The sequence below is a fragment of the Kitasatospora sp. NPDC051702 genome, from assembly GCF_040681575.1.
Taxonomy (GTDB): domain Bacteria; phylum Actinomycetota; class Actinomycetes; order Streptomycetales; family Streptomycetaceae; genus Kitasatospora.
Genome location: NZ_JBFAZB010000004.1, coordinates 110,919 through 164,004 on the forward strand (window position 1 = coordinate 110,919; position 53,086 = coordinate 164,004).

A 53,086-nucleotide genomic window follows, 5' to 3' on the forward strand; every position below is an offset into this window, starting at 1 on the left:
CCCGGCTGCTGGTCGGCAAGGACGGAGTCGGCGTGACCGTCGTCGCCCCCGGGGTGGTGGACACCCCGTTCTGGGACGAGCGCGGCGGCACCCCCGACGCCTCGCCGACGATGACCCCCGAGCAGATCGCGAACACGATCGCCTTCGCCCTCGACCAGCCCGCGGGCGTCGACATCAACCACATCACCATCCGGCCGACCGGGCAGCTCGGCTGACGCCGCGTCCGCTGCGCGCAGGAAGTCGGACCGGCCGACTTCCTGCGCCGCTCTCCTGGCGGGCCCTCGCCCCCTGGGGTCCTCGTTCCCCTGGGAGCCCGGGAGGAATATGTCGATCGGTCTACATATTCGGCGCCGAGGGGGGAGTGGGGCCGGCCGTCACTCGCCTGCTGCCGGGTGCGGCACGGCCTCCAGGGCTGCCACCAGCTCCGGGAGGGTGCCCGTGGCGAGGGCGAGGGTGAGGTGGTCGTGGTAGTCGCGACTGTGGACGATCAGTCCGTCGCGCACCCGCAGCACCTGGACGTTGGCGGCCTCGAAGCGTTGCCCGCTCACCCGGTTGTGCACCTCGTAGTCCCACTCGGCGACGACCACCTCCGGATCGTCCGTCTCGCGGACCAGCACGTTCTTCGGGGTCAGCTGCAGCGGTGAGTGTGCGGCGACCTCCGCGAACCGCGCCTCGAGCGTGGCCCGCCCCTCGAACCGGCGTGGCCCGACGGGGGCGAGGGCGGTCTCCACCACGGTGTCCTCGGCGTAGAGCCCGCCCAGTTCCGTGAGCCGTCCTGCGGTGATGCCGTCGAGCAGGGCGTGGAAGGCCTCGCGCGGTGACCGCGTTTCAGACATGATCAACCTCCGGTACGATCCGTCGCTGGAATCGGACTAGCAACTCCGTTTCGACGATACGGACTGGCGACTCCGCTTGTCCAGGGGTGGCGTCGCCGGACCGTCGCGATCTGTGGAAGAGGGTGGACGGCATGACCGGCGCTCAGGAGCGCCCGCTGCGGGCGGACGCGGCCCGCAACCGCGCCAGGTTGCTGGACGTCGCCACGGAGGTGTTCACCACCCGTGGCGTCGCCACGCCGACCGAGGAGATCGCCCGGGCCGCCGGGGTCGGCGTCGGCACGCTCTTCCGGCACTTCCCGACCAAGGAGGCCCTGCTGGAGGCGGTGATGGTCCGCCGGCTCGAGACCATCGCCGCCCGCACCGCGGAACTGACCGCCGGTGCCGAGCCCGCCGAGGCCTTCTTCGACGGCTTCCGCCTGGTGATCGACCAGTCCGCGGGCAAGGACGAGTTCACCCAGGCGCTCGCCGCGGCCGGGGTGGACGCGCACGCCTCCCTGCGGGAGTCGAGCGGGGCGATCCGGGCGCAGCTCGCCGAACTGCTGGCCGGGGCGCAGCGGGCCGGGGCGGTCCGCCCGGAGCTGGGCCTGCCGGAGCTGATCGCCCTGCTGGTGGGCGTCGGCGCGACGATGGAGCAGCTAGGCCCGGACCGGGAGGCCCGCGAGCGGATCTTCGAGGTGGTCTTCGACGGGCTGCGCCCGCGCTGAGCTGTCGGTGTGAGAAGGCGGTGCGGGAAGGCGGCGCGAGAAGTCGGCTCCGTCGACTTCTCGCGCGTTTCGGGCCGAGGCCCCGCCGGACGGGCGGTGGCCGGTCCGTGGATCTCCGGTGCCGCGTGGTGCGGGCCGTCGACGACGGGGGAGCTGTGGTGCTGCAGGTTCTGTACGACGGGAAGTGCGGGGAGACCGAACTCTCCGGGACGCGCCCGGCGCTCCTGGCGCTCGGGCGGCAGTTGCGGGGGGCGGCGGGGACCTGCGACCTCGCGGAGAGCGGGAACCCCTCTCCCTACGAGAGGTCGCTGTCGCAGCTCGCGTTCCGGGAGGATCCGGAGCGCGAGGGCGCCTCGATCGTCACGGAGGGCCCGGTCCTGTGGATCCGGGGAGGGCGGGAGGCCCTCGACCTGCTCGCCGAGAACATCGAGGACTTCGCCGTCGAGGCCGACGCCACCGCCCACTGCCACGTCGAATACCAGACGTACGACTACATCGCGTCGGACTCGGACCCGCTGGTGATCACGTTCACCAGGTGAGCGAGGCAGGCGAGGCGGGCGAGGTGGACGAGGCGGGCCGGGTGGAGGCCGCGGGGGTCACCTGCGGTCGGCGGAGCGGTAGAGGCTCGCGAGCACCCACCCGTCGGCCGGCGGCCGGGGGCGGCTGAACACCACGGAGACCCCGGCCTGCGTCTGGACGGCGAGCTGGTCGTCGAAGGTCAGGGCGTCGTCGTCCCGCCATCGGCAGCCGGTCCGCCGGAGCCCGTCGAGCACCGCCTCGCGGGTCGGGGCCTCGATCACCTCGGTCGCTTCGGTCGACCCGGTGGCCCCGCGGCCCGCCGTGCCGGCGCGGGAGGGGGCTGCGAACCTGCCCGCGGTGTCCACCGCGTCGAAGCCGAGCAGGTGCACCAGCCCGTCGGGACCGGCCCACACCTCCAGGCTGCCGTCCTTGACGCCGGCGTCCCCGTCCTCGGCGGGCCGTGCCGCCGCCGGGGCGCCCAGGGCGGTGCCGCCGCCCAGCAGGAGGTCCGCCTCCCCGCCGGGCATGCCGAGCCTGAACGGGCCGATCTCACCCGTGGCCGCGAAGGAGATCATCGAATCGAGAAGGGAGTCCACCGGTGGGAGGCTAGCGGCGAAGTCCACCGGTCCTGCAGCGAGTTTCCGGAGGTGGACGGGGGCTTCGGCGCGCGGGAAGTCGGCCGGGTCGACTTCCCGCGCACCGGCGCGAGGGGCGTCTCAGCGCGACGGGAACGGGGACAGGTCCCGGTCCCATGCGTCGGCCGCCCGCAGCAGTGCGTCGTCGCCGCAGTCCAGCTCGACGGCGAACCGGTAGAGGTCGAAGCCCTCGGCCTCGTCGTCGCTCCCGTCCCCGTCCTGGCACTGCCACGGAGGTGCGGCCTCCAGCGACAGGTGGACGTGCAGCAGCGACCGGCCGCCGGAACGCCCGGCCAGGCTGAAGGCGAGGTTCGGTTCCAGGAAGGTCAGGCTCGGCGACGGTTCGCCGTCCGGGTCGGGCACGGTCACGGCCACCCTGCCCGCGGCGACGGCGCGCAGCCAGCGCGACAGGCCGCGGCACTCGTCGGTCAGCAGGGACGGGTCCTGGAACGACCACCGGCCGGACGGCGTCGTCACCTGGCCCTGGATGACGAGCCAGTTGTCGTCGTAGGGATCGCCGCTCGTCGCGGAGAACTGGTAGCGCAAGGGCCGCAGCTCGACGGCGGACTGATGACTCGCAAGCAGCACCGCCACAGGATGGCACGGGCGTTCGCCCCGAGGGTCGCCGGGCGGCGGTGCGGCCGGGGAATATGCAGACCGGTCTACATGGTGTGTGGGAGTTGTGGGGGTGCGGGGTGGCCTGTGGGTGGGCCCTATTACGCTGGGACGGGTCCGAACGATCCCCGGACCGTCGGCCGGGTGTTCGGTCGGCGGGGCGGGGAGGCCGGCTCGGGCTGACGACGAGGGAACTTCACGGGGGGAACAGGAGCATGGCCGAGGACCGGACGGACGTCGGGTACGGCGCCCACGGGTACGGGGACCAGGGCTACGCGGCTCAGGGGTACGGGGACCAGGGGTACGGCGGTCACGCCCACGGAGCGCACGCCCACCCCGGGTACGCGGACCAGGCGGAGGACGTCACCCCCGTCGGGGACGGGACCGGGGACGGGCCGGCGCCGCGCCGCTCGGCGGGGCGCCGGGTGTGGATGGTCGCGCTCGGCGGGGCGTTCGCCGGGCTGCTGGCGGCCGGGGGCATCGGCGCGTACAACCTGGTGAGCGCCGTGACCGGCGGGACCGCCGCGGACGACTCCCGGCAGCAGGAGCCCACCGCCGCGGTCCGCTCCGCGCAGCCGCCGCCCACCGGTGAGCAGGCCGCGGCCGTGGCGAAGGAGTTCCTGGCCGCCTGGAGCCGCGGCGACGTCGCGGCCGCGGCCGCCCTGACCGACCGCCAGGAGGCCGCGCGCTCCGCACTGGCGTCCTTCCGCGTGACGGTCAAGGCCCGCACCTTCACCCTGACCGGGACGGGCCCCGCGCCCGCCGGCACGCCCAGCGAGCCGGCGCTCGCCTTCCGGGCGAAGGCGGAGTTCGACGGCACGGCCGGCGCCTGGGAGTACGACGGTGCGCTGAGCGTGGTGCGGGCGGCGGACGGGCGGGTCGTCGTGCGGTGGGCGCCGAACGTGCTCCACCCGCACCTGGACCCGGGGGAGACGATCGCCCTGCGCCCGCTGCCCACCCCGGTGGTGAAGCCGGTCGACCGCAACGGCAAGTCCCTGGAGGCCTTCCCCTCGCTGCGCACGGTGCTGCCGCAGATCACGCCGGCCGACGGGGCGTCCGCCGTCACCGGGCAGGCCGTGGTGATCGCGGACGCCGCGGGCGCGCGGCAGCCCGAGCAGCTGTTCGTGCTGACCCCGCCGAGCGCCCCCGAGGTCAGGCTCACCCTGGACGCCGGTCTCCAGCAGGCCGCCGAGGAGGCGGTGAAGCAGCAGGCCGCCGGCGGCAAGCCGGCCTCGCTGGTGGCCGTCCAGCCGAGCACCGGCAACATCCTGGCGATCGCCTACTCCTCGCAGGACGGCTTCAACCGCGCCGTCGGGGGCGGGCAGGCACCCGGTTCGACGATGAAGGTGATCACCTCCGCCGCCCTGCTGGAGGCCGGGCTGAGCCCGGACAGCGCGGCACCGTGCAAGGAGACCACCGCCTCCCCGAAGCTCTGGCACAACGACGAGCCCGGGGACTTCCCCGGCTACACGCTCACCGACGACTTCACCCGCTCCTGCAACACCGGCTTCATCGACAAGGGCCTGGAGAAGCTGCAGCTCGGCACGGTGCCCAGCGTCGCCCGCGACCAGTTCGGCCTCGGCCTGGAGTGGCACATCGGCATCCCCAGCCGGGACGCCACCATCCCGGTGCCCAGGAACGGGGACGAGGCGGCCGCCACCTACATCGGCCAGGGCCGGATCCAGGTCAACTCGCTGGCGATGGCCTCGGTGGCGGCCACCGTGCAGAGCGGGACGTTCCGCCAGCCCGTGCTGCGCACGGACGCCAAGCGCGTGACGGCCCCCGGCCGGCTGCCCGAGGGCGTCGCCCAGGGCCTGCGGGCGATGATGGCCAAGACCGCCACCCAGGGCACCGCCCGGGCCCCGATGTCCGGACTGACCGGCCAGATCGGCGCCAAGACCGGCACCGTCGAGGCCGGCCCGGGCAAGGACACCAACAGCTGGTTCATCGCCTACCGCGGCGACCTGGCGGTGGCCGCCGAGGTCGAGGGCGGCGGCCACGGCAACAGCGCGGCGGGCGTCGCCGCCGCCCAGGTGCTGAAGGCCGGCGGCGGCCGGGGCTGACGGCGGCAGGGCGCGCCTTGGCGGCCGATCCGGTCCCCGGGGTGCCCGGTCCGGGGCCGCCGGGCTTCGAGGCGCCGGGCTTCGGGGTACCGGGTCCGTGGCCGCTGGGCTTCGAGGCCGGTGCTCCGTGACGCCGAAGGTCGCCGGGCCGGGCCCGGGGACACCCCGGGCCCGGCGGCCCGCCGACGCGCACCCGGCCGTACCGGGCGATGTCCGGCCGCCGCGCCGCGATCCGGGCACCGCGGCACTCCGACGCCCCGGCGCCGCGCGGAGCCGCCCGTCGGGGCCCGGTGGACGAAGGCGCCCGGACCGCGGGCGATGACCCGCGAAATCCGACGGGCGGGGGCAATCCGCTCCGGCCCCGGCGACGAATCAGGGAGCAGGAAGGCGCCCCGGCGCCGTGCGGGCTCCGGACCGTTCCCCGGACGAGACGGTCCGCCGCCCCCGTGAGGCTCCGGGGACCGGCCGTCCGCTGCTGGGTGCGGGCGGCCGGGCCGCCGCCGGTGCGACGCGGCGGTCGCCCTCCCGGGCCGGAGAACGGCCCTGTGGTGTCGGAGCGCGGGTGTCGGTGCCTGTGCCCCGCCGGGTGGCCCCCGGCGGGGCACAGGCGTTTCCGGCCGCCCGGGGGCGGGGGAGCAGGGTGCGGTCCCCGACTACCGGGGGTTGATCGTCGGGGACCGTGGTCCGGGGCCGGCGCGAGCTCAGTCCGCGGGGCGGAGGGGGCGGGAGCGGGACGGCGCCGTGCCGGTGAGCGCCTCGGCGGCCGGGCCCCTACCGGCCACGGGGGCCGCCCGCCGCATCGCTCACACTCCGCATTCGGTCGCCGCCCGCCCCCGGACGGGTGCGACCTCCGGAGGACCCCCGATCGGGCGAGGCGGGCCGGCAGCCGACGACGCGGCGGTTCGGCCGCCCGGGGGTGCCGGACGGGGCCGGGTTGCCCCGGCGCGTTCACCCGTGCCGGTGAATTCACCGCCCGTCAGGGTCCGGCGGGCGGGCGGCTGTCCGACGGTATCGAAGGAACGCGACGGGGCGGCCGGACCGGGACGGGGACGGAAGGAACCACCGGACGGCAGACGGCCCGTGCGACCCGACCACCACCGTCCGACCACCACCGCCCGACTGCCCGACTGCCCGACTGCCCGACACCCCGCACCCCCGCGAACGGAGCACCGCCGTGACCGTCCCCCGCCTGTCCCGCGCCGCCGGCACACTACTGCTGGCCGGCGTCCTCGCCGCCTGCTCCAGCTCCTCGACGAAGCCCGCCCAGCCGACCACCGCGGCCGCCTCCCCGAGCGCGGCGACGGGCAGCCCGAGCGCCGGGACGCCGTCCCCGGCCACCACGGCTGCCTCCCCGAGCGCCGCCGCGACCTCCCCGAGCGCCTCGCCCAGCCAGGCCAACGGCGTCACCCACGTCGCCATCAGGAACTTCCAGTTCGAACCCGCCGCCCTCACCCTGGCCCCCGGCACGACCTTCACCGTCACCAACCAGGACAGCACCGCCCACACCCTCACCGCCGACGACAAGAGCTTCGACTCCGGCACCATCGCCCCCGGCGCCACCGCCACCCTCACCGCACCGCAGCAGAGCGGCGCACACCCCTACATCTGCACCATCCACCCGTTCATGCACGGCACCCTCACCGTCTCCTGACCCCGGCCACCCGGAAGGAACCCGCCGCCACCGTGGCCACCCCCGCCCCGCCCCCCAGGCTCCTGCCGCTGCTCCTGCGTCTGGTCGCGGCCGCCGGACTCGCCGTCGACGCCGCCGTGCACGCCCGCCTCGCCGACCAGTACGACGCCGTCTCCGCGAGCATCAGCCAGGGCACCCTGTTCCGCATCGAGGCCGGCGCCGCCGCGCTCGCCGTCCTCCTCGTCCTGCTCTGGCGCCACCGGGCCGGGGACCTCTACGCCCTAGTGGTCGCCGCGGCCGGCCTGGCCGCCCTCCTGCTCTACCGCTACGTGGACGTCGGGGAGCTCGGCCCGCTGCCGAACATGTACGAACCCGTCTGGTTCACCGACAAGACCCTCACCGCCTGGGCCCAGGCCGCCGCCGTCCTGGCCCTCGCCACGCTGCTGGCCCTGCGCCACCGGGCCGCCCGGCACCCCGCCCCGCCGTGACCCGCCCTGGCGCGGCCAGCTCGGGCACCCCGCCCCGCCGTGACCGGCCGGCGGGGTCAGGTGCGCTGGAAGGCGTGGTGGTGGCCGATCGGGGTGAAAGGTACCGGGAGTGCGCGTACCCGGCCCCGGCCAGCGGCTGCGCGCACGCCCGCGCGACCTCGTCGTCCAGGACGGAGAGCACCCGGTAGGGCAGCCCGCCCAGCACCTCGTCCGCCAGGGCGGGCAGCGCCCCGGGGACGACCGTCCGCAGCGTCCCGTCGACGACCAGCTGGTTGTTCGCGTAGGAGAGCGCGAAGTCGTCGTCGAAGACGGCGAACCCACCGGGCACGTCGACGGTGCGGTGGGCCTGGTGCCGGGCGAAGGTGGACAGGAAGGCGTTGATCCGCTCCAGCTCGGGACTCGACATGACGCCGACCCTAGGAGCCCGGACCCGTCCCCGGGGCCGATTCCAGCCCTTCAGCCCCCGACCCCGACCCCCGACCCCCGACCCAGACCCCAGACCCCCGACCCCCGCCCCCCGCCCAATCCCCGGCCCCGGCCGCTCCGAATACCCGGGCGGCGCCCCCGGGCCTGGCGGGGCCCGGGGACACGCCGTCCCCGGGGGACCGCACGAGAGGAGCCGCAGGTGGACGAGCCGACCCCGACGCGACCGCTGCGCTGCCTGGTCACCGGCGCCACCGGCTACATCGGCGGACGCCTGGTGCCCGAACTGCTCGCCGCCGGCCACCGCGTGCGCTGCCTGGCCCGCGACCCCGGACGGCTGCGCGACCAGCCCTGGCGGCCCGAGGTGGAGGCCGTCGCCGGCGACGTCACCCGCCCCGAGACCCTGCACGGAGCCTTCGACGACATCGACGTCGCCTACTACCTGATCCACTCCCTGGGCACCGGACCGGGCTTCGAAGCCCTCGACCGGCACGCCGCCCAGGCCTTCGCCGCGGCCGCCCGCACCGCCGGCACCCACCGCATCGTCTACCTCAGCGGCCTGCTGCCCGCCGGCGTCGCCGAACGGGACCTCTCCGCCCACCTGCGCTCGCGCGCCGAGGTGGGCCGCCTGCTGCGGGCCGGCGGCGTCCCCACCGCCGAACTGCGGGCCGCGGTGATCATCGGCTCCGGCTCCGCCTCCTTCGAGATGCTGCGCCACCTCACCGAACGCCTCCCGGCGATGGTCACCCCCCGCTGGGTCGACACCCGCATCCAGCCGATCGCCGTCCGCGACGTCCTGCACTACCTGGTGGGCGCCGCCACCCTGCCCCCCGACGTCGACCGCCCCTTCGACATCGGCGGCCCCGACGTCCTCACCTACCGCCTGATGATGCGCCACTACGCCGAGGTCGCCGGCCTGCCCCCACGGCTGATCGTGCCGGTGCCGGTGCTCACCCCGGCCCTGTCCAGCCACTGGGTCGGCCTGGTCACCCCCGTCCCGGGCTCGCTCGCCCGCCCCCTGGTGGAGTCGCTGCGCCACGAGGTGGTGTGCCGCGAGCACGACATCGCCCGCTGGGTGCCCGACCCGCCCGGCGGACTGACCGGCTTCGACCGGGCCGTCGAACTGGCCCTGCGACGCATCCAGGACGCCCAGGTCGCCACCCGCTGGTCCTCCGCCTCCCCGCCCGGCGCCCCCAGCGACCCGCTGCCCACCGACCCCGACTGGGCCGGCGGCAGCCTCTACCAGGACCTGCGCCGGTGCCGGGTGGCCGCCGACCCCGCCGCCCTGTGGCGGGTGGTGGAAGGCGTCGGCGGCGAGAACGGCTGGTACTCGCTGCCCGTCGCCTGGACGCTGCGCGGGCTCCTGGACCGCCTGGCCGGCGGCGTCGGCCTGCGCCGCGGCCGCCGCGACCGCGACCGGCTGAGGGTCGGCGACGCGCTCGACTTCTGGCGCGTCGAGGAGATCGAACCCGGCCGCCTGCTGCGGCTGCGCGCCGAGATGCGCCTGCCCGGCCTGGCCTGGCTCGAACTGCGGGTCACCCCCGACGGCGACGGCGGCGCGCTCTACCAGCAGCGGGCGCTGTTCCACCCGCACGGACTGGCCGGCCACCTCTACTGGTGGTCGATCGCCCCCCTGCACACCCTGGTGTTCGGCGCCATGGCCCGCAACATCACCGCCCGTGCCGGCCAACCCGACTGACACCCCGAACATCTGACGCACCGTCATCCTGCCCCCGCGCCGCCCCCGACACGCCCGGGCCCACCCGCCCCGTGGCCCCGCACCCCATCCCGTGCCTAGGCTCACCCAATGAAGCTGCGGATGACACGACTGGACGCCATCGACCGGGCCCTGTTCGACCGCCTCGCCGCCGCCCCCCTGCACGGGGCCCGCCCCTGGCTGCGCGCCCTGAGCCGGGCCGCCGACCACGGGGTGCTGTGGACGGGCACCGCCGCCGTCCTCGGCGCGACCGGGGGGCGCAGCGGACGCCGGGCCGCCCTGCGGGGCCTGGGCGCGCTCACCCTCGCCTCGCTGACCGCCAACACCGTCGCCAAGCACGCCACCCGCCGGCCCCGCCCGCTGCTGGACCAGGTGCCCGCGGTGCGCCGCCTGGTGCGCCAGCCCGTCACCACCTCCTTCCCCTCCGGCCACTCCGCCTCGGCCGCCGCCTTCGCCACCGCGGTGGCCATCGAGTCCCCGCTGCTGGGGGCCGCCGTCGCCCCGGTCGCCGCCGCGGTCGCGCTCTCGCGCGTCTACACCGGCGTGCACTACCCCGGCGACGTCCTGGCCGGGGTCGCGCTCGGCACCGCCGCCGCCGTCCTGACCCTGCGCTGGTGGCCGCGCTCGGTGGACGTGCCGCCGCCCGCCGCCCCGGCCCGGCGCCCGGCCCCGGCCCTGCCGGGCGGGCGCGGCCTGGCGGTGGTGGTCAACGCCGGTTCCGGCAACGGCTCCCCGCTCGGCACCGACCCCGAGGAGGAGGCCGCCAGGCTGCGCGCCCTGCTGCCCGAGGCGGACGTGCGGCTGTGCGGGCCCGACGACGACCTGGCGGCGATGCTCGCCGGGGCCGCCGAGCGCGCCGCCGGGGCCGGCGGCGCGCTCGGGGTGTGCGGCGGCGACGGCAGCGTCAACCTGGCCGCCGCCCTCGCCGTCGAACGGGGCCTGCCGCTGGCGGTCTTCCCCGGCGGCACCCTCAACCACTTCGCCCTCGACCTGGGCGCCACCACCCACCGGGACACCGCGGACGCCGTCCAGGCCGGCCACGCCGTCGCCGTCGACCTCGGCCTGGCCGCCGACGACACCGAGGTGCGGGTCTTCGTGAACACCTTCAGCCTCGGCATCTACCCCGAACTCGTCCGCCGGCGCGAGAAGTTGGAGGGCCGCATCGGCAAGTGGCCGGCCCTGGCGGCGGCCGTCGCCAGCCTGCTGCCGAGCGCCGAACCCGTCACCGTGCACGCCGGCGGCCGGCCCCGCCGGCTGTGGCTGCTGTTCGCCGGCAACGGCGCCTACGACCCGCCCGGCTTCGCCCCCACCCACCGCGCCGCCCTCGCCGACGGCCACCTCGACATCCGGGTCGTCGACGCCGGCCACCCCTTCGCCCGCACCCGCCTGGTCGCCGCCTTCCTCACCGGCACCCTGCACCGCTCCCGCGTCTACCAGTCCGCCCGCCTCGGCGCCCTGGACCTCGACTCCCTCGGCGACGCCGACCGCATCGCCGTCGACGGCGAGAGCGTGCCCGCCAAGGGCGCGCTGCGGCTGTCCAAGGCCCGCGCCGCCCTCACCGTCTACCGGCCCCCACTCACCACCTGAACCGGCCGTACCGTCCGAGCCGGTCCCGGTCGGGGGCCTGAACCGGGCGTCCAATCCATCGCGCCCCACGGCTCCGAACACCCGGTGCGGCCGGCGGACCCCCGCCGCCGGCCGCACCCCGCCGCGCACCCGCGCGCACCCCGCCGTACCCCGCGCACCCCGCACCCCCGACCCGACCGCACGAGGCCCCGATGAGCACCGCCGTCGTCCTGTTCACCCAGGACCTCCGCCTGCACGACAACCCCGCCCTGCACGCCGCCCGCACCCGCGCCGACCAGGTCGTCCCGCTGTTCGTGCGCGACCCCGCCGTCGACCGGGCCGGCTTCGCCGCCCCCAACCGCCAGGCCTTCCTCGCCGACGCCCTCGCCGACCTCGACCGCGCCCTGCGCGCCGCCGGCTCCCGCCTCGTCCTGCGCCACGGCGACCCCGCCGAACAGACCGCCCGCCTGGCCACCGAATGCGGTGCCGACACCGTCCACGCCAACGCCGGCGTCTCCGCCTTCGCCACCCGCCGCGAACACGCCCTGCGCCGCGCCCTCGGCGAACGCCTCCACCTGCACGACGGCGCGCTCACCGTCGTCCCGCCCGGCCGCGTCACCCCCGCCGGCCGCGACCACTACGCCGTCTTCACCCCCTACCACCGCGCCTGGCAGCAGGCCGTCCGGCGTACCGTCCTGCCCGCCCCGCGCACCCTCACCACCCCCGACGGCCCCGCCGGCGACCCGCTGCCCACCGCCCCCGCCGGCACCTCACCCGGCCTGCCCCCCGGCGGCGAGAGCGCCGCCCGCCGCCGCCTGCGCACCTGGGACCCGACCCCCTACGCCGACCTGCACGACGACCTCGCCGCCGACGCCACCTCCCGCCTCTCGCCCTACCTGCACTTCGGCTGCCTGTCCGCCACCGAGGTCCTGCACCACACCGCCCGCTCCGACACCCCCGGCGCCGCCGCCCTGATCCGCCAACTCGCCTGGCGCGACTTCCACCACCAGGTCCTCGCCGCCCGCCCCGACACCGCCCATCACGACTACCGCCCCCGCCCCTACGCCTGGTACGACGACGAACACGAACTGCGGGCCTGGCGCGAGGGCCGCACCGGCTACCCGATCATCGACGCCGCCATGCGCCAACTCGCCCACGAGGGCTGGATGCACAACCGCGCCCGCCTGCTCACCGCCTCCTTCCTCACCAAGACCCTGCGCCACGACTGGCGCCCCGGCGCCGACCACTTCCTCTCCCTGCTCGTCGACGGCGACGTCGCCAACAACCAGCTCAACTGGCAGTGGGCCGCCGGCACCGGCACCGACACCCGCCCCAACCGCGTCCTCAACCCGCTGCGCCAGGCTGACCGCTACGACCCCGACGGCGCCTACGTGCGCCGCTGGCTGCCCGAACTCGCCGACGTCCCCGGCCGCGCCGTCCACCGCCCCTGGGACCTCGCCCACCGCCCCGCCGGCTACCCGGCCCCGCTGCTGCCCCCCGACGCCCTCACCGCCCGCATGCACGAAACCCCCTGAGCCCCGGCCGCCCCGGCCGGCTGCCGGTCATCGAAGGTCGCCGCCCCTTGGCGGGAGGAGACCAGGGCGATGGTCCGCCACGACTGATTCCCGTCCCGGGAACCAGCACCGTCGCTTGATCGTCCCTGATGACATGCCGTCAGTTCTCATTCTCGGAATCGACCCGCACGCAGTGCCCGGCATGGACGGGGCCGTCATCCGTGCGGCCCTCGACCAGGAGCTGACACGGTTCGGCGGCCACGCCATCGACGCGTCCATGGTGCTCATCGCGTTGGACGAGTCGGCCGAGTCCACGATGGTCACCGCACTGTCCGAGCGCGCGTGGGACGTCGTCGTCATCGGCGGCGGAATCCGCAAGCCGGAACCACTTCTGCCGCTGTTCGAGCAGGTCGTGAATCTGGTCCGGCGGCATGCGCCGAAGGCCGCGATCGCCTTCAACACCAGCGGAGGCGACAGCTTCGAAGCGGCCAAGCGGTGGCTGTGAACCCGGGCTCGGCTGACACGTCGACGTAGGGAGCCCGAGCCCCGGTGCCCGCACCAGCGCGCCAGCGGTCTGCCGGTGGCACGCGGCGATGGCGGCCGCCGTGTTCTCGGGCCCCACGTGACCTCCTCCTCGGTCCAGGTGTCGTGGCGGGCGAGTTCCCGGGCCCGGAAGGCAGTGGCCCGAACCCGGCCGAAACGCCCTGGGATCCGACGCCGACTACCGCCCCGGCGCGCGCAGGTCTGCGCCGTTCGGGGGTCTCCCGGTGGCCCGCGCGGTGTGCGCTGCCCGATCGTGGGGATGGCGTCGTGCCCGCGGCGCCTTCGCAGGACGGGAGACCGAGATGCCGAAGTACCTGGTCCGGGCCGGCTACACCGCTCAGGGCGCCGCGGGGTTGCTCGCCGACGGCGGTACGGGCCGGGTGGAGGCAGTCCGCAGGGTCGTCGCCTCCTGCGGGGGCACGCTGGAGTGGCTGGCTTTCGCCTTCGGCGAGACGGACCTGTACTGCGTGATCGAGCTGCCGGACGAGGAGTCGATGGCGGCCGTCTCGATGACGGTCCGGGCCAGCGGCGCCCTGCAGTCCAGCGTGGTCCAGCTGCTCACCCCGGAGCAGATCGATACGGCGGCCCGGCGGACGGTCGACTTCCGGGCGCCCGGCGCCTGACCGCTTCCACGCCGGGGCTGCGCCGCTCGGGGCCGCACGGTGAACCGGTGGCCTCCGCCCCGGCAGGCGCCCGGCATCGCATGGGCAACCGGGTCGGGCACCGGCCGCCATCACGCACCGACTCGTCAGCCGTCCGTGCGTCTGGTCCACTCGGTGGTGCCCGGGGGGTAGTCGTAGCCGGGGCGGTTGACGTCGGCGCTGGTGCGGAAGGGGGTGCCGCGGTTGTCGATGTGGGTGGTGCCGCGGCGGGTGCCGCTGGACCAGTCGAGGGTGAGGTCCCACCGGACGTCGTGCGCCTTGGTGTGGGCGGTCACGTAGAAGACCTCGGGGTCGGACTTGCTGACCTTGTAGGGGAAGTCGCGCTGGCCGCCCTTGACGGTGATCACGGGGCTTCCCCGGTCGAGGTCGATGTCGAAGGACTTGGTGTCGACCACGCCGCCGCAGCCGACGCCCATCGAGTAGTCGTTCCAGGCGAGCGGGGCGCCCTTGGCCGTGACGCGCACGTGCAGGGCCTCCAGGACGACGGTGTCCGCTCCGGTGCCCTGGACGGTGAGGGCGATCTCCTGTTCGCCGGAGGAGACCGCGCCGTAGGCGGCGGCCCAGCGCGGGGCGTCGCGCTCGGGCGCGGGCGGGCCGACGTGGGCGGGGGTGCTGTCGACGAGGAAGTGCTGGCTGCACGGGTCGTCGTAGACGTAGGGGCGGACGCCGACGGTGAGGGGCGCGGGCGCGTCGGTGGTCGGGGTGGCGGTCGGGGTGGTCGTCGGGGTGACGGGTGCCGCGGGGGTGGGGGAGACGGGGAGGGGTGTCTCGGGTGGGGCCGGCGCGGCCGTCGTCGCCGGCGTGGCGGCGGTGGTCTGACGGTCGGTCGCACCGTCGTCGTCGCCGCGGAGGGCGGGGCGCGCGACGATCACCGCCGTGGTCAGCAGGACGACGGCCACGGTGGAGGCGATCAGGGCGCCACGGCGGCGGCGCGGCGGTGCGGGCGGTGCCGGGTCCGCCGCCGTCGCGGTGACCGGCTCGCCGTCCGTGAACGGCACGGGCGGCGCGGGCGGTGCTGGTGCTTCCGTGGGGCCCGGGGCGTCCGGGGTCGGCTCCGGGGTCCGGTCCGTCCGGCGTGATCGGGCCGCGTCCGCCAGGATCCAGCTCCGGTGCAGTTCCACCAGCTCGTCCGGGGTCGCCCGGCACACCCGGGCGAAGCGCTCCGCCGACACGTACTCGTTGGGCAGCGCCGTGCCGTTGCAGTAGCGGTGCAGCGTGGACGTGCTCGTGTGCAGCCGCTTGGCCAGCGTCCCGTAGCTCAGCCCCGAACGGGCCTTCAGTTCGCTCAGCAGCCGCGCGAACTCCGCCGTCTCCGCGGCCCCCGTGCCCTCCACGACCTGCCCCCTTCGCCCCCCGGCGCCTCCCGGGCGTCCCGTTCCGGCGTTCCAGGCCCGTTCCACTCCCGCTGGTCAGAGCCCTGTTCGCCGTTCCACCCTACTCATCATGGCGTCAGGCGTAGCGGCCGGGACGGATCACCGCGCAAGCTTCGGCCATCCCACCGAACGCCCACCGAAAGGGGCCGGACCGTGTCCGTCCGCACCTCACGCACCCGTCTGATCACCGCCGCCGCGGGCGTCGCGCTCGCCGCCCTCTCGATGAGCGCGTGCGACGACAGCGGGGACATCGCGACGGCGACCGGCCCGACGCTGAAGGCCGCCGCCTCACCCACGGCCGCCGGGGCCGGGACCACCGCCGGTGCCCCGGTCCCCGCCCCCGCGGGCGGGACCCCGGCCCCCGTGCCCCCTTCCGCCGCCCCGAAGCCCGCCCCCGCCACCACCGCGCCCGCCACCACCGCCGCCGCGCCCCCGGCCGTGCCGAAGAGCCCCGTCCCCGCCCCCGCCGCCGGGAAGCCGGGCGTCTGCGAGGGCTCCACCACCAAGACCGTCGCCGCCCCGCTCAACCGCCCCGTGAACCACATGCTGCTCACCGTCACCAACACGGGCTCCGGTACCTGTTACCTCTACGGATACCCGGCGGTGCGCTTCGGCGAGGCGCAGGCCGTGCCCCCGGTCATCGAGGACTCCAAGCCGCAGGCCGTCGTCACGCTCAAGCCCGGCGAGTCCGGCTACGCCTCCGTCAACCTGTCCTCCACCGACGGCGGCAACGGCGCGCACGGCCACACCGTGACGTCCCTGGCGGTCTCCTTCCACGGCCCGTCCGGCAACGAGAGCGTCGGCGCGGCCGCCCACCCGGCGCTGCCCGCGGGCGGCAGCTACGTGGACGACTCCCTCAAGGTCACCTACTGGCAGCAGTCGATGGACGACGCCGTCTCCTGGTGACACCGCCACCACCCGGGCCCGACGGCAGCCCGCCAGGCGGCAGCCCGAGGACCGACGGCAGCCCGAGGACCCCCGGCGACCCGACAGCCCGAAGCACCCGGCCCGAAGCAGGAAGCAGGTACCCACCGTGCACACCGCCACCCGCAGCCTCGCCCGTCTCCTGGTCGTCTACGTCGGCACGGCCCTCAGGGTCCTCTTCCTCGGCGGGCCGGACGACCCGGAACTCTCCCGGGAGGCCGGCGTCACCCGGCGCTGAGGCGCTCCCCGGCCCCCTGGCCCCCGGCCCCGGCCGTCGGGCACCTGGCACAGGGTCAGTCCACCCGCCGGTCGGCGAGGGCGGCGACCCGGGTGAAGTACGCGCGCAGGAGCGCCTCGTCGCCGGGCGGGATCCGGGAGGACGGGCAGCGGGAGACCCGGAAGGCCTGCCGGTCGGTGCCGTAGAGGGCGGCGTCCGGATCGTGCACGACGCCGACGAACAGCTCGCCGGGCTTGCCCGGCTTCCGGTAGTGCACCAGCGCCCCGAGCCAGCGCAGCGGGACCCGGAAGCCGGCCTCGGCCGAGTCCAGGCGGAACAGCTCGAACACCCCGCGGTCCACGCGCAGGTGGAGGTTGTCGTAGTCGAGCGTGAGCGGGTCCATGAGGAGAACATAGGCGCGACGGCCGCCCCGCGTCCCCGTTACGGGGTTGTCCGGCGCAGGGACAGCACCGTGACGTCGTCGCGGCGCCGGCCCCCGCTCCAGTGACGGGCGGCTCCGTCCAGGGCCTGCGGCAGCAGGGAGGCCGCGGTCGTGCCCAGGGCGGTCAGGCCCTCCTCGACGGGGTAGAACTCGCCGTCGCGGTCCTGGGCCTCGGTGATCCCGTCGGTCAGCAGCACCAGCACGCCGTCCTCGGGCAGCGCGAACCACTGCACGGTGCGCACCTCCCCGGCCAGTCCGGCCAGCCCCAGCGGCACCCCGGCGGCCAGGTCCACCGTCTCCACCCGGCCTCGGCGCAGCAGGTAGGGGGCCAGGTGGCCGCAGTTGACGGCCTGCACCTCGGGGCCGCGCTCCAGGCCGAGCACGGTCGCGGTGACGAACCGTTCGCTCTCCCCGGCCTGCGCCGCGTAGGCGTTGTGCCGTTGCACGGCGGCCTCCAGGGAGTCGGCGACGGCGGTCAGCGCGGCCTCGCGGAACGCCGCCTCGCGGAAGGCGCTCAGCACCGCGAAGCCCGCCCCGATCGCGGGCAGGCCCTTGCCCTGGACGTCGCCCACCAGCACCCGCGTGCCGTACGGGGTGTCGGCGACGTCGTACAGGTCGCCGCCGACCATGGCGTCCTCCTCCACCGGCCGGTACAGCCCGAACACCTGGACGTCCGGGGTGAGCACCGGCAGCGGGCGCAGCAGCTGGCGCTGCAGGGCGACGGCGCTCTGGCGCATCCGGAACAGCTGCCGCTCGCGCCCCATCCGCCGTGCGCACAGGGCCACCAGCGCGGCCTCGGCGCCCAGCACCGCCACCAGCGTCCCGGCCCGGGCCTCCAGCGAGGTCGGCGGGAACAGCACCGTGCTGACGGCCACCACGACGGCCACCCACACGGACACGGCGATCGTCTGCGCGAGGGTGCCCAGGCCGGCCAGCAGCGCGGGCAGGAACACCAGCAGCAGCACCAGCCGGGCGCTGGTCCCGGTCCCGGCCTGCGCCAGCAGCACCACGGCGGTGGAGGCCAGCACCCCCAGCACCACCGTCCGGTTGCCCGGCGCCCGTGCCTCGGCCTCGGCGCCGTACCCGTCCGCGCTACCGCCCACCCCGCCGCCCTCTCGCCGCCGCACCATCCCCCCCCAGGCATACCGGCGCCCCCGGCGGGCCGCCAACGGAACCCACCTGTCCGGGCGAGCGCGGCCCCGGCGGCGGGCGGGCCCCGGGTGCGCCGCCGGGCGGCCCGCCCCCCGTACGGGCCGCGCGGCGGTGTCCAGGCTCCCGGAGTGCCCACGGCGCTCAGCGCGCTCAGGCCCCCGGGGCGCGCCGGCCCAGACGCAGGTGGACGACGCAGGCCTGCACCCCCGCGGCCACCAGCACCGAGGGCGGCACCGCCCACGGCAGCAGGCCGGCCCACGCCAGCGGGGTCAGGACCAGCGCGCACAGCCCGAGCACGGGCAGCGCGGACAGCAGGGCGACGCGCAGGCGCACACCGCTCGGCATGACGCCGTGGGAGGTGACGCCGCGGGCCGGGAGACGGTCGGGTGCGGCGGCCGACGGCCGCGGTGCGGCGCTCATCGGGCCCTGCGGGCCTGGTCGAGGAACTCGCCCAGCTGCGCCCACTCGTCGGCGGGGGCGTCGGGGGTGCCGGAGAGGGCGGCCGGGTCCTCGCGCCAGGCGGTGCGCACCGCGGTGGACAGGGTGGCGTCGCCGCCGCTGAAGAGACGGCCGAGTTCGTCGAGGCGGTCGGCGATGCGCCGCACCCTCGGGTCGGTGGGCGGGGCTCCGGCGGTGCGCAGGGCTTCGGCGCGCCGGTAGAGCTGGGGCCACTCGACCTCCAGCAGGTAGTGGGTGGCCGGGCCGAGTGCGGCGGCGTGGTCCCGCAGGGCCTGCAGCTGGTCGTCGTCGAGGTGGCGGCGCAGGGCCTGTTCGGCGCCGGGGCCGGTGGAGGGGCCGGTGGCGCCGATGGCCTGGAGCAGGCGCAGCAGGGCGGCGGTGTCGGGGCGGCGCTCGGCGGTGAGTTCGGTGTGCAGGTGGGCGAGGCGCTCGTGCAGGTCCTGCAGGTGGGCGAGGGCGGTCTCGGTGGCGGTGAGGTGTTCGCGCACCAGCCGCACCGGGTCGACGCCGGCGTCCAGGCAGGTGCCGATGGTGTCCAGGCCCAGGCCCAGGCGGCGCAGGGCGAGGATCTGGTAGAGGCGGACGACGTCCTGCTCGGTGTAGGAGCGGTGCCCGGAGGAGGTGCGGCGAGACGGCTGGAGCAGGCCGATCTGGTCCCAGTGGTGCAGGGTGCGTACGGTCAGGCCGCTCGCCTCGGCGAGCGGGCCGACCTTCCAGGTCTGTTCGGTGGGCATGGCACGAGGATTCCTCCTGACGCCGCGTGAGGTGCAAGTCGGCGGGGTGCGGGGCGGGCGTGCGGGCGGGGTTCCGGCGGGTTCCGGCGGGTTCCGGTGGGTCCGGGTGCGGGCGTCCGGCCCGGGGTTCAGACGTGGGCGGGGGTGTAGTCGGGCAGGTCGATGTCGCCGGCCTTGGCGAACTGGGCGGCCATGATCGCGCGCAGCGGCCAGCGGCCCATCCAGCGCATGGAGGCGGCGCGCAGGCGGATCATCAGGGCGCTGTCGGGCGCGTAGCCGTGGAGGCCGCCGGGCGGCAGCTCCTGGGCGCGGGTGACGTAGGGGCGCATCAGGTCCTCGTAGCGGGCGTAGGCGGTGCGGTGGTCGCCGCGGGCGGCGGCGAGCTCGCCGGCGAGCAGGTAGGCGCCGACGAGGCCGAGGCTGGTGCCGAGGCCGGTGAGGGGGCTGGGGCTGTACCCGGCGTCGCCGAGCAGGGCGACGCGGCCGCGGCTGTAGCGCTCGAGGTGGATCTGGCCGAAGGAGTCGAAGGCGAAGTCGTCGGCCTCGCGCATGCCGGCCAGCAGCCGGTCGACCTCCCAGCCGGCACCGGCGAAGCGTTCGGTGAGCAGGCGCTGCTGGGCGGCGGTGTCGTGGCGGTCGTGGGCCAGCGGGGCGCAGCGGAAGCCGAGGGAGGCCTTGACCTCGCCGGGCAGCCGGCCGGGGCGGGCGCCGGCGACCAGGCCGCCGGGGGCGTTGTACATCAGGAACCAGCCGTCGAGGTCGATCCGCGGGTCCCGGACGGTGAACCAGGCGTGGTAGCCGCCGAGCGGGCGGTAGTGGTCGCCCCCGGGGCCGAAGGCGAGGCGGCGCACGACGGAGTGCAGGCCGTCGGCGCCGATGACCAGGGAGAAGCGGCGGGCGGGGGCGTTCTCGAAGGTGGCGGTGACGCCGTCGGCGTCCTCGGCGAGCGCGGTGACGGTGTCGCCGTAGCGGTACTCGACGTCGTCGGCGGTGGCCCGGTGCAGGAGGTCGGCGAGGTCGCCGCGCAGGATCTCGATCTCGGAGACGATGCCCTCGCCCTCGAAGAGTTCGACGGGCATGCGGGCGGTGAGCCGGCCGCGGCGGTCGACCAGGCCGAGGCCGCGCTGGTCGACGCTCAGGGCGCGGGCCTGGTCCAGCAGGCCCATCCGTTCGACGACGGTGCGCCCGGCGCCGCGCAGGTCGACGGCCTGCCCGCCGGGGCGGGGGGCGGGGGCGCGCTCGACGACGGTGGGGGTGAAGCCGTGGCGGCGCAGCCAGTAGGCGAGGGCGGGGCCGGCGATGCCGGCGCCGGAGATGAGGATGTCGGTGTTCTCCATGCCTCGAAATGTACGGCGTACGCGTCGGGCTCAACAAGCCCTGTAGTGCGGGTTTTTGGAATTGATGCACTAGTGCACTAGGGCGGTTGGGCGGCCGCCGGGGGAGCCCACGGCGGCCCCGGCGGCTACCGGCGGGGCCTTCCCGCAGGTCGCGGCCGCGCCCGGCGCGGGGGCGGCGCGGCGAGGTGCACTAGTGCTCCTGCGGCGGGGCGCGGGTCCGACCCGCCGGGTGTCCGTCCTGCGGCAGACCGGGGCGTCGAGGCGGCCGGGCCGGGCCCGCGACGGCCTCGCCGAGCGCGCACTTGAGGGCGGCGACGTCCGCGACGAACCGGCCCTTCAGGTGGCAGGCGCTGCCCGCGGGCGGGCCGGGAACGGGCGAGGTCAGCCGCGGCCACTCCTGCCGCCCGCCGGGGGGCGAGCGCGCCCGCGCGTTGCGCTCGGCCGCGGCGCCCCCCGTACGCCTCCCGGACCGCGCGGGCGGCCGACGGCGGCCGGTCGGCCGGGCCCTCGCACAGGGTCAGGTCGATCAGGGCGCCACCCAGCACGGACGGGTCGAACCGCAGGTCGTCCTCTCGCCGAACTGTGAAAACCGGGCCCGACGATATGCCGGGCGCGGCAGCGGCGGCGAGGGCTTTATCGGCAGCCCCGGGGGCGCGGGTCAGCCGCCCGGCTCAGCCGGCCGGGGCAGGGGCAGGGGCCGGGGGAGCGGACCGCGGGGCGCGGGCGGCCTCCTGGGCGGCCATCACCTCGTCGCCGTGCTCGAAGGCCCAGGCGCCGAACGCGTCGATCGGGGCCAGCAGCGTGCGCCCCAGCCCGGTGAGCCCGTACTCGACCCGGGGCGGCGCGCCCGGGTGCGGGCGCCGCTCGACCAGCCCGTTGAACTCCAGCCGCCGCAGGGTCTCGGTGAGGACCTTGGAACTGATCCCCCCGATCCGCGCCCGCAGCTCGACCGGGCGGGCCGGGCCGTCGCGCAGCGCCCACAGCAGTACGGCGTTCCAGGTGTTGGAGAGCAGGTCGAAGGCGAGGCGGGCGCGGCAGTCGGCGAGGAAGGCATCGGTCACGTACCAGATGGTGCCCGACCGGCCTCCTAGCGTGGAACGGACGGTCGGCGCCGGACCGGGCCAACGGCCCCGGCCGGCACGGGAGAAGAGGACACACGCGATGGAGATCGGCGTACTGGGAACCGGCAACATGGCCGACGCGCTCGCCACCCACTGGGCGCGCGCCGGGCACCGGGTGACCATCGGCGGGCGGGACGCGCAGCGGGCCGAAAGGCTCGCCGCCCGCATCGGCCACGGCGCGCGGGCGGCCGGTCTGCGCGAGGCGGCGGCCTGCGGCGAGGCGGTGCTGGCCGCACTGCCCTTCGGGGCGGGGGCCGAGGTGGTGCGGGAGCTGAGCCCGGAGCTGGCGGGCCGGGTGCTGATCGACTGCGCCAACCCGGTCGGGCCGGGCTTTCGCCTGCTGACGCAGGGCGGCCCCTCGGCCGCGCAGCGGCTGGCCGCGGCGGCGCCGCACGCCCGCGTCGTCAAGGCCTTCAACCTCTGCCACGAGGACGTCTGGCGGATGCGGCCGCCGGTGTTCGACGGCCGGCGGCTGGCCGTGCCGCTGTGCGGGGACGACGAGGCGGCCCTGGCGTGCGTGCGCGAGCTGGTCGTGGACGCGGGCTGCGAACCCGTCTCCGGCGGCGGCCTCGAACGGGCTGCGCTCCTGGAGGCGACGGCCGCGCTGTTCATCGCGCTGTGGGTCGGCGAGGGGGCGGACGTGCAGGCGATCGCGCCGCCGCTGGCGTACGCGACCGGGCCGGGAGCCGGGGGGACGGCGGACGGCGGTGACCGGTCCGGGGGTGATCGGGGGTGACCGGCAGGTGGTCGGTGGGTGGTTGCATCCCGCGGGCTGCGCTGGCAAGTGATCGTCCGGCCGATTCGGGCCCGGCCCGGCGGGCCGGCGCGGCCGGGCGGCGGCCGGTGCGGAGGTGAACGCCCAGTCCGTCGAAGCGGGTGGGCCACGCCGCTTGACGCCATCGAATCGGGTGGTCCAGACCACCAGGGGCGCCCGGGTCAGTGCTCTCAACTCCCCTGGTGGGAGGTGGATGTGGCGGGGCGTCCGACCGCCTCCGACTCCGGTGATCGACTGTTTCCTGCCAAATTGGTCTCGACCATTGCCTCGAATCCGGGATTCCGGAAGGCTCACAGCCGCAACGCCGGGAGCGGACCCCGGCGTTCCCGTCAGAGGGAGGAAGACACCGACATGGCACTGCGCAAAGCGGTTTCCACCATGGCCCTGGCCGGACTGCTCACCGTCGCGGGCGGCCTGATGGCCGCCCCCGCCGCCCAGGCGTCCACCACGAGGACCACCGGATACACCTACATCGGCATGTACCCGAGCGGCGCCGCCTGCGAGGCCGCCGGCCGCGCCTACGTGACCCGCGGGGAGGCCGTCAGCTACTTCTGCGACGTCGCCCCCAACACGGCCCGCCTCTCGGTCTGGTTCTACTGACCGGTCCGGACGCCGGGCGGGCCGGGCCGCGCCGCCCGGCGTCAAACCGGCGGGCGGCTACCCGCCCGCCCGGCGTCGGTCCGGCGCCGACAACCCGCCCGCCCGGCGTCCGCCGGCGTCGGAAGCACCGCCGTCAGAGCTCCAGCGCGCCGATCTCGCGCACCGTCCCGGCGAGCGCCCGGACCAGGTCGTTCTCGGCGTCGCTGCGCCACACCAGCGCGTACGAGAGCGTCCCCATGTCGGGCACCGGCAGCCAGAGCACGTCGGACATCGACCAGTGGCGGGTGACGTGCGCCGGGAAGGGGTGGACGATCTCCCCGGTGCCGACCAGGTGGATCAGCTCGTCCGGGCCGGTGACCGGCTCGATGCGCTCGATCGTCCGGCCCCGCGGCGTGTGGAAGGACAGGTAGCCGTCCTCCCAGTAGTCGGGCATGTCGGGGGCGGTGGCGTGGGCGAAGTCGGCCAGCGCCTCGAAGGGGACGCAGTCGCGGCCGGCGAGTTCGTGGTCGGCGGCGACGGCCAGGACGCGGCGGTCGCGCAGCAGGACCGGACCGACCGTGAGATCGGACTCCTCCACCGGCAGCCAGGAGACCAGCACGTCCATGTCGCCCTCGCGCAGCCGGGCGAACGGGTCGATGAACGGCGCCCGGCGCAGCTGCAGCTCCCACTGCGGATGGCGGGAGCGGAAGGCCCGCCAGTAGCCGTGCAGGTCGGGCACGTTGAAGGGCAGCATGCCCACGCGCAGCCGCTCCGTCTTGCCGCGCACGGCCAGCCGGGCCCGCTCCAGGCTCGCGCGCAGATCCGCGTAGACCGGTTGCAGATCGGCGCGCAGCTGGTGGCCCAGCGGCGTCAACCGGACCTGGCGGCGGTTGGAGCGGTCGAACAGCAGGCCACCGAGCTGTCTCTCCTGACGGCCGATCACCTGGCTGACACGCGCCTGGGTGAGGTGCAGTCTGGCGGCGGCCCGGCCGAAGTGCAGCTCCTCGGCCAGGGTCAGAAAGACCTCGATGTCGCGTATCTCCATGGGCCGGCGGCCTCCCGTCATAAGCCTGAGTGATGGGATCCTACGGATCTTCGGCCTTGATGATCACTGCGGGTGGCCGGAAGATCGACGGTAGGGCCGACACCCGGCGACCGCGGACCAAGCCCGGCCGCGGGCCCGGGACTTCACCGCCCCACGCCCGCCCATGCCCGCCCGATCCAGGACAGGAGCGCACCACCCGTGCACACCGCCGACACCGCCGCCGAGGCCCCCGCCGGCACCACCGGCCGCATCTGGCTCATCACCGGTGCCAGCCGCGGCCTCGGCCACGCCTTCGCCCGCGCCGCGCTCGCCGCCGGCGACCGCGTCGCCCTCGTCGCCCGCACCCTCGCCCCGCTCGAGGAGCTCGCCGCCGCCCACCCCGGCCGCGTCCTGCCCCTGCAGGCGGACCTGACCGACCGCGCCGCGGCGTTCGCCGCCGTCACCGCCGCCGCCGACCACTACGGACGGCTCGACATCGTCGTCAACAACGCCGGAATGCTCTCCATGGGCATGGTCGAGGAGTTCACCGAGGCCGAGGCCCGGGCCCAACTCGACATCAACTTCTTCGGCGCACTGTGGATCAGCCAGGCCGTCATGCCCGTCCTGCGCCGCCAGGGCGCCGGCCACCTCGTCCAGGTCTCCAGCATCGCCGCCCTCGGCGGCTTCCCCAGCACCGGCCTCTACAGCGCCAGCAAGTTCGCCCTCGAGGGCCTCAGCGAGGCCCTCGCCTCGGAGGCGGCCGCCTTCGGCGCCAAGGTCAGCATCATCCAGCCCGGCGGCTACTGGACCGACCTCTACACCGCCATGCACAGCACCACCCCCCTCGACGCCTACGCCCCGCTGCGCGAGGAACTCGCCAAGCAGTTCGCCGAGGGCTCCGTCGACAGCGGCCCCGAGCTCGCCGCCACCGCCCTGCTCGCACTCGTCGACAGCGACCGGCCGCCGCTGCGCCTGCTCCTCGGCAGCATGGTCTACGACCTCGCGTTCGACATCGCCCGCACCCGGATGGAGACCTGGGCGGCATGGGAGCCGGTCAGCCGCGCCGCGGAGCGGGCGACCGCCGCACCGGGGACCGCCGCACCGGGGACCGCCGCACCGGCGGACCTTGCGCCGGCGGACGGGCCCGCGACGGACGGACCGGTGGCGGACCGCACCGGGGCCTGATCAGGGGGGCGCAGCATGTCGTTCCGCACCACGTCCGAGGTCGTCCACCGCTTCAACCGGGCCTTCATCGAGCACGACGCCTCGCTGCTCGCCGACCTGGTCGCCGAGGACTGCGTGGCCGAGGTCACCTGGCCCGCCCCTGACGGGACCCGCTACGAGGGGCGCGCCGCGTGCCTGGCGCTGTGGCGGGCGCTCGCCGAGGACCGCACGTGGCGGTTCGAGCCGGAGGCGGTGGTGATCACCGGTGAACGGGCGACGGTCCGCTGGCGCCACCACTACGGCGACGGCCCCGGCGACACGGTGCGCCGCGTCCACCTCACGCTGGTCCGGGACGGGCTGATCGTCGAGTGCCTGGGCTACAGCAAGTCCCCGGACGGCAGTTGAGCCTTCCGCTCCGGCCCCGCCCCGCCCCCAGGGCCGGGGCGGGGGCCGGGCGGGTGCGAGGATGCGGGGGTGTACCGGTACCTGAGCGTGCGCTCGGACGCCCGCCACCGCGCGGGCGTGCCGGCCTGCGTGCTGGTGGAGCACCTGGACGCGGCGCCCGGCCTGCGCAGGAGCGACGCGGCCTGCTACCTGGCCGCCGACGGCCACCACTGGCTCAGCGTGGTCCTCGCCGCCTGCGACGACGCCGGGAACCACGCCGTCCACGAAGGCCGGGTGGCCGACCGGATCAACCTGGTCGAGCTGATCTGCTCCTCGGCCGACGGCCGCCCCGGCCACGACGCCGCACTCGCCCGGGCCGCGGGGGTCGCCGACCTCCTCGGCTGGGAGGTGGTCGACTCCGACACCGGTGAACTCCTGCACGGTGGCGGCCCGTCGGCCGTCGCCGCCGCCGCGGCGGTCCCCGCGCAGGCCGTCGCCGCCGCGGCACGGTGCACCGCCGGCTGCCCGACCTGTTCGGGTGTCGACGGCGCGGCTGGGTCCGGATCCTGAGCGGACGCAAGGCTGACGGCAGTGCAGGGGACGCGGACCACGGCACGATCGGCGGCGGCTACGCCGACTGCCTCCGGCGCCCGGACACGCGGATCGAGCAGGCCCTCACCGCGGCCCTGGGTACGGCCCGCACCGTGATCATCGTCGGTGCCGGGGCCGGGCCCTACGAGTCGCCGGCGTTCGAGGTGACGGCGGTCGAGCCGTCGGCGTCGATGCGCGCCCAGCGGCCCGCCCACCTGCCGGCCGCCGTCGACGCCGTCGCCGAACACCTGCCGTTCGCCGACGACGCGTTCGACGCGGCGATGACCACGTCGGCGTGGAGCTTCGTCGACGAGCGGACCCGCGAACGCCACACGGCCGACCTGCGCCGCGACCTGGACAGCGGAGCCTGGGGCGCCCGGTTCGGCACCCTGCGCCACCAGCCCTTCCACCAGGGCTCACCGGTCCTGGTGACCTCCGTCCCGGCCTGACTCCTCCGGGCCGGTCTCACTGCGCCGTCCGACGCCGTCCCCTCAACTCGGCGAGCCAGAGCCGCACCTGCGCGTCGTCGTGGAGGTAGCAGCCGTGGCCCGCACCCGCGGGAAGGTCGGGCGCGTCATCGCAGGTGACAAACGCGGCGACGCCGGCGGCCGTCGCCGGGATACTGGTCGCCCATGAATGAGGTCGAAGTCGTCGTCGCCCATTCCGAGCGCGCGACCCTGCGCGTCGGCGACGTGTTCCTGAAGGTGGACGCCGATCAGGCGCGCATCGACACCGAGGTCGAGGTGTTGTCCCTCGCGCCGGTTCCGACCCCGCAGGTCCTGTGGCGCAAACCGCACGTCCTCGCGATCGCCGCGGTCCCGGGGGCGACGCTCGGGCGCCTCGGCGGGCCGTCGACCGGGTCGCCGGCGGCGTGGGCCGCGGCGGGCGCCGCCATCCGGCGGCTGCACGACGCGCCGCCGCCGCCCTGGCAGGGCCGGGCCGGCCGCAGCGCGGTCGCGCTGGCGGCCGAACTCGACGAGGAGTGCGGGGCGCTCGTGACGAGCGGCCTGCTGCCCGCCGACCTGGTCACCCGCAACCGCCGGATCGCCGAGGCCGCGCTCCGGCCGTGGACCGCGGCGTTCACGCACGGCGACCTGCAGATCGCCCACGTCTTCGTCGACGGCGACGAGGTCACCGGCATCATCGACTGGTCCGAGGCGGGCCGGGGCGACGCCCTGTCCGACCTGGCCACCTTCACGCTCGGACACGAGGAGCGCCTCGACGACGTCCTCGCCGGCTACGGCACCGACGTCGATCGCGACGTGATCCGCGCGTGGTGGTCGTTGCGAAGCCTGCTGGTGGTCCGCTGGCTGAGCGAGCACGGATTCGACCCGTTCGCACCGGGCTGTGAGGTCGACGTGCTGAAGTCCCGGATGTGAGGGGCCCGGGCCGGAGCCGTCCCCGCGCGGACGCGGCCGGAGCCGAGCGCTGCGCGGGAGACGTCCGGCAGGTCCGCGGCCCGCGGCCCGGACAGCGGCAGCCCGGCACGGGAGTCCTACGCGCCGTCGGGCAGCGGGGCCCGCTCGGGCCGGTCCTGGGCCGTCGCGGTCGGCTCGGCCGGGGCGGGGGCCGGGCGGCGGGTGCGCAGCGCCCAGGCGGCGACCGGCGGTCCGGCTGCGCCCAGGGCGGCGAAGAACACGCCGAGCAGCAGCCAGCCCGCCTGCCCGAGCCCGAGGACCGCCGTGGTGAGGACCAGCGGGGCCAGCGCCTGTCCGGCGTTGAAGCCGACCCCGAGGAAGCCCTGGTACTGCCCCTGGGCGTGGTCGGGGGCGAGGCCGAAGCCGAGCGCGTAGCCGCCCGAGGACTCCCACACCTCTCCGAGGCTGTGCACGACCACGGCGAGGACGGCGAGCCCCGGCGCGACCCAGACCGGAACGTCCGCCGTCAGGGCCATCAACGGGCAGCTGACCAGGAAGAGCAGCCCGGCGAGGCGCAGCGCCCGGCCGCCCTGGCCCGGGGTCTCCACCCGGGAGCCGATCCTGCTCTGCAGCAGCACGCACACCCCGCTGCTGACGGCGTTGACCGCCGCCACCGTCCAGCGGGGCGCGTCGGTGTGGGCGGAGAGCCAGATCGGCAGGAGCAGGGAGACGGTCTGGTACTGCAGGCCCATCGCGCCGTAGAGCGCGACGAAGGTCAGGTACGGCCGGTCGGACAGGACGGCCGCGTGGTGGTGCTCCTCGGGCCGGGGCAGCGGCCGGTAGTTCGGGACGCCGCGCAGGGCGATCAGGGCGGCGCAGGCGAAGCTGGCGGCGTTGGCGAGGATGAGCGCGGTGTACGCCTGGCGGGTGCCGACCGACACGGCGACGGCGGCGCCGAGGGTGCCCGTCACCACGCCGAGGTTGACGAAGGTGCGCAGCTTCGCGCGGAAGGCGGCCGGGTGGTCCCCGCCGGCGCGGGCGACGAGCGCTCCGCCCGCGGCCCCGCCCGCCGTCGCCGCCAGGCGGTCCAGGGTGGCGATGAGCGTGAACGTGCCCCAGTCGTGGATGAGGACGAACGCGGCCATCGTCGCGGCCTGCAGGGCGACGGCCGTCAGCCAGACGGTGCGCGGCCCGTAGCGGTCGGCCAGGTTCCCGGCCGGGACCCCGGCCAGCAGCCCGACCAGCCCGGCGACGGTGAGGCCGACCCCGACCTGCGCGGCGGGCAGGTGCACCACCAGGGTGAAGTAGAGCACCGCGGCGGTGTTGAACAGCCCGTTGCCCACCCGGCTGACGAAGCTCGCGACGATCAGGGCGCGCTGCGGACCACCCGGCCCCAGCACGCCGGACATCCGTGACCCGGTGCTCTTCATGATCATGTCGAACAGGCTAACAGCGGCCCCCCGGGGCCCTTTTCGAACGGGGGCCGTCCGGGCCGCACCGTGCGGAGGTGCGCATTCACCGCACGGCGAGCGGGAGTTGGGGAAGGAATGCTCCATGGCGAAGCTCAGGCGCAACCGGTTCACCGGGCCGCCGATGATGTTCACGCTGCTGGCGGGGATGACGGCGCTGGGTGTCGCGGGGTTCGTGCTGCTGCTCGTCCACGGGGCGGGCGTCTGGGCCGTCGTCGGGATGGCCGCCGCCGTTGTGCTGGCCCTGGCCGGGGTGCTCGGCGCGCTGTTGCTGGCCATGATCCTCGACGGGTTCAAGAACAACCTGCGCTGAGCGGTCCGACGGGGTCGGGTCAAGGCGCCGGGAGCGGGTGCCCGTACACGGGAAGTCGGCCCGGCCGACTTTCCGCGCCCCCGCCACCGCCCGCCGGACGGCCCCCGGGGGCGTCACAGTGCGCTGTGGGCCAGGCGGATCAGGCCGCTGCGCATCCGCTGCTCGCCGAGTTCGGGCAGGAGCGCGGCGACGTGGTCGGCGGCCAGGGCGGCGAGCAGGGCGTGGGCGGTCTGGTCGGGGTCGGGGGCGGTGGCGAGCAGGATCGCCAGGTGGCGGTGCCAGAACCGGTAGGCCCCGATGCGGTAGCGGGCGCCGGGGGTGGCGGTCTCGGACATCCGGACCAGCGCCAGGTGCTCCAGCAGGTAGTCGAAGTACGCGTCGATGAACGCGGTCAGGCGCTCGGGCGCCGGGGCTCCGGGGCCGAGCGGCGGCGGCCCGTGCAGGATCCCCTCCTGGAGGACGCGCTCGCGGGCGTCCAGGAGGGCGACGGCGAGCCCCGACTTGTCGCCGAAGCGGCGGAACAGGGTGCCCTTGCCGACGCCGGCGGCCGCGGCGATCTGGTCCATGGACACGGCCTCGACGCCCAGTTCGGCGAAGAGTCCGGCGGCGGCGTCCAGGACCGCGGCCCGGTTGCGGGCCGCGTCGGCGCGTTCCTTGGGCGGCGGGGTGCGCAGCAGGTCGAGGGGGATTGCCGAACCGGACTGCGGTCCGTTACTGTCGTGAGCCATAAGAGGACTGTAGTCCGATTCCTTCGGAGGTAGCGACATGACCGCACTCATCACCCGTGACGACCTGGCCGCGGCGATCGAAGCCGACACCGTCACCGTCGTCGACGCGCTCGGCGGCGCCTACTACGACCAGCAGCACCTGCCCGGCGCGCTGGCCCTCGTCCTGGCCGACGTGGACGCCCAGGCCCCCGCGCTGCTGCCCGACCTCGACGCCGCGATCGTCACCTACTGCTCCAACCCCGCGTGCCCCAACAGCGGACAGGTCGCCGACCGGCTGACTGCCCTCGGCTACCGCAACGTGCGCAAGTACCGCGAGGGCATCCAGGACTGGGTCGAGGCGGGCCTGCCGGTCGAGACCGCCTGAGCCGGAGCGGGGCGGGAGGGCGGGGCGTGGGGCCGGGGGCGGGGGAGCGGGAAGTCGCCCCCGCCGACTTCCCGCTCCCCGCAGCGCCGGAGCGGCCGGTGACGGGTCGCCCGGGCCGTTCGCTCCGGCCGTCCCGGGATCAGCCCGGCAGCTGGCTGCTGCAGCCCGACAGCCAGTCGCCCAGCTCGCCGTGCAGCGGATCGTCGTTGCCGTGCCCGGCGTTGTAGCGCGTGCTGATCACGGACTTGATGGCGCCGCCGGTCAGCGGGCCGACGATGCCGTCACCGCGCAGGCCGTGCGAGTCCTGGAAGTCCACGACGGCGTTGTAGGTGAGGATGCCGAAGCTGCTGTCCGGCTCCAGGCCCGCGGCGTCCACGTCGTTGAGGGCGCGCTGGAGGCACTTCACGTTCGGGCCCGACATGCCCTTGGAGATGCTGCCCGCGGCGTTGGCGGAGCCGACGGTCAGGGCGAGGGCGGCGGCCGCGCCCACGGCCAGGGTGGCGGCGCGGCGCGTCCAGGTGTGCATGCGCATGGTGGTCTCTCCTCGGATCTTCACGGTGTCGTCCCGGCGGCGGATCTCCCGCCCCCGCCGCCGGGACGTCTCGGTTGCGATGCCGATGACGATGCGTCAGCCGCGTGCCCCGGGGCCAGGGTTTCGGCCCTCGCCGAATCCCCGCCGGACCCCCGCCGGGCCCCTTGTCGCGGGCCGGCCACGCGGCCCAGGATCGGCGGGTGCTGACCATCCACCTCACCGAGCAGGACCTCGCGCGCACCCGGATCGCGCCGACGGCCGACATGTCCACCGAGCTGTCGCTGAGCCTCCACCTGCTGGCGACCCGCCGCACCGAGCACCGGCTCGGCCAGTGGCGCGAGCAGCTCGGGCGGCGCTGGAAGCCGCGCTCGGCGGTGCTGTTCGACCTGTTCTCGGCCACCGCCGTCCCGGAGTTCCTCACCGTGCGGCAGGACGGCCGCGACACCGCCGAGGCCACCGCGGACGGGCTGGACCGCGCCGGCCGCCACTACCTGGGCGGGCTCGGACGCCTGCGACGGCTGACGCCCTTCGCCCGGGACCTCGCCACCGGGGACCGCAGGTCACGGCTGCTGCTCGGCGACCTCACGGCGGAGTACCAGACGGCGGCGATCACCCCGTACTGGGAGCGGATCGACTCCCTCGTCGCCGCCGAACACCGTTACCGGACACGGCAGCTGGCCACCGCCGGCCTGGACGAGGTGCTGGCCACCCTGCACCCCGCCGTGCGCTGGCAGCGGCCCTTCCTGCGCCTGCCCGGCGCGCGCTGCCCCGTCGAACTCGACCCGGCGGGCCGCGGCCTGCTCCTCCAGCCGGCCGTCTTCGCCCCCGGCCGCCCGGTGGTCGCCGCACTCGAGACCCCGGGCGCGCAGCCCGTCCTGATCTACCCCGTGCCCGCCGACCAGCGCCCGCTCACCGACGACCGGCCCGGCCCACGCCCGGCCCTGACGGCCCTCCTGGGCCGCACCAGGGCGGCCGCCCTCGGCATCCTGGCCGCCGACGGCCCGCTGAGCACCAGCGACCTCGCCACCGCCCTCGGCCTCGCCCCGGCCACCGCCAGCCAGCACGCCAGCATCCTGGCCGAGGCCGGACTGATCGCCAAGGAGCGCCGGGGCGGCACGGTGGTGCACCACCTCACCCTGCTGGGCGAGGTCCTGCTGCGCGGCGGGATCACGGACGCCGAGCAGAGCGCGTCACGCCAGCTGGCGGGCGGCGGCGAGGGCTGAGGCGGGCCCCAGGGGCTTCCGGCGAAGCCACCCGGCGGGCTTCAGTTCCACGGCTCCCGGTGAGGGTCCTCGCCCAGCACCCGCGCGGCGGCCTCGCACAGGTCCGCGCCGAAGAGCTGGTTGCTGCCCCACTCGGAGCCCCACAGCTCGGACGCGGCCTCGGCCACGGCACGCCAGCTGTACTCCTCGTCGACCCGCCACGTCCGGATCCGGGCGGCCATCTCCGGGGTGAGCGTCGCCGGATCCACGATGCTGTGCGTCATGGCGCCGACCCTAGCGCCCGTCGGTGCCCGGCCGTCCGCCACCGGGCCGTCCGTGCCCGTTCCCGGCCGTCCGGCGAACCGGCCGGGCCTCCTGCGGCGTCTCCGCCACCTGCGGACGTGCACGAGCAACGAACCATGCGAGGAGCCCAGACGATGCCCCACCCCGGATCCGCCTCCGCCGAGGTCCCCGCCTACCTCCCCGGCATCGCCCGCGCCTTCCCCGCGGTCTCCTGCCTCGTCACCGACCCGGACGGGCGCATCCTGCTCGTCCGCAGCTTCAACCGTGAGCCCTGGGGCTGCCCCGGCGGCGTGATCGACCCCGGCGAGACCCCCGAACAGGCCGCGGAGCGGGAGCTCCTGGAGGAGACGGGGCTGCGCCTGAGCACCGGGCGGCTGCTCCACATCGCCTGGGCCAGCGGCGACGGCAGCGACCTGCCGAACATGCCGGGCGTCCAGTTCTACTTCGACCTGGGCACCGTCCCGCTTCCCCACCCGCCGCTGCGCCTCCAGCCGGACGAGATCCGCGACGCCGCCTGGGTCGCCCCCGCCGACCTCCCCGCCTACACGGGCGCCCTGCGCCTCTCCCGGCTGCGCGCCGCCCTGGCCGCCCGCGCCGGCGGCGAGGTCCGCGTCCTCTCGGCCACCCGCGCCGAGCTGGCCGCGGACGCGGCGGCCTACGCCGCGACGCTGCGCACCGGGCCCGCCGGGCGCACCGAGTCCGCCGGGTAGGGCAGTCGGTGGCCCTGACCGGCCGGGTCGTCCGGCCGGCTCCTCACCCCTGCCCGGTGATCATCTCGAGCACGGCCCGCGCCGTGTTCCACCTGCCCGGCGGCCCAGGCACCGATGTCCGCAGCGGCGCCGCGGCGCTGCTGCCGACGTGCCGCTGCCGGCGTGCCGCGCCGTCAGCGGCAGCGGAAATGCTTCGCTGCGGCGGGGCCTGGTCGGGCACCATCGGCGGATGGGCATGTTGGATGCAGTCGCAGGCAGAGTCGCCGGCGGGGCGACCGTGGAGTTCCGACCGAGTGGCTCCTCGATGGTTCCCTTGATACGCAGTCGGCAACAGGTGGTCGTCGCGCCGGTCGACCCGTCGAAGCTGGACGTCGGAGACATCGTTCTCGCGCGGGTCGCCGGGACCGTGTACTTGCATGTGGTCTCGGCGGTGGACCAGCCCCGGAAGCGGGTGCAGATCAGCAACAACCGGGGACGCGTCAACGGCTGGACCGGCCATGACCGTGTCTTCGGCATCTGTCTGGCGGTCGAGGGTGCGACCCGGGCCGGGGCGGCGGGAAAGACGCTCGGGGCCACCTCTCCGGCAACTCCCGGGCAGAAGCCCTCCTCGCACAACCCGAATTGACGGTGTGTGCCCCAGCCGGTCGTCCACGCCCCGCGACCTGATGTCCGCGCTGCACACGGTGGTCTTCGACGCCTCGCCGGAGACCGCGGTGTTCGCCGTCGCCCCCCCCGGAGCGGAAGCCCAGGACAGCTGCCCGCCACCTGCCGAACGACGGCATGCCCGGCCTCGGGCTATCCGGTGGGCGCCCGCTGCCTGCGCCAGCGGTCCCGGTGGAAGATCGGTTCGACGGCGACGACGCAGAACGCGTGCATGGGCCGGTCGGTGCGCCCGGGGTCGAAGAAGCCGACCATGTCGCCGAGGAAGCTCTCGCCGTGCCGGTGGACGTGGGGGTCCTGGGCGACGCGGTCGCCGACCGCGGTGAGCCAGTCGCCGATCCAGAACAGGACTTCGGCGCGGGCGGTGATGACGATCGTCCCGGCGCGCTCGGCGAATCGGGCGGGATGGCGATCGGCTCGGCGACGGACGTCGTCGGGACGGTCCGAAGCCCGTGCCGCCGGGGCGGTCACGCTCAACGGCGCCGAGGAACGGCGCATCCTGTGCCGCAGGTCGGGCCAGTCGGAGAGCCGCAGCCCCGTGTCCTCACGGGCCAGCAGCACGGGCAGCGGACGGGTGTCGCCGCCGGCCGGGGCCGTCGGTCGGGCGCCCGGCGGGACCGGGATGTGGATCGCGCTGTGCGAGCTCGCCGCGGCGACGCGGAACAAGGCACCGAGCCGAAGGAGATCGGCGCGGCTCGCGCGCAGATACCCGACGTGGTGGTCGGGAGGGTGGACGAAAGTGTTGCGGAGCATGGGGCCGGTGCTCAGGATCCGGCTGAGACCGGATCCGGGATCGGCGACAGGATGGCTCGTCACCCGCAACCGCATCCGGCCTTCGTCCACCCTCATGCGCGAGGTACGACACGCACGCCGGGCGTCGGCGACGGAGATCTCCGTAGGCATGGGAGTGATCATGACCGCCACCCGCCCGCCACCGCCAACGGGTTTACCGGCCCTTGCGCGAGGCCGGGCGCCCGGGGGGAGCGTGGGAAGTCGGCGGGACCGACTTCCCGTGCAGCGGGGTGGAGCCGGCGGGCGGTGCGCTGCGCCCGGGGGAGGGCGTCAGCTCGCCGGGTGCGGGTGGCCGCGGTGCACGGTCCACTCGGGGGCCAGGACGCCCATCGTGTGGGCGTCGATCCATGCGCCGTCCCAGCACAGCGCGTCGCGCCGGGTGCCCTCGTGGACGAAACCGAGCTTCTCGTAGACGTGGTGGGCCCGCAGGTTGAAGGCGAAGACCTCCAGTTCGACCCGGTGCACGCCGATGGCCTCGAAGGCGTGGGCGAGGACGAGCCGGCTCGCCTCGGTGCCCAGCCCGCGGCCGAAGGAGCGGCGGTCGAACAGGCTGATCCGGAACGAGCAGGAACGGTTGCGGGCGTCGAGCTCCGACAGCACGACCTCGCCGACACAGGTGCCGGTGGCCCGTTCGACGATCGCCAGGTCCAGCCGATCGGCGTGCTCGGCCCGGGAGCCGTACCAGCGTTCCAGCGTTTCGAGGCCGAAGACCTCGTGGGTGCCGGTCAGCCGATCCGTTTCGGGGTCGGCAGCCACCGCGACCAGCGCGTCGGCCGTGCAGACCGGACGCAGGAGCACGCGCTGGCCGGCGAGCGTCGGCTTCTCGGCGAAGGAGATCTCCGTAGACATGGCAGCGATCATGACCGCCACCCGCCCGCCACCGCCAACCCGTTTACCGGCCCTCGCGCCAGGCCGGCGTCCTGGTCGAGCGTCACGAGCGGGCGGCGTCACGGGCGGGCGGCGTGACGGGCGGGCGGCGTGACGAGGCCGCTCACGCAGGGGCAGGCAGGTCGATCCGCGCGAGCTTGGCCGGGTCGACCACTGCCGTGATGGCGGTGATCCGGCCGTCGGTGACGGTGAACGCGAGGACCGAGAGCGGGGTGCCGTCCTCGCGCCAGGAGAGGACGCCGGGACGGCCGTCCACGAGCGCCGCCCGGCCCAGGGCGGCCGCGCCGGCGGCCAGCTGCGCGCCGGCGGCGACCTTGGTGGCGCCGAGGGTGACGACCACACCGCCGGGGGTGTCGACGGTGAGCCTCACCTCGGGATCGAGCACGCGGAGCAGACCGTCGAAGTCGCCACCGCGGGCCGCCGCCAGGAAGGCGTCGACCACCTCGCGCTGTTCCCGGCCCGCGCGGGTCGGCCGCTCGGTCGCCCGAACCTTCCGGCGGGCGCGGCTGGCGAGCATCTTGGCGGCGTCGGTGGACTTGCCGAGGATGCGCCCGATCTCGTCGAACGGCACCGCGAACAGGTCGTGCAGCACGAACGCCAGCCGCTCGCCGGGCCGCAGCGAGTCGAGGACGACCAGGAGCGCGAGCCCGAGCGAGTCGGCGAGCACCGCGTCGTCGTCCGGGGCGGGGGCGTCGTCGAGCGTCACCACGAGTTCGGGCAGCCGGTCGTCGTAGGACGCCTCTGGGCGGGTCCGGCGCGAGCGCAGGACGTCGAGGCTGATCCGGCCGACCACGGTGGTCAGCCAGCCGGAGAGGTTCTCGATGACCGCCGCGTCCTGGCGGGAGAGGCGCAGCCAGGCCTCCTGGACCACGTCCTCGGCGTCGGCGTGCGAGCCGAGCACGCGGTGGGCGACCGCGCGCAGCCGGTCGCGCTGGGACTCGAACGCCTGGGCCACCGGGTCCGTCGAGCCGGTCTCGAACATGTTGTTACCTTCCCCGAATCCGTTCCGTCATGGGTGATGACGGGTCCGGACGGGCCCGGGTAACCGCTGAAGGAGCAGGACTGATGGAACCACGCCTCAAGGGTGCGATGAACCCCGACCTGATGACCGCGATCCAGCACCTCCACAGGGCGATAGCCGCCGGAGGTGTCGACCGGCGCCTCCTGTCGCTGGTCCACCTGCGCGCCAGTCAGATCAACGGCTGTGCGCCGTGCGTGTTCGCCACCGTCTCGGGCGCGAAGAAGGCCGGGGAGACGGACGAGCGACTGCACCACGTGGTCGCGTGGCGCGAGACGCCGTTCTTCACCGACGAGGAGCGGGCGGCGCTCGCGCTGACCGAGGCCGCCACCCGCATCCAGGACGGCGCTCCCGGTGTGACCGACGAGATCTGGGATGCCGCCGCCGACCACTTCACCGGGGAGCAGCTGAACGCGATCATCCTGGAGATCGCCATGACCGGCTTCTTCAACCGGATCAACCACACGATCCGGGAACAGGCCGGCAGGAGCTGGTGAGCCCACCAGGGCGTCGTCCACGGGGGACGACGCCCTGGTGGCCGGCCGGCGCGGCGAGGGCCACGAACCCGACGACCAGCAGGGCCCGTTCGAGTGGGAAGTCGGCGAGGCCGACTTCCCCCTCATGGAGCAGAGGAGGCGGGGCGGCGGGATCGCAGGCGCGGCAGGCGACTTCGCCGCCTGAGCTGGGTGGTGCGGCGGATTCGCGCAAGCTCAGGTGGAATCGGACCGGATGGTGTGGCGGACGAGCCGCTGGTGCTGCTTGAGACGGGCAGAGCATCGTCCGGCCACCCCCGGAGCGCGCCGCCCGGGGAGTCGCTCCCGTGTTGCTCAGCAGATGAACGGGCAGGAACGTGCTTGCAGGGACGGTGGAATGAGTGTGGCTCCGCACCCTTTGGGCTGCGGAGCCACACTCATCGTGGTGCCGGCCGGATTCCGCCGGTTGCCAGCCGCTGCGCTGGAGGACCTTTCAGTCCCTGTGCGGTCAGGCGTACTCAGTGACCCAGCGCTGCTCGGTGGGGTAGTCGGACGCGCAGCGCCAGAGGGTGAGGTAGGTGCCGTTGGCGTGGCTGCCGCCCTTGTTCGTCAGGCAGCGGTAGTCCGGGCCCGAGTAAGTGGTCCAGGTCCAGCCGGTGTCGAGGCCGAACTGCTGCGGGTAGTTGGTACCGCTGTAGTCGCAGTCCCACAGCGTCAGGACGGCGCCGTCGGTCTCGTAGCCGTTGCCGTACGGGGTCAGACACTTACCGCTCGCCCGGTTCACGAGCCGATAGCCGGGGCCGGCCACCTGCACGTCCCACTGCTGCAGAGGCGAACCGGTGCAGTCCCACAGGGTGATGATGGTTCCGTTGGAGGTGCCGTTGCCCTTGGGGGTGGCGCACTTCCCCGAGTACTTGTTCTGCAGGGTCCGCCAGTCCGCGGCGCTGGCCTGCGGGGCGATCGAGACGTTCATGACGACCGCGGCCAGGAGGGCCGCGAAGACAGCAAGAATGGACTTACGCATAATCAACTTTCCTGAGCGGAGCACACGGTACGCCCCATGTCCGGCCGTGGGCAGGCCGTCGGGCTCGACGGCCTGCGGCCAAGATCAAGTAAAACACCTGACATCGTTGAAGGTTGTGCCCGAAACGATCACCGTTCCGTAACGACTCCATTGCCGCACGAGGGCGTAGCGGCGCTGGTCAGAGGCATGTTGAACCCGGGCCTGACGACTGTCGGGTCATCAGCTTCTCTGTCACCGCGAGCACTGTGAACGGCGAACGCACCAGTACGAATGTCCGGCTGATCACCACTCTGCTCGATCCCGATCGCCATCCGGCCGCGGACCTGGCAGCCCTTCACCATGAGCTGTGGGAGGCCGAGACGGCCTGCTTCGGCATGACGAGGCCCTGGTGTCCCACCTCGCCGCCCCGTGGGTGGGGCGGCGAGGCGGGTGTTGCTGTCAGTGGGCGTCGAACTCGCCGGTGCGGACGGCGGTGACGAAGGCGCGCCAGGCGTCGGCGGTGAAGGTGAGGGCGGGGCCGTCGGGGTCCTTGGAGTCGCGGACGGGCATCACGCCGGTGTAGCCGTCGGCGACCTCGACGCAGCCGTTTGACCCACCGCTGTAGGTGCTCTTGCGCCAGGTTGTGGGGTGGGTGTCGTTCATCCGGTGCCCTCCTGATCGAGCGTTGCTGAGGCTCACATCACGGTAGGGCCGGGAGTGGGAAGTCGGCGAGACCGACTTCCCACTCCTCACCAGACCCGCTGGCGAGCCGTGAATGCGCCCCACCTCGTCGCTCTCGTCCGAGCCGGAGCCCACTTCGAACGCGGCTATCTCGTGGAACGGTCGAACACGACCGCAGTATGAAGCATGAACAGGGTGGCGGACCTGCCTCGAAGTTGGAGATCATCCGATCATGTCGGATGACACGCCAGGACAGGATCTCCCAGCCGGCTTCGGGTTCCGGCCGTATCGGGGTGAGGAGGACCACGGTCCCATGGCCGCGGTGCGGCTGGGATGTGTCGAACGGGACGGGGTCGACACCCGCTCGGTTGTGGAAGGGCTCCCGACAGCGGCCGAGATCGCCGAGGCCTCTGCCAAGCTGGACGAGCCGTCCGAGAACCAGGTCCTGGTGGTACGCGACGGGAGCGTCGTCGGCTACTCGACGATCCGGTGGTGGCAGGAGCGGGACGATACGTGGCTTTACCTGCACCGCGGTTACCTCTTGCCCGAGCATCGCGACCAGGGCATCGGGTCAGCCATGCTGCGCTGGGCCGAAGAGCGGATCGGCCGGCTCACCGAAGACCATGGCACGGCTCGGACTGCAGTGATCGGTGCGAACGCCATGGTCTCCGAGCAGGACGCCACGGCGCTTCTGCTCGCAGCCGGCTACCGACGTGTCTTCAGTCTGGTCGAGCTGGAGCTGGGCGATCTGAAGCAGTTGCCCGAACGAGGCAGCGAACTCCCGGCCGGGATACGGACGGGGCCGATCGGGACCAGCCACTACCGCGCGGCCTGGAGGACGGTCGTCGAGTCGTACGCGGAAACCGGTTTCACTCAGAAATGGACCTTCCAGGACTTCGTCGACACCGCCGACCCGGCATGCTGGAGGGCTGCCTGGAGGGGGCAGGAGATGCTCGGCGTGGCCCTGTGCTCCATCCGCAACCACGACCACACCGTGGGCGAGGTGGAAGAGCTGAGCGTCCGAACGGACCAGCGACGCCTCGGAATCGGCCGGATCCTGCTGCTGGAAGGGCTGCGAAGCCTTCGCGAGCAGGGTGCAACGACGGCCAGGCTGTACACGGGCACGGCAAATCCCCACCGGTCCTACGATCTTTACGAGAGCGTGGGGTTCCGGAGACAGAACGAGTACGTCCGCTACCGCAAGCCGCTCGCTTGATCGACCAGCCGTTGGACTGTCCGGTCGATCCACACTTGTCGTCGGCCATGTCATGCCCTCCTGCGCCATCCAGAGCTACCCCTGCCCAGGCTTCCCACTCCGGCGGTGGCTTGCCGGTTCAGTCGAACTCGCCGGTGCGGACGGCGGGATCGCAGGCGCGGCAGCCGATTTCGCCGTGAGCCGGCTGGTGCGGCGGATTCGCTCAACCTCAGGTGGAGTCGGATCGAATGTCGCGGCCCCGGGACCAGAGTTCCTCGGCGTGCTCGGAGAAGCGGTCGAACATGCCGTTCTCCTCGCTGCGCCGGAAGTGCATCATCGGTGAGTCGTGGCCGACGGCCCGGGCGAGATGCGGGGTGACGAGGGCGTGATCGTCGAAGCGGAACACCGAGAGGCCGACATGGTTCGGACCGTCCTCCTCCGCGCTGAAGCGGGCCTCGACGCCCTCGGTGTCGGAGAGCTTGCCCAGGTTCTCCAGGGTGACCCTGATCCGCGTGGACACCGTGAGGGCAACATCCTCGATCAGCTCACGCCTGCGGGTCGTCTCGGAGCCGGGATCTCCGAGAAGGAACCGGATGCGGCAGCCGCTCTCGGCTTTGCGGCGGAGAGTCTGCAGGAGGGCTGGCTGCTCCAGCCAGACGAAGTAGTTGGTGTACCCGCAGAGGAAGACGTCGGCACTGGCCTCGGCGATCAGCTGCGCCCACACCGACTTCGGGCAGGCCGAACGGTAGGGGTAGACCGCGAGCACCTCGCGGTCGTGGCCGGCCTTGAGGTTCATGTGGTGGGTGTCGGACCAGACCACTCGTTCACCAACCTTGAGGTAGAGAAGGCCGTTGGGGGAGAAGCCTGGTGCCGTGCTGCCGTTTGCCCTGGTCGGGTTGAACCTGCTGGGGGAGTTCAGATCGCCTCGCCGCCCCGTGGGTGGGGCGGCGAGGTGGGTGTTGCTGTCAGTGGGCGTCGAACTCGCCGGTGCGGACGGCGGTGACGAAGGACTGCCAGGCGTCGGCATGGAAAAGGAGGGCAGGGCCGTGGGGATCCTTGGAGTCGCGGACAGGGACGATGTTTTGGTAGCCGTCTGCGACTTCGACGCACTGGCCGCCTTGTCCGCTGCGCGTGCTCTTGCGCCAGCGGGCGCTGGATAGGTCAAGATGCACTTTCAAATTCCTTCCGTACTATGCGGATCAGCTCAAGTGACGCGGCCAGCGGCAGCGCCTCGGCTTGCAGCCGATCGTAGTCTCTGGCCCAGCCTGCCAGGGTTTCGGCATCTCGCTCGAGAAAACCGCGCTGGTGGCTCTCCGAATACCCGAGCAACGAGCGGTTCGGCATCGTCAGCAGGGTTACCGGGTGAGCGAACGGTCGACTCTCCCCAAGGCCGATCGGGGCCACCTGGATGGTCATGTTTGGGCGGCCGGCTAGTTCTTCCAGGTGTGCCAACTGTTTGGCCATCACGGTCGGCCCGCCGACTGGGCGTCGCAAGCTCCATTCGTCTAGCACAGCCTGGACGAAGGGGGGCGAGGACTGGTTGAGCCGCTCCTGCCGGGCGAGGAGAAAGCGCATGCGCTCGTCGGCCTGCTGCTGCGTAACTGTCCCCCGTCTCACGGGTGCTTGCTCGTATGCGGCTGCGTAGTTTGGAGTCTGAAGCAGTCCTGCAACTACTCCGATCTCGAACAGCCGGACCGTAGTGGCCTCCGCCTCCCGCTCGGCGTACTCGGGGAAACCTTCTATGAGGATGCTGTGTTCGAGCTGGTCAAGCATGAGGGCGAGCGTGCCACCGGTGGTGAGGTACTCGTCCACGACCTCCACGAACCGACGGCTCGGCGGGCGGATGCCGCGCTCGATGCTGGAGATGTAGGCGCCGGAGTAGGAGATGGCCTCTCCGAGCTCCGTCTGGGTCAGGCCGCGTGCCTCGCGTGAGCGGCGGAGCTGGATCCCGAGGGCCGCATAGGGAGATGACGTGGGATCAAGATCCTTACGGTTCATGATGCTTCCCAACTGAACCATGCTGAACTGGCGACTTCAGATCCTTCCCTGCGAGGGGGTCGTTCCGCAACCATTTTCCACACAGAGCGTGAAAGATCGGCTGCGGAAGGTTATTCCCATGACGCATGACCAAGTGCCCGAGCTGCATGGCTACGGGGTTCGGTGGGACCCCGAGGGGCGGTGTTACCGGGTGCGGAACGAGATGACGGGGGAGTGGCTGTGCCAGGACTCCGGCGGGTTGAAGGGGTTCTCCTCCTTCACGGATGCCTGGAGTGCCTGGCGGGTGTTCGAGATGCACAAGCGGCCGGGGGAGCACTGATGTCGACCCTCTCCCGCGTGACCGCCGACCAGCGGCGCCAGGCCGCCGACGCCCTGGACGACCTGACCACCGTGCTCGCCCTGGGCGGGGTGACGTTGCCCTCCGCGGAGGTGGACTGGGAGTACGGGCGCCGCACCGGCTGCTACCTGGTCGCTCTGGGGGCGGCCCGGGCGTCGGAGGTGCTGCGCATCGTCGACCTGCTGCGCAAGGGGCTGCGCTACGAGCGCCTGACGTATGACGACTGACCTCCTCGCCCGTCTGCTCTGGTGGGCCTGCTTCGCCCTGCTCCTGCTGTTCGTCGCCCTGAGGAAGTGACCCCCTGATGCGCGATCCCCGCCTCCTCGCCAAGCCGCCCGTGTGCCGGCTCGGCTGCCTCGCCCTCGTCCGCAACCTGCGCGGCGACGTCCTGCTCGTCGACCCCGACTACCTGGACGGCATGATCCTCCCGGGCGGCCCGGCCCGGCCCAACGAGCCCCCGCACCTGGCCGCCGCCCGCCACCTGCACCACGACACCGGCCTGACCCTGAACCTGACCGCCGTCCTCGCCGTCGACTTCACCCCCGCCGACCGCCACCTGGAACGCCTCGCCCTGGTCTTCGACGGCGGCACCGTCACCACCGAGCGCCTCACCGTCCCGCCCCGCCACCGCAGCGCCCTGCTCGGCGCCCGCTTCGTCCCCGTGCGCCGCCTGCCCGACACCATGGCCCCCGCCCAGGCCGCCCGCCTCACGGAGGCCCTCTCCGGACGCTCCCTCCCCCTCCTCCAACTCGGTCAGCGGGCCGCCTGAAGGGCGTGCAGGAGGTCCTCGCCCAGGGCTTGGCCGGTGGCCGACTCGTCGGGCAGCCCGTAGTCGCGGTACCAGTCCGCCGGTGCCTCCGGGTGCGGGCCGCTGACGGCGACCCGCCCGGACCCGTACGGGGCGACGACGGCCGCGGCGCGCTCGTTGCCGTAGCGGGCGAGGACGTCCACGCCCGGGCCGTCGACGTCGAAGTACGGGCCGTCCTGGAAGTACATCCGCTGCGGGCGGCCGCGCCAGGCGACGGCGACGAGGTGGTCCCGGTCGTCGGTGACGGTGGCGCCCGGAGTGCGGATGTACTGGCCGGAGTCGCCGGGCAGCAGGTCGTAGCCCGGGTCGCCGGCCAGGTAGCCGCCCATGCACAGCCCCAGGTAGCGGCCGCCGGCGCGGACGTAGTCGCGCACCAGGTCCGGGGTGAAGCCCGGCTCCTGGCGCAGCAGGCGCCAGGCGGTGCCGACCTCCTGGCCGTTGGTGCCGCCGGGCTGGGCGTACAGGGCGGCGTGGTCGAGCGCGCCGGGGCCGAAGTGCAGGTGCTCCTGCGGCCCGATGTAGTGCACGGCGTAGCCGTCGTGCTCCAGCAGCTGCCGGGTGGCCTCGGGGCAGCCGTCGCAGGCGGCCGGGCCGCGGTAGACGAGGGCGAGCGGGTGCCCGCCCGGGTCACCGGCGGGGTCGTCGTCCGTGCCGTCCGCGGAGGACTCGGGGGAGGCCGAGGAAGCCGGGGCGGCCGGGGCCGGTGGCGCGGGGGAGGAGCTGCACGCCGAGGCCGTGAACACCGCCACCGCCACCGCCAGGGCCGCCGCTGCCCGTCGAATCCGCCTCATCGCCCGCGCGCCCCCCACCGTCGACACCCCTGGCCCTGCCGCGGCACGCGGTGTCGACCGCATGCCGACGGCGACGCTACGGGCCGTCCGGGGTGCCGTGCACATCCGCGGCCACGGACGGGTGACGGGCGGGCCCGCCGGCCCCGGGCGGCTACCCGGTGGCGAGCGTGCGCAGGGCGCTCGCAGCGCGCCGGTCTCGGCCGGCGGCAGCGCCGCGAGGAAGCGCCGGTCGGTCTCCGTCCGCACGCGCTCGGCCCGGCGCAGCAGCCCCCGTCCCTGCGTGGAGAGTCGGACGATGGTGCGGCGCCGGTCGGACGGGCTGCGCCAGCGCTGCGCCCAGCCCCTCGACCCGCTGCGGAACTGAAGGCCGCAGCGCGCGGCTGTCGACGAGGGGGTGGGTCGCGTCCGGCGCCGGGCGGCGGCAGGGGGTCAGCGCGGGCAGCGGGCAGGGGTCAGCGCGGGCAGGTGGTGTCCGCGGCGGGCAGGGCGCCGGTCACCAGGTAGGCGTCGACGGCCTGTTGGGCGCACGGGCTGTAGCCGCCGAGGTAGAGGCCGTGGGTGCGGCCGGGGACGGTGACCAGGCGCGAGCCGTGCAGGCGGGCGTGCATGGCGAGGGCCTCCGGGTAGGTGGTGTGGGTGTCGCCGGTGGACTGGATCTGCAGGGCGGGCACGGCGTTGTCCACCGTCACCGGGGTCTCCCGGGGCGCCTGCGGCCAGAACGCGCACGGCGTCGGGCCGTTGTAGACCGGGCCGAAGACCGGCTGGGCGGCGCGGGAGCGCTCGACGGCGGCGCGGTACCACTGCGGGTCGCGCGGCATGGCGACGTCGTCGCACAGGACGGCCATCGCGGAGGCCAGGTCGAGGTCCGCGCCGACGACACGCGGCTGGAAGACGACGGTCAGCAGCTCGTGCAGCCCGGGCGTGACCTGCACCGGCTTGCCGTCCGCGGCGTCGAGGAGCTGGCGCAGCACGGCGGCGTAGTCGGCGCCGTCGCGGTCGTCGCCCTGGCAGACGGTGAGCAGCACCGGCAGCAGGCGGCCGTCGACCCGGAAGCCGTCGACGGCTATCGGTGCGGCCTCGGCGCGCCGCACCAGGTTCTCGACGGTGGCGCGTACGGCGGCCGGGGTGGCGCCGAGGCCGTACTCGCCGTGGCGGGGGGCGGCCCAGACGGCGAAGTCGTCGAGGGCCCGCTCGTGGGCGGGGCCCATGTCCTGGAACATCCGGATGCCGTAGCGGGCGGGGTCGGGGGCGCTGTCGAGGACCAGCCGGTCGACGCGGCCCGGGAACATCTGCGCGTACACCGCGCCCAGCAGCGAGCCGTAGGACTGCCCGAACCAGGAGGTGCGCCGTTCGCCGAGGGCGGCGCGCACGAGGTCGACGTCGCGGGCGATGTTGCGGGTGGTGAGGTGGGGCAGCAGGTCGGGGTACTTCGCCCAGCAGGCGTCGGCGTCGTTCTTCGCCAGGCGCCAGCTCTCCTCGAAACCGGACTGGTCGGTGCCCACCGAGCGCAGCCAACTGCCGCGCTCCAGGCCGCAGTCCAGGGCTCCGCTGGCGCCGGTGCCCCGGGTGTCCATGCCGATGACGTCGTAGGCGGCGGCCACCTCGGGCGCGGCCCGGGACAGCAGCGCGGCGGGCATGTCCAGGCCGCGGCTGCCGGGGCCGCCGGGGTTGGTCTGCAGGATGCCGCGGCGTTCGGCCGGGTCGGTGGCCCGGATCCGGGAGATCGCGAGGTCGAGGGTGCGGCCCCGGGGTGCGCGGTAGTCGAGCGGGACCTTGAGGGTGGCGCATTCGGTGCCGCTGGCGGCGAGCCCGGGATCCGCGCAGGTGGCCCAGGTGATCGGCTGGTGGCGGTAGGCGGCGAGTTCGTCGGGGCCGGTGACCTCGCCGGAGGCGCTGTCGGCGGTGCTGTCGGGGGCGGCGGCGCTGTCGGGGGCGGTGCCGGGATCGTCCGCGCGGGCCCCGGGTGGGGCGGCGGACTGCTGCGGGGCCGTGGACCGCTGCGGGGCGGCGGGCGCCGGTGCCGCCGTGGCGGCGAGGAGGGCGGCCGTGGACAGGGCGAGGGCGGCGAGTGCCGTGCGGTGTCTCATGCCGCCACCCTAGGTTCCCGCAGGTATCGCTGATCGTCCGTCAGTTGACGCCGAGGCGTCCGGAGATGGGCATCGCGGCGTGGGCGAGGAGGGCGAGCTGGATCCGGTTGCTGGTGCCGGTCTTGGCCCGGATGCGACGCAGGTAGGTGTCGACGGTGTGCGGGCTGAGCTCCAGGCGGCGGGCGATCGCGCCGTAGGTGGCGCCCTGGGTGAGGAGCTCCAGGACCTGGCACTCGCGCTGGCTCAGCCCGGCGATGGCGGAGGCGGCGGGGGTCGGCGCGGTGGGTGCGGCGGGTGCGGGCGCGGTGGCGAAGGACGGGGTGGTGACGGGCATGTCGGAGCCTCTCTGCCGCGGGCGGCCCGGGACGGACCAGGACGGACCAGGACGGAACGGGACGGGGCGAGCCGGGACGAGCCGGGGCGAGCCGGGGAAGGCGGCCGGTCGGGGTGGGCCCGACCGGCCGGCGGCGCCACGTGCGCCGGGGGCGTCACATGATCGGCTTGCAGAGCGGGGTGTGGCAGCTGCCGCCCCAGGAGGTGTCCGCGATGTTCTTGGTGGCGCCGGGCGGCTGGAGCACCGGCGACGGCTGGGTCGACCCGACCGCCGGCCGGGTGTCCGTCGCCGCCGCGGCCGAGGCGGAGGCCGCGCCGCCGACCGCGGCGGTGAGCAGTCCGGCGAGCAGGGCGGTGGCGGCGACGAAACGCTTCAAGGGGTCCTCCAGGACGCGACAGGGGAGCGGACGGCGGGCCGGGAGCCGTGATCGGCGGGGCCCGGCGGCCTGTGAACTAGCATGACGATCAAGGGCCGCCCGCGCCATCGATCGGGGCCCCACCGACAGCACTGGCAGCAAGATGACCGGGGGACGGAAGTGGACGTTTCACCCCAGACCCCGCCGCATCCGCCCCGGTCGGCCGCCACGGGCACGGGCCCGGGCGTCGGCCCAGGCCCAGGCCCCGGCGCCCTGGGCGGGGCGGTACCGGCAGCCCTGCCCGTCCCCGTCCCCGTTCCCGTTCCTGTTCCCGCGCCGGCTCCCGAGCCGGCCGACGGTGCCGCCTACGCCTGGGTGCTGGAACACGGCAGCCTGGACGCGGCCGCCCTCGCCGCCCACCTCACCGGCCTCGGCCTGGACCCCGACGGCGCCGCACCCGCCCTCGAACGCCTCCTGGCCTGGCAGCTGGTCCACCGCGACCCCGACGATCCACGCCTGGGCCGGGCCGTCGCCCCCGAGGCCGCGATGGCCGCCCTGGCCGCCCCCGTCGAGGCCGCCATCCAGCGCAGCCGCGCCGAACTGGCCCACCGCCAGGCCCTGGTGGCCGGCTTCCTGCCGGTCCACCGGCAGACCGTCGCGGGCGGGAACGGCGCCGCCGGCGGGCCCGCCATCCGCGCCGCCGGCGTGAACGCCGCCGCCCCCGCCGCGGACGGGCCCGCGACCGCCGCCCCCGCCGCGGACGGGCCCGCGACCGACACCCCCGCCGCGGACGACCCCCCGCAGCTGCAGGTCATCGCGACCCTGCCGGAGGTCCGCGCCGCCCTGGACCGCGCCTCCGCCGAGTGCCGCAGCGAGGTCCTCACCAGCCAGCCCGGTGGCGGCTCCCGCGTCCCCGCCGCGATGGAGGACGCGCTGCGGCGCGACCGCGTCCTGCTCGCCCGAGGAGTGCGGATGCGCACCCTCTACCACCACACCGCCCGCTTCAACGGCCCCAGCCAGGCCTACGTGGAGGCGGCCACCGCGCTCGGCGCGGAGTACCGCACCGCCCACGAGCTGTTCGGCCGGCTCATCGTCTTCGACCGCGAGCTCGCCTTCCTGCCCCTGGACGACGGCTCGTGGGGCGCCCTGGTGGTGCGTCAGAAAGCCCTGGTGGCGTACCTGTGCGAGATCTTCGAGCAGACGTGGACGCTGGCCAGGCCGTTCGCCGAGGCGGCCGAGGACGGCTTCGGGCAGGTCGCCCAGGAGCTCGACCAGACCATCGTGCGGATGCTCGCCGCCGGCCTGAAGGACGAGGCGATCGCCCGCCGGCTGGGCATGTCGCTGCGCACGGCCCGCCGCCACATCGCCGACATCATGGACGAGTTGGCGGCCGACAGCCGCTTCCAGGCCGGTGTGGCCGCGGCCCGCGCGGGGCTGCTGGACGACTGAGCCCCGGACGGACGGCCCGGACGGAAGGCCCGGACGGACGGGCAGGCGCCCCGGACGGACGGCCCGTCGGGAAGGCCCGTCGGGAAGGCCGACCCGTCCGCCCCGCGACGGGCCGGCCGAGCCCGCCCGTGTCACGTGATCCCGGGACCGGGAACCCGGGACTGTGCGTCACGGCGGCCGCTGCGCACGATGGATCATCGGAGCGGGGGCGGCGGGAACCCGGCCGAGGCGGAGGTGAGGCGATGCTGTGGGGCGAGGAGTCGCACCTGCCGACCCTCCGGGACGACGACCTGCTGCAGGACGTCGTCGGCTTCCTGCAGCGCCGACTCGGCCACGGTCCCGCCCTGTTGTGGACCGAGGACGACGGCCCGGACGGCGCCGAACCGCCGCCCGCGCCGGACGCCCACCGACGGTCGAGGCACACCGCCGCCCTCGCCGCCGCGCTGCACGAGCGCCTCGGACGGCTCGTGGAGCCGGCCGCGGTCGGGGGCGCCGGAGCCCTCACCGGCCGGAGCGCGAGCAGCCTGTTACTGTTCCAGCGCCGCGGCGCCGGGCGCGTCCAACCGACCGGCCCCGGTGGGCGGTTCGGGCCGGACCGGGCGGACGGATCACCACAGACCGTCCGGCTGAGGCCCGGGCAGTGGCTGCTGCTGCCACCCGGCTGCGGCTACCGCCTGCAGTGCCGGCCCGGCGCCGAACCGCTGGTGCTGCGCATCCCGCTCACCGCCGGCAACGGCACGGCGCGCCCCGACACCACCGGGCCGGCCGGCTGACCACACACCACCGCGCCACACCGCCCCCTCCCGGCCACCGGATCCCGCCTCCCCGGCCACCGGAACCCGCCTCCCCGGCATCCCCCCGGCACCAGGCCGACGCGCCCACCGGCGCACGGCCGCCCCACCGGGCCCGCCCGACCAGGGCGCGCCCACCCCCGTCCCGAAGGAGACCACCATGGGTACCCGCACCACCGCCACGACCACCACCTTCGCCGTCCTGGCCCGCCGGGCGGCGCTGTCCGTCGCCGCCGCGGCCGCCCTCGGCGCGGCGACCCTCGCCCCGGCGGCCGCCTCCGCCTCGGCCGGCCACGCCCCGACCGTCCACGGCCCGGTGGTGCGGACGCCGGCCGTCCACGGCCCGGTCGGCCACGGCACGACGCCCGACGTGCACACCGACCACATGGCCATCGACGACTGCGGCCACCACTGCCCCTCGCACATCAGCTGACCCCGGATCCCGGACCCCGCGGACGCGGGTCCGACGACAGACCCCAGGGGCTCCGGCGGCCGTCCAGGCCACCGGGGCCCCCGGCCCGCGCCCGCCCGGCCCGCGAGGCCCCGACGCCCGCCGCAACGCCCCGTACCGGCCGCCCCGCCCCCGACGAACCACCGGAAAGGACCCGCCACGGCCATGGACCGGCTCGAACGCTGCGTCGGCGACCCCGAGACCTTCCTGCGCCGGCACTGGCGCCGGGGCCCCGCCCTCCTCCACCCCGCCGACCCGCCCACCCGGCTCCTCACCCCGCAGGCCCTGTCCGACCTCGTCGACGGCGGAACGCTGCGCACCCCGTACGCCACCCTGTCCACCGCCGGGGGCGACCCCCTCCCGGAGGAACGGTTCTGCACTCCGCGGACCGTCACCGGCCACCCCCTCCAGGGCTGCCTGGACCCGGCCCTGGTCCGCACCCTGATCCAGGACGAGGGCGCCACCCTCCACCTGCACCACCTCGAACACTGGCACCCGGGCGTCCGGGAACTCACCACCGGCCTGGCCGAGGCGACGGGACGCCCGGCCGAGGCCTTCCTCGACCACACCCCGCCCGGACCGTACGGCCCCACCCACCGCGCCGACGGCGACCTCCTGGTGATCCAGCTCGACGGCACCACCCACCGGCGCGTCCACCCCGCACCCGCCGACCCCGCCTGGCGGCCCGGCCGCGAGGACACCCCCGGACCGTGCCTGCTGGAGACACCCGTCCACCCCGGCGAGGTGCTCTACGTCCCCGACGGCCACGCCCACACCGCCCGCGCCACCGGGCCCGCCCCCTCCCTCCAGCTGACCGTCGCCCTGCGCGAGGCCCGTGCCGACCACCTGCGCGCCCGGCTGCGCACCCTGCTCGCCGACAGGCCCGCCGACGGGCCCGCCCTGCCCGAGCGCCCCCTGGACGAGGCCGACCTGCTGCGCGCCGGCGCCGTCCTGCTGGACCACCTGCGCGCCCGCCTCGCCGCCGTCACCCCCGAGGACCTGGTCGCCGGGGCCCGCCGCACCGCCCACGGCGCCTGACCCGCCGCCCGGGCCGCCGCCCGAGTCGCCCGGGCCGTCGCCCGAGCCGCCCGGCGGCGCCCCGACCACCAGCCCCGGCCCGCCGGCCCGCCCCGAACCCGGCCCGCCCCGACCGCCCGAGAGCGAGACCCGCAGATGACCCAGAACTGGCTGCACCGCTGCGTGGCGGACGAAACGCACTTCCGCACCGCCCTGTGGCGCACCGCCCCGGCCGTGCTGCGCCCCGCCGACCCGCCGCTCGAGGTCCTCACCCGCCCCGAACTCGAGCGGCTGCTCGACCACGGCCTGCTGAGGACCCCCTACATCGGGCTCCACCAGGGCGCCGCCGAGCTGCCCGCGCACCGGTTCTGCCGCCCCCGGGCGGCGCTCGGCCAGGTGCTGGAGGACTGCGCCGACGGCCCGTCGGTGCGCGCCCTGGTCCGCGACGAGCGGGTCACCGTACTGCTGCGCCACGTCGAGCAGTGGCACACCGGCGTGCGCGCACTCGCCGCCGGCCTGGGTGCCCGCCTCGGCCTGCCGGTGCGGGCGGACTGCGTCCTCGCCGCCCCCGGCGGCCGGGACCACCCGGGGCACGGCGAGGACGGCGACGTCCTGGCCGTCCAGCTCTGGGGCACCGGACGCTGGCGGGTGCACGCAGCCCCTGCCACCGAGACCGCCCCCGCGTCCGGCGCCGGGCCCGCGGAGGCCGGAACGGGCGAGCTGCTGCCCGACACCGTGCTGCGCCCGGGCGAGGTGCTCTACGTCCCGCGCGGCCTCGCGTACGCCGCCCGCGCCGAGGGCGGCGAGCCCTCCGCCCACCTGGCGCTGACCGTGCGCGAACCGGCCACCGCCGACCTGCGCGCCGTCGCGCAGGCGCTGCTCGCCGACGGCTGCGACCTGCCGGAGCGCCCGCTCGGCGAGGCCGCCCTCACCGCCGCGGCCGCCGACCTGCTGGCCCACGCCACCCGCGTCCTGGACCAGCTGACCCCCGCCGACCTGCTCGCCGTCACTCGCGCCGTCCAGCTCCGCGGCCTGTCCTGACGGCCGGCCGCCACCGGCCGCGCTCCGGAATTGACCCATGAAACCGAGGTGGAATTGCCACCTGCCCGTGGGTCTTTGGCGATCTAGTCTGATCACATGACGACGACGAACACCACCGCCACCGCCGCTGCCACCACCGACACCACCGCCGTCCAGGCCCCCACCACGGCCCCCGTGCTGACCCGCTGCGCCGAGGCCGAGATCTGCGCCGACCCGAGCAGCACCATGACCCTGCTCGCCGACTCCGCGCACACCGAGGGCGGCTTCACCAGCTACCGCTCGACCTTCGCCAAGGGCGCGGTCGGGGCCCCCGCCCACTTCCACACCAAGGCGTGGGAGCTGTTCTTCGTGATCAGCGGCTCGCTGCAGGTGCTGCTCGGCGAGGAGGTCACCGTCCTCGGCGCGGGCGACTTCCTGGCGGTGCCCCCGCACACCCCGCACGCCTTCGCCGCCGCCCCGGGCGCCGAGGCCGACGTCCTGTTCGTGTTCACCCCGGGCATGGACCGCTTCGACTACCTGCGCCTGCTGGGCAGCGTCATGCGCGGCGAGAGCGACCCGAGCGCCATCGCCGCCTCCGCCGAGCGCTTCGACAACCACTACGTCGACAGCCCCGCCTGGCGCGCCGCCCTCGCCCGGAACGCCTGAGCCCCGGACGGCCCGAGTGCCCCCGGACGGCCCGAGTGCCCGGGCCTGCCGGTGCCCGGGCCGCGGGTGGGTGCTCCCGACGGGCCGGGGCGGGCCCGGTGTGGAACGGTGGAAGCCGGGGGTCCTGGTGGTGAGAGGAGAAGCCGATGTCGTCGAAACGTCGTCGCAAGAAGAAGGCCCGGGCCAGGCGCGGTGCCAACCACGGCCGCCGCCCCCAGTGCTGAGCACCGGGGCGTGAGCGCCCGGCTCCGCATTCCGGCTCCCCAGCGCGGGCCGGGGCCCATCCGCCCCGGCCCGCGTTGCGGTGCGTGCGTCCTCTCCGTGCGTGCCGCCCCGTCGGCCACGCCCGTCCCGCGAGACGGGCGACGTCCTCGGCGCCGGCGGGATCCCGATCCCCGCCCGGTGCCCGTCCGACCGGCGCGCCGTCCTTGCACCCGACCCTGCCGGGCCCGAACCGCGGTCGGGAACCCGATGTTCTTCCATGAGCCCTCCTGGGAAAGCCGTGTGGCGAACAGTCAGGCGATGTCACGTCACATGTTCTTTCCGTCAAGGTCGTTCGCCCTGGAACACGGCCGTCACCGGGTGGGGATCCCGGCCGTCGACTCCCGCGGAATCCTCATGGCGGCGTTGTTCAAGTGCGCGAACCATCGTTCAACTGCGGTGCCGGAGCACCGGATAGCCTTGCGTGCGGCGGACCTTTCGCCGTCCACCTGCGGCAGCAGGAATGCTCTTCGCTCAGTGCTGGTCGTCGTGGCCCGGTGTCGGTGAGTCGGGATAAGGTCCCCTCAAGATCCCGCACATCGAGATCCTCAATGGGAGATCTGACATGAGCAGCAGCGCAAGCAAGCACGAGGGATTCTCGGCCGACGAACGGGCCGCGATGAAGGACCACGCCGACGAGCTGAAGAAGGCGGCCAAGCGCGGCTCGAAGGCCGACAAGGCGGCGGAGGCCGAGCGGGACGTGCTCGCGAAGATCGCCGAGATGCAGGACTCCGACCGGGTCATGGCCGAGCGCGTCCACGCCGTCGTCACGGCCAACGCCCCGGTGCTCGCGCCGAAGCTCTGGTACGGGATGCCCGCCTACGCGCTGGACGGCAAGGTC

The 53,086-nt window shown here is 74.9% G+C and carries 64 protein-coding genes and 1 pseudogene (2 of these 65 only partly in view); 37 read left to right on the forward strand and 28 right to left on the reverse strand.

Annotation, left to right across the window (positions count from 1 at the left end):
• A protein-coding gene (locus AB0N04_RS05410; protein ID WP_360206976.1) for an SDR family oxidoreductase crosses the window boundary here: on the forward strand, positions 1-215 show its end. Its footprint begins 484 nt before the window's first position; 215 of the gene's 699 nt are visible here — the last part of the coding sequence; the start codon falls outside the window, past its left edge; it ends in the stop codon at positions 213-215.
• Between the two features lie 159 nt (positions 216-374).
• Here AB0N04_RS05410 and AB0N04_RS05415 read toward each other — a convergent pair whose 3' ends face one another.
• Entirely contained in the window at positions 375-836 is a 462-nt protein-coding gene (locus AB0N04_RS05415; RefSeq protein WP_360206978.1) for a nuclear transport factor 2 family protein, read from the reverse strand.
• 131 nt (positions 837-967) lie between these two features.
• On the opposite strand from AB0N04_RS05415, the gene AB0N04_RS05420 reads away from it, so the two are divergent.
• Both AB0N04_RS05420 and AB0N04_RS05425 read left to right on the forward strand, forming a co-directional pair.
• Positions 968-1,540 (forward strand): helix-turn-helix domain-containing protein, encoded by a 573-nt coding sequence (locus AB0N04_RS05420; RefSeq protein WP_360206981.1) that lies wholly within the window; start codon positions 968-970, stop codon positions 1,538-1,540.
• Positions 1,541-1,698: 158 nt separating this feature from the next.
• Complete coding sequence (locus AB0N04_RS05425) at positions 1,699-2,079, forward strand: hypothetical protein (RefSeq protein ID WP_360206984.1); 381 nt, start codon at positions 1,699-1,701, stop codon at positions 2,077-2,079.
• Positions 2,080-2,136: 57 nt separating this feature from the next.
• On the opposite strand, the gene AB0N04_RS05430 is transcribed toward AB0N04_RS05425, so the two are convergent.
• On the reverse strand, positions 2,137-2,655 hold the full coding sequence (locus AB0N04_RS05430; RefSeq protein ID WP_360206986.1) for a hypothetical protein: 519 nt from the start codon (positions 2,653-2,655) through the stop codon (positions 2,137-2,139).
• A gap of 120 nt (positions 2,656-2,775) precedes the next feature.
• Positions 2,776-3,282, reverse strand: coding sequence for a hypothetical protein (locus AB0N04_RS05435; RefSeq protein WP_360206989.1), 507 nt, complete (start codon positions 3,280-3,282; stop codon positions 2,776-2,778).
• Between the two features lie 242 nt (positions 3,283-3,524).
• Here AB0N04_RS05435 and AB0N04_RS05440 point away from each other — a divergent pair, with 242 nt between their 5' ends.
• The 3 genes from AB0N04_RS05440 to AB0N04_RS05450 all read left to right on the forward strand — a co-directional run bounded on the left by AB0N04_RS05440 (position 3,525) and on the right by AB0N04_RS05450 (position 7,490).
• Positions 3,525-5,372, forward strand: a complete 1,848-nt coding sequence (locus AB0N04_RS05440; RefSeq protein ID WP_360206992.1) for a penicillin-binding transpeptidase domain-containing protein — start codon at positions 3,525-3,527, stop codon at positions 5,370-5,372.
• 1,174 nt (positions 5,373-6,546) lie between these two features.
• Positions 6,547-7,023 carry a cupredoxin family copper-binding protein gene (locus AB0N04_RS05445; RefSeq protein WP_360206994.1) on the forward strand — a complete coding sequence of 159 codons (477 nt, stop codon included), beginning with the start codon at positions 6,547-6,549 and terminating at the stop codon, positions 7,021-7,023.
• A 32-nt stretch (positions 7,024-7,055) separates the two neighbouring features.
• On the forward strand, positions 7,056-7,490 hold the full coding sequence (locus AB0N04_RS05450; RefSeq protein ID WP_360206997.1) for a hypothetical protein: 435 nt from the start codon (positions 7,056-7,058) through the stop codon (positions 7,488-7,490).
• Here the strand turns inward: AB0N04_RS05450 and AB0N04_RS05455 are convergent.
• Entirely contained in the window at positions 7,399-7,896 is a 498-nt protein-coding gene (locus tag AB0N04_RS05455; protein ID WP_360207000.1) for a hypothetical protein, read from the reverse strand. The genes AB0N04_RS05450 and AB0N04_RS05455 overlap by 92 nt on opposite strands.
• Before the next feature lie 219 nt (positions 7,897-8,115).
• Between AB0N04_RS05455 and AB0N04_RS05460 the strand changes: the two genes are divergently transcribed.
• From AB0N04_RS05460 to AB0N04_RS05480, 5 genes are all read left to right on the forward strand, one after another.
• Positions 8,116-9,612, forward strand: a complete 1,497-nt coding sequence (locus AB0N04_RS05460) for an SDR family oxidoreductase (RefSeq protein ID WP_360207002.1) — start codon at positions 8,116-8,118, stop codon at positions 9,610-9,612.
• 108 nt (positions 9,613-9,720) lie between these two features.
• Complete coding sequence (locus AB0N04_RS05465; RefSeq protein WP_360207004.1) at positions 9,721-11,217, forward strand: phosphatase PAP2 family protein; 1,497 nt, start codon at positions 9,721-9,723, stop codon at positions 11,215-11,217.
• A 191-nt stretch (positions 11,218-11,408) separates the two neighbouring features.
• Positions 11,409-12,731, forward strand: coding sequence for a deoxyribodipyrimidine photo-lyase (locus AB0N04_RS05470; RefSeq protein WP_360207006.1), 1,323 nt, complete (start codon positions 11,409-11,411; stop codon positions 12,729-12,731).
• A 133-nt stretch (positions 12,732-12,864) separates the two neighbouring features.
• Positions 12,865-13,215, forward strand: a complete 351-nt coding sequence (locus AB0N04_RS05475) for a hypothetical protein (RefSeq protein ID WP_360207179.1) — start codon at positions 12,865-12,867, stop codon at positions 13,213-13,215.
• Between the two features lie 340 nt (positions 13,216-13,555).
• A complete protein-coding gene (locus AB0N04_RS05480; protein ID WP_360207008.1) occupies positions 13,556-13,876 on the forward strand; it encodes a GYD domain-containing protein in 321 nt (106 codons plus the stop codon).
• A 125-nt stretch (positions 13,877-14,001) separates the two neighbouring features.
• Here the strand turns inward: AB0N04_RS05480 and AB0N04_RS05485 are convergent, their stop codons facing one another.
• Positions 14,002-15,249, reverse strand: coding sequence for a helix-turn-helix transcriptional regulator (locus AB0N04_RS05485; RefSeq protein ID WP_360207010.1), 1,248 nt, complete (start codon positions 15,247-15,249; stop codon positions 14,002-14,004).
• Positions 15,250-15,441: 192 nt separating this feature from the next.
• On the opposite strand from AB0N04_RS05485, the gene AB0N04_RS05490 reads away from it, so the two are divergent.
• Positions 15,442-16,194, forward strand: coding sequence for a DUF4232 domain-containing protein (locus AB0N04_RS05490; RefSeq protein ID WP_360207012.1), 753 nt, complete (start codon positions 15,442-15,444; stop codon positions 16,192-16,194).
• A 127-nt stretch (positions 16,195-16,321) separates the two neighbouring features.
• A complete protein-coding gene (locus AB0N04_RS05495; protein ID WP_360207014.1) occupies positions 16,322-16,450 on the forward strand; it encodes a hypothetical protein in 129 nt (42 codons plus the stop codon).
• Positions 16,451-16,505: 55 nt separating this feature from the next.
• Here the strand turns inward: AB0N04_RS05495 and AB0N04_RS05500 are convergent, their stop codons facing one another.
• The 6 genes from AB0N04_RS05500 to AB0N04_RS05525 all read right to left on the reverse strand — a co-directional run bounded on the left by AB0N04_RS05500 (position 16,506) and on the right by AB0N04_RS05525 (position 21,614).
• The gene (locus AB0N04_RS05500) at positions 16,506-16,832 is read right to left on the reverse strand and encodes a hypothetical protein (protein ID WP_360207017.1); all 327 of its coding nucleotides are present in this window, start codon (positions 16,830-16,832) and stop codon (positions 16,506-16,508) included.
• A 38-nt stretch (positions 16,833-16,870) separates the two neighbouring features.
• Positions 16,871-17,974 (reverse strand): PP2C family protein-serine/threonine phosphatase, encoded by a 1,104-nt coding sequence (locus tag AB0N04_RS05505; RefSeq protein ID WP_360207019.1) that lies wholly within the window; start codon positions 17,972-17,974, stop codon positions 16,871-16,873.
• Positions 17,975-18,173: 199 nt separating this feature from the next.
• A complete protein-coding gene (locus AB0N04_RS05510; protein WP_360207022.1) occupies positions 18,174-18,443 on the reverse strand; it encodes a hypothetical protein in 270 nt (89 codons plus the stop codon).
• On the reverse strand, positions 18,440-19,216 hold the full coding sequence (locus tag AB0N04_RS05515; protein ID WP_360207025.1) for a MerR family transcriptional regulator: 777 nt from the start codon (positions 19,214-19,216) through the stop codon (positions 18,440-18,442). The genes AB0N04_RS05510 and AB0N04_RS05515 overlap by 4 nt, the downstream gene beginning before the upstream one ends.
• A gap of 128 nt (positions 19,217-19,344) precedes the next feature.
• Positions 19,345-20,553: an FAD-dependent monooxygenase gene (locus tag AB0N04_RS05520; protein WP_360207027.1), complete on the reverse strand. Its 1,209-nt coding sequence runs from the start codon at positions 20,551-20,553 to the stop codon at positions 19,345-19,347.
• Between the two features lie 671 nt (positions 20,554-21,224).
• Entirely contained in the window at positions 21,225-21,614 is a 390-nt protein-coding gene (locus tag AB0N04_RS05525) for a helix-turn-helix domain-containing protein (RefSeq protein ID WP_360207030.1), read from the reverse strand.
• A 100-nt stretch (positions 21,615-21,714) separates the two neighbouring features.
• Between AB0N04_RS05525 and AB0N04_RS05530 the strand changes: the two genes are divergently transcribed.
• Both AB0N04_RS05530 and AB0N04_RS05535 read left to right on the forward strand, forming a co-directional pair.
• Positions 21,715-22,410, forward strand: a complete 696-nt coding sequence (locus AB0N04_RS05530; RefSeq protein WP_360207032.1) for an NAD(P)-binding domain-containing protein — start codon at positions 21,715-21,717, stop codon at positions 22,408-22,410.
• Between the two features lie 390 nt (positions 22,411-22,800).
• Positions 22,801-23,049, forward strand: coding sequence for a hypothetical protein (locus AB0N04_RS05535; RefSeq protein ID WP_360207035.1), 249 nt, complete (start codon positions 22,801-22,803; stop codon positions 23,047-23,049).
• A gap of 133 nt (positions 23,050-23,182) precedes the next feature.
• On the opposite strand, the gene AB0N04_RS05540 is transcribed toward AB0N04_RS05535, so the two are convergent.
• Positions 23,183-24,073, reverse strand: coding sequence for a LysR family transcriptional regulator (locus AB0N04_RS05540; protein WP_360207038.1), 891 nt, complete (start codon positions 24,071-24,073; stop codon positions 23,183-23,185).
• A 198-nt stretch (positions 24,074-24,271) separates the two neighbouring features.
• Between AB0N04_RS05540 and AB0N04_RS05545 the strand changes: the two genes are divergently transcribed.
• The 5 genes and pseudogenes from AB0N04_RS05545 to AB0N04_RS05565 all read left to right on the forward strand — a co-directional run bounded on the left by AB0N04_RS05545 (position 24,272) and on the right by AB0N04_RS05565 (position 27,570).
• Positions 24,272-25,237: an SDR family NAD(P)-dependent oxidoreductase gene (locus AB0N04_RS05545; RefSeq protein WP_360207041.1), complete on the forward strand. Its 966-nt coding sequence runs from the start codon at positions 24,272-24,274 to the stop codon at positions 25,235-25,237.
• Positions 25,238-25,252: 15 nt separating this feature from the next.
• Complete coding sequence (locus tag AB0N04_RS05550) at positions 25,253-25,621, forward strand: nuclear transport factor 2 family protein (RefSeq protein WP_360207043.1); 369 nt, start codon at positions 25,253-25,255, stop codon at positions 25,619-25,621.
• A 69-nt stretch (positions 25,622-25,690) separates the two neighbouring features.
• Entirely contained in the window at positions 25,691-26,170 is a 480-nt protein-coding gene (locus AB0N04_RS05555; RefSeq protein WP_360207046.1) for a hypothetical protein, read from the forward strand.
• Between the two features lie 113 nt (positions 26,171-26,283).
• A pseudogene (locus AB0N04_RS05560) lies at positions 26,284-26,640 on the forward strand (methyltransferase domain-containing protein); the annotation flags it as partial.
• Positions 26,641-26,823: 183 nt separating this feature from the next.
• Positions 26,824-27,570 carry a phosphotransferase gene (locus AB0N04_RS05565; protein WP_360207049.1) on the forward strand — a complete coding sequence of 249 codons (747 nt, stop codon included), beginning with the start codon at positions 26,824-26,826 and terminating at the stop codon, positions 27,568-27,570.
• Positions 27,571-27,686: 116 nt separating this feature from the next.
• Here AB0N04_RS05565 and AB0N04_RS05570 read toward each other — a convergent pair whose 3' ends face one another.
• Positions 27,687-28,985, reverse strand: a complete 1,299-nt coding sequence (locus tag AB0N04_RS05570; protein WP_360207051.1) for an MFS transporter — start codon at positions 28,983-28,985, stop codon at positions 27,687-27,689.
• 118 nt (positions 28,986-29,103) lie between these two features.
• Here AB0N04_RS05570 and AB0N04_RS05575 point away from each other — a divergent pair, with 118 nt between their 5' ends.
• Positions 29,104-29,331, forward strand: a complete 228-nt coding sequence (locus tag AB0N04_RS05575) for a hypothetical protein (RefSeq protein WP_360207054.1) — start codon at positions 29,104-29,106, stop codon at positions 29,329-29,331.
• 113 nt (positions 29,332-29,444) lie between these two features.
• Here AB0N04_RS05575 and AB0N04_RS05580 read toward each other — a convergent pair whose 3' ends face one another.
• Positions 29,445-30,059, reverse strand: coding sequence for a helix-turn-helix domain-containing protein (locus tag AB0N04_RS05580; RefSeq protein ID WP_363363363.1), 615 nt, complete (start codon positions 30,057-30,059; stop codon positions 29,445-29,447).
• 37 nt (positions 30,060-30,096) lie between these two features.
• Here AB0N04_RS05580 and AB0N04_RS05585 point away from each other — a divergent pair, with 37 nt between their 5' ends.
• A complete protein-coding gene (locus AB0N04_RS05585) occupies positions 30,097-30,423 on the forward strand; it encodes a rhodanese-like domain-containing protein (RefSeq protein WP_360207058.1) in 327 nt (108 codons plus the stop codon).
• Positions 30,424-30,562: 139 nt separating this feature from the next.
• Here the strand turns inward: AB0N04_RS05585 and AB0N04_RS05590 are convergent, their stop codons facing one another.
• Positions 30,563-30,955, reverse strand: a complete 393-nt coding sequence (locus AB0N04_RS05590) for a peptidoglycan-binding domain-containing protein (RefSeq protein ID WP_360207061.1) — start codon at positions 30,953-30,955, stop codon at positions 30,563-30,565.
• 200 nt (positions 30,956-31,155) lie between these two features.
• On the opposite strand from AB0N04_RS05590, the gene AB0N04_RS05595 reads away from it, so the two are divergent.
• The gene (locus tag AB0N04_RS05595; RefSeq protein WP_360207064.1) at positions 31,156-32,178 is read left to right on the forward strand and encodes a DUF5937 family protein; all 1,023 of its coding nucleotides are present in this window, start codon (positions 31,156-31,158) and stop codon (positions 32,176-32,178) included.
• Between the two features lie 41 nt (positions 32,179-32,219).
• On the opposite strand, the gene AB0N04_RS05600 is transcribed toward AB0N04_RS05595, so the two are convergent.
• Complete coding sequence (locus AB0N04_RS05600) at positions 32,220-32,441, reverse strand: hypothetical protein (RefSeq protein ID WP_360207067.1); 222 nt, start codon at positions 32,439-32,441, stop codon at positions 32,220-32,222.
• Positions 32,442-32,594: 153 nt separating this feature from the next.
• Here AB0N04_RS05600 and AB0N04_RS05605 point away from each other — a divergent pair, with 153 nt between their 5' ends.
• A complete protein-coding gene (locus AB0N04_RS05605) occupies positions 32,595-33,170 on the forward strand; it encodes an NUDIX hydrolase (protein ID WP_360207070.1) in 576 nt (191 codons plus the stop codon).
• A 229-nt stretch (positions 33,171-33,399) separates the two neighbouring features.
• Positions 33,400-33,795 carry a S24/S26 family peptidase gene (locus tag AB0N04_RS05610; RefSeq protein ID WP_360207072.1) on the forward strand — a complete coding sequence of 132 codons (396 nt, stop codon included), beginning with the start codon at positions 33,400-33,402 and terminating at the stop codon, positions 33,793-33,795.
• A 170-nt stretch (positions 33,796-33,965) separates the two neighbouring features.
• Here the strand turns inward: AB0N04_RS05610 and AB0N04_RS05615 are convergent, their stop codons facing one another.
• From AB0N04_RS05615 to AB0N04_RS05625, 3 genes are all read right to left on the reverse strand, one after another.
• The gene (locus tag AB0N04_RS05615; protein WP_363363441.1) at positions 33,966-34,745 is read right to left on the reverse strand and encodes a hypothetical protein; all 780 of its coding nucleotides are present in this window, start codon (positions 34,743-34,745) and stop codon (positions 33,966-33,968) included.
• Between the two features lie 147 nt (positions 34,746-34,892).
• Entirely contained in the window at positions 34,893-35,471 is a 579-nt protein-coding gene (locus AB0N04_RS05620) for a GNAT family protein (RefSeq protein ID WP_363363368.1), read from the reverse strand.
• 142 nt (positions 35,472-35,613) lie between these two features.
• Positions 35,614-36,492, reverse strand: a complete 879-nt coding sequence (locus tag AB0N04_RS05625) for a sigma-70 family RNA polymerase sigma factor (protein ID WP_360207080.1) — start codon at positions 36,490-36,492, stop codon at positions 35,614-35,616.
• A gap of 83 nt (positions 36,493-36,575) precedes the next feature.
• Here AB0N04_RS05625 and AB0N04_RS05630 point away from each other — a divergent pair, with 83 nt between their 5' ends.
• Positions 36,576-37,025 carry a carboxymuconolactone decarboxylase family protein gene (locus tag AB0N04_RS05630; protein ID WP_360207083.1) on the forward strand — a complete coding sequence of 150 codons (450 nt, stop codon included), beginning with the start codon at positions 36,576-36,578 and terminating at the stop codon, positions 37,023-37,025.
• A gap of 484 nt (positions 37,026-37,509) precedes the next feature.
• Here the strand turns inward: AB0N04_RS05630 and AB0N04_RS05635 are convergent, their stop codons facing one another.
• Together AB0N04_RS05635 and AB0N04_RS05640 are read right to left on the reverse strand one after the other, a co-directional pair.
• Positions 37,510-38,025, reverse strand: coding sequence for an RICIN domain-containing protein (locus AB0N04_RS05635; RefSeq protein WP_360207086.1), 516 nt, complete (start codon positions 38,023-38,025; stop codon positions 37,510-37,512).
• Between the two features lie 438 nt (positions 38,026-38,463).
• A complete protein-coding gene (locus tag AB0N04_RS05640; RefSeq protein ID WP_360207089.1) occupies positions 38,464-38,667 on the reverse strand; it encodes a DUF397 domain-containing protein in 204 nt (67 codons plus the stop codon).
• 250 nt (positions 38,668-38,917) lie between these two features.
• Here AB0N04_RS05640 and AB0N04_RS05645 point away from each other — a divergent pair, with 250 nt between their 5' ends.
• Positions 38,918-39,901: a GNAT family N-acetyltransferase gene (locus AB0N04_RS05645; RefSeq protein ID WP_360207092.1), complete on the forward strand. Its 984-nt coding sequence runs from the start codon at positions 38,918-38,920 to the stop codon at positions 39,899-39,901.
• 208 nt (positions 39,902-40,109) lie between these two features.
• Here the strand turns inward: AB0N04_RS05645 and AB0N04_RS05650 are convergent, their stop codons facing one another.
• The 3 genes from AB0N04_RS05650 to AB0N04_RS05660 all read right to left on the reverse strand — a co-directional run bounded on the left by AB0N04_RS05650 (position 40,110) and on the right by AB0N04_RS05660 (position 41,890).
• Positions 40,110-40,676: a DUF5919 domain-containing protein gene (locus AB0N04_RS05650; protein ID WP_360207182.1), complete on the reverse strand. Its 567-nt coding sequence runs from the start codon at positions 40,674-40,676 to the stop codon at positions 40,110-40,112.
• 169 nt (positions 40,677-40,845) lie between these two features.
• Positions 40,846-41,058, reverse strand: a complete 213-nt coding sequence (locus tag AB0N04_RS05655; protein WP_360207094.1) for a DUF397 domain-containing protein — start codon at positions 41,056-41,058, stop codon at positions 40,846-40,848.
• Positions 41,042-41,890, reverse strand: coding sequence for a helix-turn-helix transcriptional regulator (locus AB0N04_RS05660; protein WP_360207096.1), 849 nt, complete (start codon positions 41,888-41,890; stop codon positions 41,042-41,044). Before AB0N04_RS05660 ends, AB0N04_RS05655 begins: the two co-directional genes overlap by 17 nt.
• Positions 41,891-41,996: 106 nt before the next feature.
• Here AB0N04_RS05660 and AB0N04_RS05665 point away from each other — a divergent pair, with 106 nt between their 5' ends.
• From AB0N04_RS05665 to AB0N04_RS05675, 3 genes are all read left to right on the forward strand, one after another.
• Complete coding sequence (locus AB0N04_RS05665; RefSeq protein ID WP_360207099.1) at positions 41,997-42,197, forward strand: hypothetical protein; 201 nt, start codon at positions 41,997-41,999, stop codon at positions 42,195-42,197.
• A complete protein-coding gene (locus tag AB0N04_RS05670; RefSeq protein ID WP_360207101.1) occupies positions 42,197-42,442 on the forward strand; it encodes a hypothetical protein in 246 nt (81 codons plus the stop codon). Before AB0N04_RS05665 ends, AB0N04_RS05670 begins: the two co-directional genes overlap by 1 nt.
• A gap of 77 nt (positions 42,443-42,519) precedes the next feature.
• Positions 42,520-42,984, forward strand: a complete 465-nt coding sequence (locus AB0N04_RS05675; RefSeq protein ID WP_360207104.1) for an NUDIX domain-containing protein — start codon at positions 42,520-42,522, stop codon at positions 42,982-42,984.
• On the opposite strand, the gene AB0N04_RS05680 is transcribed toward AB0N04_RS05675, so the two are convergent.
• From AB0N04_RS05680 to AB0N04_RS05695, 4 genes are all read right to left on the reverse strand, one after another.
• Positions 42,969-43,814 carry a BPL-N domain-containing protein gene (locus AB0N04_RS05680; protein ID WP_360207107.1) on the reverse strand — a complete coding sequence of 282 codons (846 nt, stop codon included), beginning with the start codon at positions 43,812-43,814 and terminating at the stop codon, positions 42,969-42,971. The genes AB0N04_RS05675 and AB0N04_RS05680 overlap by 16 nt on opposite strands.
• Positions 43,815-44,266: 452 nt before the next feature.
• Positions 44,267-45,901 carry an alpha/beta hydrolase gene (locus AB0N04_RS05685; RefSeq protein ID WP_360207109.1) on the reverse strand — a complete coding sequence of 545 codons (1,635 nt, stop codon included), beginning with the start codon at positions 45,899-45,901 and terminating at the stop codon, positions 44,267-44,269.
• Positions 45,902-45,941: 40 nt separating this feature from the next.
• Entirely contained in the window at positions 45,942-46,235 is a 294-nt protein-coding gene (locus tag AB0N04_RS05690; RefSeq protein ID WP_360207111.1) for a helix-turn-helix transcriptional regulator, read from the reverse strand.
• 154 nt (positions 46,236-46,389) lie between these two features.
• Positions 46,390-46,611, reverse strand: a complete 222-nt coding sequence (locus AB0N04_RS05695; RefSeq protein WP_360207113.1) for a hypothetical protein — start codon at positions 46,609-46,611, stop codon at positions 46,390-46,392.
• Between the two features lie 354 nt (positions 46,612-46,965).
• Here AB0N04_RS05695 and AB0N04_RS05700 point away from each other — a divergent pair, with 354 nt between their 5' ends.
• The 7 genes from AB0N04_RS05700 to AB0N04_RS05730 all read left to right on the forward strand — a co-directional run.
• Entirely contained in the window at positions 46,966-48,039 is a 1,074-nt protein-coding gene (locus AB0N04_RS05700; protein ID WP_363363377.1) for a helix-turn-helix domain-containing protein, read from the forward strand.
• 242 nt (positions 48,040-48,281) lie between these two features.
• A complete protein-coding gene (locus AB0N04_RS05705; RefSeq protein WP_360207117.1) occupies positions 48,282-48,812 on the forward strand; it encodes a hypothetical protein in 531 nt (176 codons plus the stop codon).
• Positions 48,813-48,990: 178 nt separating this feature from the next.
• Positions 48,991-49,263, forward strand: coding sequence for a hypothetical protein (locus AB0N04_RS05710; protein WP_360207119.1), 273 nt, complete (start codon positions 48,991-48,993; stop codon positions 49,261-49,263).
• A 183-nt stretch (positions 49,264-49,446) separates the two neighbouring features.
• Entirely contained in the window at positions 49,447-50,319 is an 873-nt protein-coding gene (locus AB0N04_RS05715; RefSeq protein ID WP_360207122.1) for a cupin domain-containing protein, read from the forward strand.
• 135 nt (positions 50,320-50,454) lie between these two features.
• Complete coding sequence (locus tag AB0N04_RS05720) at positions 50,455-51,339, forward strand: cupin domain-containing protein (protein ID WP_360207125.1); 885 nt, start codon at positions 50,455-50,457, stop codon at positions 51,337-51,339.
• A 96-nt stretch (positions 51,340-51,435) separates the two neighbouring features.
• Positions 51,436-51,984, forward strand: a complete 549-nt coding sequence (locus tag AB0N04_RS05725; RefSeq protein ID WP_360207128.1) for a cupin domain-containing protein — start codon at positions 51,436-51,438, stop codon at positions 51,982-51,984.
• A gap of 826 nt (positions 51,985-52,810) precedes the next feature.
• Positions 52,811-53,086, forward strand: the 5' portion of a protein-coding gene (locus tag AB0N04_RS05730; protein WP_360207131.1) for a hypothetical protein. Its footprint extends 174 nt past the window's final position; the window shows 276 of its 450 coding nt (coding positions 1-276); its start codon is at positions 52,811-52,813; its stop codon lies off the right edge, out of view.

Coding starts and splice junctions, on each gene's coding strand:
- AB0N04_RS05710 (WP_360207119.1), top strand. CDS start 48,991: ATGGGTACCCGCACCACCGCCACGACCACCACCTTCGCCGTCCTGGCC.
- AB0N04_RS05500 (WP_360207017.1), bottom strand. CDS start 16,832: ATGGACCCGCTCACGCTCGACTACGACAACCTCCACCTGCGCGTGGAC.
- AB0N04_RS05630 (WP_360207083.1), top strand. CDS start 36,576: ATGGAACCACGCCTCAAGGGTGCGATGAACCCCGACCTGATGACCGCG.
- AB0N04_RS05615 (WP_363363441.1), bottom strand. CDS start 34,745: ATGATCACTCCCATGCCTACGGAGATCTCCGTCGCCGACGCCCGGCGT.
- AB0N04_RS05535 (WP_360207035.1), top strand. CDS start 22,801: ATGGCACTGCGCAAAGCGGTTTCCACCATGGCCCTGGCCGGACTGCTC.
- AB0N04_RS05415 (WP_360206978.1), bottom strand. CDS start 836: ATGTCTGAAACGCGGTCACCGCGCGAGGCCTTCCACGCCCTGCTCGAC.
- AB0N04_RS05685 (WP_360207109.1), bottom strand. CDS start 45,901: ATGAGACACCGCACGGCACTCGCCGCCCTCGCCCTGTCCACGGCCGCC.
- AB0N04_RS05440 (WP_360206992.1), top strand. CDS start 3,525: ATGGCCGAGGACCGGACGGACGTCGGGTACGGCGCCCACGGGTACGGG.
- AB0N04_RS05720 (WP_360207125.1), top strand. CDS start 50,455: ATGACCCAGAACTGGCTGCACCGCTGCGTGGCGGACGAAACGCACTTC.
- AB0N04_RS05565 (WP_360207049.1), top strand. CDS start 26,824: ATGAATGAGGTCGAAGTCGTCGTCGCCCATTCCGAGCGCGCGACCCTG.
- AB0N04_RS05625 (WP_360207080.1), bottom strand. CDS start 36,492: ATGTTCGAGACCGGCTCGACGGACCCGGTGGCCCAGGCGTTCGAGTCC.
- AB0N04_RS05635 (WP_360207086.1), bottom strand. CDS start 38,025: ATGCGTAAGTCCATTCTTGCTGTCTTCGCGGCCCTCCTGGCCGCGGTC.
- AB0N04_RS05670 (WP_360207101.1), top strand. CDS start 42,197: ATGTCGACCCTCTCCCGCGTGACCGCCGACCAGCGGCGCCAGGCCGCC.
- AB0N04_RS05610 (WP_360207072.1), top strand. CDS start 33,400: ATGGGCATGTTGGATGCAGTCGCAGGCAGAGTCGCCGGCGGGGCGACC.
- AB0N04_RS05455 (WP_360207000.1), bottom strand. CDS start 7,896: ATGTCGAGTCCCGAGCTGGAGCGGATCAACGCCTTCCTGTCCACCTTC.
- AB0N04_RS05465 (WP_360207004.1), top strand. CDS start 9,721: ATGAAGCTGCGGATGACACGACTGGACGCCATCGACCGGGCCCTGTTC.
- AB0N04_RS05515 (WP_360207025.1), bottom strand. CDS start 19,216: ATGCCCACCGAACAGACCTGGAAGGTCGGCCCGCTCGCCGAGGCGAGC.
- AB0N04_RS05420 (WP_360206981.1), top strand. CDS start 968: ATGACCGGCGCTCAGGAGCGCCCGCTGCGGGCGGACGCGGCCCGCAAC.
- AB0N04_RS05585 (WP_360207058.1), top strand. CDS start 30,097: ATGACCGCACTCATCACCCGTGACGACCTGGCCGCGGCGATCGAAGCC.
- AB0N04_RS05575 (WP_360207054.1), top strand. CDS start 29,104: ATGGCGAAGCTCAGGCGCAACCGGTTCACCGGGCCGCCGATGATGTTC.
- AB0N04_RS05640 (WP_360207089.1), bottom strand. CDS start 38,667: ATGAACGACACCCACCCCACAACCTGGCGCAAGAGCACCTACAGCGGT.
- AB0N04_RS05665 (WP_360207099.1), top strand. CDS start 41,997: ATGACGCATGACCAAGTGCCCGAGCTGCATGGCTACGGGGTTCGGTGG.
- AB0N04_RS05550 (WP_360207043.1), top strand. CDS start 25,253: ATGTCGTTCCGCACCACGTCCGAGGTCGTCCACCGCTTCAACCGGGCC.
- AB0N04_RS05540 (WP_360207038.1), bottom strand. CDS start 24,073: ATGGAGATACGCGACATCGAGGTCTTTCTGACCCTGGCCGAGGAGCTG.
- AB0N04_RS05520 (WP_360207027.1), bottom strand. CDS start 20,553: ATGGAGAACACCGACATCCTCATCTCCGGCGCCGGCATCGCCGGCCCC.
- AB0N04_RS05605 (WP_360207070.1), top strand. CDS start 32,595: ATGCCCCACCCCGGATCCGCCTCCGCCGAGGTCCCCGCCTACCTCCCC.
- AB0N04_RS05480 (WP_360207008.1), top strand. CDS start 13,556: ATGCCGAAGTACCTGGTCCGGGCCGGCTACACCGCTCAGGGCGCCGCG.
- AB0N04_RS05570 (WP_360207051.1), bottom strand. CDS start 28,985: ATGATCATGAAGAGCACCGGGTCACGGATGTCCGGCGTGCTGGGGCCG.
- AB0N04_RS05600 (WP_360207067.1), bottom strand. CDS start 32,441: ATGACGCACAGCATCGTGGATCCGGCGACGCTCACCCCGGAGATGGCC.
- AB0N04_RS05475 (WP_360207179.1), top strand. CDS start 12,865: ATGCCGTCAGTTCTCATTCTCGGAATCGACCCGCACGCAGTGCCCGGC.
- AB0N04_RS05530 (WP_360207032.1), top strand. CDS start 21,715: ATGGAGATCGGCGTACTGGGAACCGGCAACATGGCCGACGCGCTCGCC.
- AB0N04_RS05715 (WP_360207122.1), top strand. CDS start 49,447: ATGGACCGGCTCGAACGCTGCGTCGGCGACCCCGAGACCTTCCTGCGC.
- AB0N04_RS05675 (WP_360207104.1), top strand. CDS start 42,520: ATGCGCGATCCCCGCCTCCTCGCCAAGCCGCCCGTGTGCCGGCTCGGC.
- AB0N04_RS05580 (WP_363363363.1), bottom strand. CDS start 30,059: ATGGCTCACGACAGTAACGGACCGCAGTCCGGTTCGGCAATCCCCCTC.
- AB0N04_RS05725 (WP_360207128.1), top strand. CDS start 51,436: ATGACGACGACGAACACCACCGCCACCGCCGCTGCCACCACCGACACC.
- AB0N04_RS05470 (WP_360207006.1), top strand. CDS start 11,409: ATGAGCACCGCCGTCGTCCTGTTCACCCAGGACCTCCGCCTGCACGAC.
- AB0N04_RS05645 (WP_360207092.1), top strand. CDS start 38,918: ATGTCGGATGACACGCCAGGACAGGATCTCCCAGCCGGCTTCGGGTTC.
- AB0N04_RS05510 (WP_360207022.1), bottom strand. CDS start 18,443: ATGAGCGCCGCACCGCGGCCGTCGGCCGCCGCACCCGACCGTCTCCCG.
- AB0N04_RS05680 (WP_360207107.1), bottom strand. CDS start 43,814: ATGAGGCGGATTCGACGGGCAGCGGCGGCCCTGGCGGTGGCGGTGGCG.
- AB0N04_RS05690 (WP_360207111.1), bottom strand. CDS start 46,235: ATGCCCGTCACCACCCCGTCCTTCGCCACCGCGCCCGCACCCGCCGCA.
- AB0N04_RS05650 (WP_360207182.1), bottom strand. CDS start 40,676: ATGAACCTCAAGGCCGGCCACGACCGCGAGGTGCTCGCGGTCTACCCC.
- AB0N04_RS05705 (WP_360207117.1), top strand. CDS start 48,282: ATGCTGTGGGGCGAGGAGTCGCACCTGCCGACCCTCCGGGACGACGAC.
- AB0N04_RS05590 (WP_360207061.1), bottom strand. CDS start 30,955: ATGCGCATGCACACCTGGACGCGCCGCGCCGCCACCCTGGCCGTGGGC.
- AB0N04_RS05620 (WP_363363368.1), bottom strand. CDS start 35,471: ATGTCTACGGAGATCTCCTTCGCCGAGAAGCCGACGCTCGCCGGCCAG.